Annotated in this window: 47 protein-coding genes, 3 tRNA genes, 3 rRNA genes and 12 pseudogenes (2 of these 65 running past the window's edge); 49 read left to right on the forward strand and 16 right to left on the reverse strand. The window is 39.6% G+C overall.

The features are described from left to right. The 4 pseudogenes from MHH90_RS01070 to MHH90_RS01085 form a co-directional block, all read right to left on the reverse strand. Positions 1 to 475, reverse strand: a pseudogene (locus tag MHH90_RS01070) (MptD family putative ECF transporter S component); it reaches 99 nt to the left of the window's first position. Between the two features lie 8 nt (positions 476 to 483). Then, positions 484 to 1274 (reverse strand): annotated as a pseudogene (locus MHH90_RS01075) (formate/nitrite transporter family protein). Between the two features lie 117 nt (positions 1275 to 1391). Next, a pseudogene (locus MHH90_RS01080) lies at positions 1392 to 2643 on the reverse strand (NAD(P)H-dependent oxidoreductase). A gap of 18 nt (positions 2644 to 2661) precedes the next feature. Then, positions 2662 to 3264: pseudogene (locus MHH90_RS01085) on the reverse strand (NADPH-dependent FMN reductase). A 213-nt stretch (positions 3265 to 3477) separates the two neighbouring features. On the opposite strand from MHH90_RS01085, the gene MHH90_RS01090 reads away from it, so the two are divergent. The 4 genes and pseudogenes from MHH90_RS01090 to MHH90_RS01105 all read left to right on the forward strand — a co-directional run bounded on the left by MHH90_RS01090 (position 3478) and on the right by MHH90_RS01105 (position 6888). Further along, positions 3478 to 3924: a dUTP diphosphatase gene (locus tag MHH90_RS01090; RefSeq protein ID WP_002947069.1), complete on the forward strand. Its 447-nt coding sequence runs from the start codon at positions 3478 to 3480 to the stop codon at positions 3922 to 3924. 177 nt (positions 3925 to 4101) lie between these two features. Continuing rightward, the gene (gene radA / locus MHH90_RS01095; RefSeq protein ID WP_080998440.1) at positions 4102 to 5463 is read left to right on the forward strand and encodes a DNA repair protein RadA; all 1362 of its coding nucleotides are present in this window, start codon (positions 4102 to 4104) and stop codon (positions 5461 to 5463) included. 88 nt (positions 5464 to 5551) lie between these two features. Beyond that, positions 5552 to 6248: pseudogene (locus MHH90_RS01100) on the forward strand (TIGR00266 family protein). A 142-nt stretch (positions 6249 to 6390) separates the two neighbouring features. After that, positions 6391 to 6888 carry a beta-class carbonic anhydrase gene (locus MHH90_RS01105; RefSeq protein ID WP_002947059.1) on the forward strand — a complete coding sequence of 166 codons (498 nt, stop codon included), beginning with the start codon at positions 6391 to 6393 and terminating at the stop codon, positions 6886 to 6888. Between the two features lie 91 nt (positions 6889 to 6979). Here the strand turns inward: MHH90_RS01105 and MHH90_RS01110 are convergent, their stop codons facing one another. Further along, positions 6980 to 7333: a DUF3397 domain-containing protein gene (locus tag MHH90_RS01110; RefSeq protein ID WP_002953536.1), complete on the reverse strand. Its 354-nt coding sequence runs from the start codon at positions 7331 to 7333 to the stop codon at positions 6980 to 6982. A gap of 171 nt (positions 7334 to 7504) precedes the next feature. On the opposite strand from MHH90_RS01110, the gene rplK reads away from it, so the two are divergent. The 10 genes and pseudogenes from rplK to rpmH all read left to right on the forward strand — a co-directional run bounded on the left by rplK (position 7505) and on the right by rpmH (position 18763). Next, on the forward strand, positions 7505 to 7930 hold the full coding sequence (gene rplK / locus MHH90_RS01115) for a 50S ribosomal protein L11 (RefSeq protein WP_002953535.1): 426 nt from the start codon (positions 7505 to 7507) through the stop codon (positions 7928 to 7930). A 99-nt stretch (positions 7931 to 8029) separates the two neighbouring features. Then, positions 8030 to 8719 (forward strand): 50S ribosomal protein L1, encoded by a 690-nt coding sequence (rplA, locus tag MHH90_RS01120; RefSeq protein ID WP_002946412.1) that lies wholly within the window; start codon positions 8030 to 8032, stop codon positions 8717 to 8719. 118 nt (positions 8720 to 8837) lie between these two features. Next, a pseudogene (locus MHH90_RS01125) lies at positions 8838 to 9889 on the forward strand (peptide ABC transporter ATP-binding protein); the annotation flags it as partial. A 181-nt stretch (positions 9890 to 10070) separates the two neighbouring features. After that, positions 10071 to 11525: a glutamate--tRNA ligase gene (gltX, locus tag MHH90_RS01130; RefSeq protein WP_002953532.1), complete on the forward strand. Its 1455-nt coding sequence runs from the start codon at positions 10071 to 10073 to the stop codon at positions 11523 to 11525. Positions 11526 to 12427: 902 nt separating this feature from the next. Further along, positions 12428 to 13627 (forward strand): argininosuccinate synthase, encoded by a 1200-nt coding sequence (locus MHH90_RS01135; protein WP_002953531.1) that lies wholly within the window; start codon positions 12428 to 12430, stop codon positions 13625 to 13627. Between the two features lie 328 nt (positions 13628 to 13955). Continuing rightward, on the forward strand, positions 13956 to 15341 hold the full coding sequence (argH, locus tag MHH90_RS01140) for an argininosuccinate lyase (protein ID WP_014608717.1): 1386 nt from the start codon (positions 13956 to 13958) through the stop codon (positions 15339 to 15341). 84 nt (positions 15342 to 15425) lie between these two features. Next, the gene (rnpA, locus tag MHH90_RS01145) at positions 15426 to 15761 is read left to right on the forward strand and encodes a ribonuclease P protein component (protein WP_011681662.1); all 336 of its coding nucleotides are present in this window, start codon (positions 15426 to 15428) and stop codon (positions 15759 to 15761) included. Between the two features lie 114 nt (positions 15762 to 15875). Beyond that, a complete protein-coding gene (locus MHH90_RS01150; protein WP_002953525.1) occupies positions 15876 to 16682 on the forward strand; it encodes a membrane protein insertase YidC in 807 nt (268 codons plus the stop codon). An 11-nt stretch (positions 16683 to 16693) separates the two neighbouring features. Further along, the gene (jag, locus tag MHH90_RS01155; RefSeq protein ID WP_011681661.1) at positions 16694 to 17743 is read left to right on the forward strand and encodes an RNA-binding cell elongation regulator Jag/EloR; all 1050 of its coding nucleotides are present in this window, start codon (positions 16694 to 16696) and stop codon (positions 17741 to 17743) included. A gap of 885 nt (positions 17744 to 18628) precedes the next feature. After that, positions 18629 to 18763, forward strand: coding sequence for a 50S ribosomal protein L34 (rpmH, locus tag MHH90_RS01160; RefSeq protein WP_002953513.1), 135 nt, complete (start codon positions 18629 to 18631; stop codon positions 18761 to 18763). Between the two features lie 77 nt (positions 18764 to 18840). Here the strand turns inward: rpmH and MHH90_RS01165 are convergent, their stop codons facing one another. Continuing rightward, complete coding sequence (locus tag MHH90_RS01165) at positions 18841 to 20097, reverse strand: ISL3-like element ISSth1 family transposase (RefSeq protein WP_011681055.1); 1257 nt, start codon at positions 20095 to 20097, stop codon at positions 18841 to 18843. A 270-nt stretch (positions 20098 to 20367) separates the two neighbouring features. On the opposite strand from MHH90_RS01165, the gene tnpA (MHH90_RS01170) reads away from it, so the two are divergent. Then, the gene (gene tnpA, locus MHH90_RS01170; RefSeq protein ID WP_109195039.1) at positions 20368 to 20838 is read left to right on the forward strand and encodes an IS200/IS605 family transposase; all 471 of its coding nucleotides are present in this window, start codon (positions 20368 to 20370) and stop codon (positions 20836 to 20838) included. Positions 20839 to 21091: 253 nt separating this feature from the next. Next, on the forward strand, positions 21092 to 22234 hold the full coding sequence (gene tgt, locus MHH90_RS01175) for a tRNA guanosine(34) transglycosylase Tgt (protein ID WP_084829118.1): 1143 nt from the start codon (positions 21092 to 21094) through the stop codon (positions 22232 to 22234). 111 nt (positions 22235 to 22345) lie between these two features. Here tgt and MHH90_RS01180 read toward each other — a convergent pair whose 3' ends face one another. Then, complete coding sequence (locus MHH90_RS01180) at positions 22346 to 22483, reverse strand: hypothetical protein (protein ID WP_014608716.1); 138 nt, start codon at positions 22481 to 22483, stop codon at positions 22346 to 22348. Positions 22484 to 22954: 471 nt separating this feature from the next. Between MHH90_RS01180 and MHH90_RS01185 the strand changes: the two genes are divergently transcribed. From MHH90_RS01185 to MHH90_RS01215, 7 genes and pseudogenes are all read left to right on the forward strand, one after another. Then, positions 22955 to 24502 (forward strand): 16S ribosomal RNA (locus tag MHH90_RS01185). A gap of 54 nt (positions 24503 to 24556) precedes the next feature. After that, positions 24557 to 24629: transfer RNA gene (locus tag MHH90_RS01190), tRNA-Ala, on the forward strand. 146 nt (positions 24630 to 24775) lie between these two features. Then, positions 24776 to 27675: ribosomal RNA gene (locus MHH90_RS01195) — 23S ribosomal RNA — on the forward strand. Between the two features lie 83 nt (positions 27676 to 27758). Next, a 5S ribosomal RNA gene (gene rrf, locus MHH90_RS01200) occupies positions 27759 to 27874 on the forward strand. Together the 16S, 23S and 5S rRNA genes with 2 tRNA genes alongside form the textbook arrangement of a ribosomal RNA operon. Positions 27875 to 27879: 5 nt before the next feature. Beyond that, positions 27880 to 27953 (forward strand) — tRNA-Asn (locus MHH90_RS01205). A gap of 105 nt (positions 27954 to 28058) precedes the next feature. Beyond that, on the forward strand, positions 28059 to 28394 hold the full coding sequence (traF, locus tag MHH90_RS01210; RefSeq protein WP_011681658.1) for a conjugal transfer protein TraF: 336 nt from the start codon (positions 28059 to 28061) through the stop codon (positions 28392 to 28394). 21 nt (positions 28395 to 28415) lie between these two features. Further along, positions 28416 to 28827, forward strand: a pseudogene (locus tag MHH90_RS01215) (thioesterase family protein). Between the two features lie 27 nt (positions 28828 to 28854). On the opposite strand, the gene MHH90_RS01220 reads toward MHH90_RS01215, so the two are convergent. Beyond that, positions 28855 to 29637 carry a protein-ADP-ribose hydrolase gene (locus tag MHH90_RS01220; protein WP_011226585.1) on the reverse strand — a complete coding sequence of 261 codons (783 nt, stop codon included), beginning with the start codon at positions 29635 to 29637 and terminating at the stop codon, positions 28855 to 28857. 195 nt (positions 29638 to 29832) lie between these two features. Between MHH90_RS01220 and trxA the strand changes: the two genes are divergently transcribed. From trxA to rsmA, 5 genes are all read left to right on the forward strand, one after another. Then, positions 29833 to 30147 (forward strand): thioredoxin, encoded by a 315-nt coding sequence (gene trxA, locus MHH90_RS01225; RefSeq protein ID WP_002951972.1) that lies wholly within the window; start codon positions 29833 to 29835, stop codon positions 30145 to 30147. A 59-nt stretch (positions 30148 to 30206) separates the two neighbouring features. After that, positions 30207 to 30638 (forward strand): CoA-binding protein, encoded by a 432-nt coding sequence (locus MHH90_RS01230; RefSeq protein WP_024704319.1) that lies wholly within the window; start codon positions 30207 to 30209, stop codon positions 30636 to 30638. A gap of 53 nt (positions 30639 to 30691) precedes the next feature. Next, positions 30692 to 31468: a TatD family hydrolase gene (locus MHH90_RS01235; protein WP_002951968.1), complete on the forward strand. Its 777-nt coding sequence runs from the start codon at positions 30692 to 30694 to the stop codon at positions 31466 to 31468. Next, a complete protein-coding gene (gene rnmV / locus MHH90_RS01240; RefSeq protein ID WP_024704318.1) occupies positions 31461 to 32021 on the forward strand; it encodes a ribonuclease M5 in 561 nt (186 codons plus the stop codon). The genes MHH90_RS01235 and rnmV overlap by 8 nt, the downstream gene beginning before the upstream one ends. Positions 32022 to 32165: 144 nt before the next feature. Further along, positions 32166 to 33038: a 16S rRNA (adenine(1518)-N(6)/adenine(1519)-N(6))-dimethyltransferase RsmA gene (gene rsmA / locus MHH90_RS01245; protein ID WP_011227569.1), complete on the forward strand. Its 873-nt coding sequence runs from the start codon at positions 32166 to 32168 to the stop codon at positions 33036 to 33038. A gap of 38 nt (positions 33039 to 33076) precedes the next feature. Here rsmA and MHH90_RS01250 read toward each other — a convergent pair. Beyond that, positions 33077 to 33159, reverse strand: a tRNA-Leu gene (locus MHH90_RS01250). A 135-nt stretch (positions 33160 to 33294) separates the two neighbouring features. Here MHH90_RS01250 and rsgA point away from each other — a divergent pair. From rsgA to gap, 10 genes are all read left to right on the forward strand, one after another. Next, positions 33295 to 34167, forward strand: coding sequence for a ribosome small subunit-dependent GTPase A (gene rsgA, locus MHH90_RS01255; protein ID WP_084829117.1), 873 nt, complete (start codon positions 33295 to 33297; stop codon positions 34165 to 34167). Positions 34168 to 34174: 7 nt separating this feature from the next. Further along, a complete protein-coding gene (gene rpe / locus MHH90_RS01260; protein WP_084826152.1) occupies positions 34175 to 34834 on the forward strand; it encodes a ribulose-phosphate 3-epimerase in 660 nt (219 codons plus the stop codon). Further along, a complete protein-coding gene (locus tag MHH90_RS01265; RefSeq protein WP_084826151.1) occupies positions 34827 to 35459 on the forward strand; it encodes a thiamine diphosphokinase in 633 nt (210 codons plus the stop codon). Before rpe ends, MHH90_RS01265 begins: the two co-directional genes overlap by 8 nt. Before the next feature lies 1 nt (position 35460). Beyond that, positions 35461 to 36735 carry a DNA recombination protein RmuC gene (rmuC, locus tag MHH90_RS01270; protein WP_084826150.1) on the forward strand — a complete coding sequence of 425 codons (1275 nt, stop codon included), beginning with the start codon at positions 35461 to 35463 and terminating at the stop codon, positions 36733 to 36735. Then, the gene (locus MHH90_RS01275; RefSeq protein WP_011681651.1) at positions 36725 to 37666 is read left to right on the forward strand and encodes a 3'-5' exoribonuclease YhaM family protein; all 942 of its coding nucleotides are present in this window, start codon (positions 36725 to 36727) and stop codon (positions 37664 to 37666) included. Before rmuC ends, MHH90_RS01275 begins: the two co-directional genes overlap by 11 nt. Positions 37667 to 37759: 93 nt before the next feature. Next, the gene (gene purR / locus MHH90_RS01280; protein WP_011681650.1) at positions 37760 to 38584 is read left to right on the forward strand and encodes a pur operon repressor; all 825 of its coding nucleotides are present in this window, start codon (positions 37760 to 37762) and stop codon (positions 38582 to 38584) included. Between the two features lie 216 nt (positions 38585 to 38800). Continuing rightward, positions 38801 to 39214: a 30S ribosomal protein S12 gene (gene rpsL, locus MHH90_RS01285; RefSeq protein WP_002884809.1), complete on the forward strand. Its 414-nt coding sequence runs from the start codon at positions 38801 to 38803 to the stop codon at positions 39212 to 39214. A gap of 18 nt (positions 39215 to 39232) precedes the next feature. After that, positions 39233 to 39703, forward strand: coding sequence for a 30S ribosomal protein S7 (gene rpsG / locus MHH90_RS01290; protein ID WP_011226575.1), 471 nt, complete (start codon positions 39233 to 39235; stop codon positions 39701 to 39703). A gap of 220 nt (positions 39704 to 39923) precedes the next feature. Then, entirely contained in the window at positions 39924 to 42005 is a 2082-nt protein-coding gene (gene fusA, locus MHH90_RS01295) for an elongation factor G (RefSeq protein ID WP_014727708.1), read from the forward strand. Between the two features lie 186 nt (positions 42006 to 42191). Beyond that, entirely contained in the window at positions 42192 to 43202 is a 1011-nt protein-coding gene (gap, locus tag MHH90_RS01300; RefSeq protein ID WP_071417427.1) for a type I glyceraldehyde-3-phosphate dehydrogenase, read from the forward strand. Between the two features lie 41 nt (positions 43203 to 43243). On the opposite strand, the pseudogene MHH90_RS01305 reads toward gap, so the two are convergent. Both MHH90_RS01305 and MHH90_RS01310 read right to left on the reverse strand, forming a co-directional pair. Further along, a pseudogene (locus MHH90_RS01305) lies at positions 43244 to 44504 on the reverse strand (ISL3 family transposase). Positions 44505 to 44615: 111 nt separating this feature from the next. Next, positions 44616 to 45937 (reverse strand): annotated as a pseudogene (locus tag MHH90_RS01310) (IS3 family transposase). Positions 45938 to 46051: 114 nt separating this feature from the next. On the opposite strand from MHH90_RS01310, the pseudogene tnpA (MHH90_RS01315) reads away from it, so the two are divergent. Beyond that, a pseudogene (gene tnpA, locus MHH90_RS01315) lies at positions 46052 to 46297 on the forward strand (IS200/IS605 family transposase); the annotation flags it as partial. Positions 46298 to 46556: 259 nt separating this feature from the next. Further along, entirely contained in the window at positions 46557 to 47756 is a 1200-nt protein-coding gene (locus MHH90_RS01320; protein ID WP_340725742.1) for a phosphoglycerate kinase, read from the forward strand. A gap of 79 nt (positions 47757 to 47835) precedes the next feature. Here the strand turns inward: MHH90_RS01320 and MHH90_RS01325 are convergent. Together MHH90_RS01325 and MHH90_RS10195 are read right to left on the reverse strand one after the other, a co-directional pair. Further along, positions 47836 to 48518: pseudogene (locus MHH90_RS01325) on the reverse strand (transposase); the annotation flags it as partial. Further along, a complete protein-coding gene (locus MHH90_RS10195; RefSeq protein WP_014608460.1) occupies positions 48500 to 48637 on the reverse strand; it encodes a hypothetical protein in 138 nt (45 codons plus the stop codon). The pseudogene MHH90_RS01325 and the gene MHH90_RS10195, both read right to left, overlap by 19 nt. A gap of 244 nt (positions 48638 to 48881) precedes the next feature. Here MHH90_RS10195 and MHH90_RS01330 point away from each other — a divergent pair, with 244 nt between their 5' ends. The 4 genes and pseudogenes from MHH90_RS01330 to MHH90_RS01345 all read left to right on the forward strand — a co-directional run bounded on the left by MHH90_RS01330 (position 48882) and on the right by MHH90_RS01345 (position 52009). Continuing rightward, on the forward strand, positions 48882 to 49385 hold the full coding sequence (locus MHH90_RS01330) for an FUSC family protein (protein WP_011681643.1): 504 nt from the start codon (positions 48882 to 48884) through the stop codon (positions 49383 to 49385). A gap of 172 nt (positions 49386 to 49557) precedes the next feature. Then, positions 49558 to 49932 carry a MerR family transcriptional regulator gene (locus MHH90_RS01335; RefSeq protein WP_011681642.1) on the forward strand — a complete coding sequence of 125 codons (375 nt, stop codon included), beginning with the start codon at positions 49558 to 49560 and terminating at the stop codon, positions 49930 to 49932. A gap of 48 nt (positions 49933 to 49980) precedes the next feature. After that, the gene (gene glnA, locus MHH90_RS01340) at positions 49981 to 51324 is read left to right on the forward strand and encodes a type I glutamate--ammonia ligase (RefSeq protein ID WP_011681641.1); all 1344 of its coding nucleotides are present in this window, start codon (positions 49981 to 49983) and stop codon (positions 51322 to 51324) included. Between the two features lie 98 nt (positions 51325 to 51422). Continuing rightward, positions 51423 to 52009, forward strand: a pseudogene (locus MHH90_RS01345) (CHAP domain-containing protein). A 144-nt stretch (positions 52010 to 52153) separates the two neighbouring features. On the opposite strand, the gene rnjA reads toward MHH90_RS01345, so the two are convergent. After that, complete coding sequence (gene rnjA, locus MHH90_RS01350; RefSeq protein ID WP_011681640.1) at positions 52154 to 53836, reverse strand: ribonuclease J1; 1683 nt, start codon at positions 53834 to 53836, stop codon at positions 52154 to 52156. 4 nt (positions 53837 to 53840) lie between these two features. Beyond that, entirely contained in the window at positions 53841 to 54071 is a 231-nt protein-coding gene (locus MHH90_RS01355; protein WP_002947111.1) for a DNA-dependent RNA polymerase subunit epsilon, read from the reverse strand. Positions 54072 to 54334: 263 nt separating this feature from the next. On the opposite strand from MHH90_RS01355, the gene tsaB reads away from it, so the two are divergent. The 5 genes from tsaB to MHH90_RS01380 are packed head-to-tail and all read left to right on the forward strand — an operon-like array spanning position 54335 to position 57509. Beyond that, positions 54335 to 55021 (forward strand): tRNA (adenosine(37)-N6)-threonylcarbamoyltransferase complex dimerization subunit type 1 TsaB, encoded by a 687-nt coding sequence (gene tsaB, locus MHH90_RS01360; protein WP_011681639.1) that lies wholly within the window; start codon positions 54335 to 54337, stop codon positions 55019 to 55021. Position 55022: 1 nt separating this feature from the next. Continuing rightward, entirely contained in the window at positions 55023 to 55436 is a 414-nt protein-coding gene (rimI, locus tag MHH90_RS01365) for a ribosomal protein S18-alanine N-acetyltransferase (RefSeq protein ID WP_290367019.1), read from the forward strand. Further along, positions 55436 to 56449, forward strand: a complete 1014-nt coding sequence (gene tsaD, locus MHH90_RS01370) for a tRNA (adenosine(37)-N6)-threonylcarbamoyltransferase complex transferase subunit TsaD (RefSeq protein WP_011681638.1) — start codon at positions 55436 to 55438, stop codon at positions 56447 to 56449. The genes rimI and tsaD overlap by 1 nt, the downstream gene beginning before the upstream one ends. Positions 56450 to 56500: 51 nt before the next feature. Beyond that, a complete protein-coding gene (locus MHH90_RS01375) occupies positions 56501 to 57196 on the forward strand; it encodes an AzlC family ABC transporter permease (RefSeq protein WP_011681637.1) in 696 nt (231 codons plus the stop codon). Continuing rightward, positions 57183 to 57509, forward strand: coding sequence for an AzlD domain-containing protein (locus MHH90_RS01380; protein ID WP_011681636.1), 327 nt, complete (start codon positions 57183 to 57185; stop codon positions 57507 to 57509). The genes MHH90_RS01375 and MHH90_RS01380 overlap by 14 nt, the downstream gene beginning before the upstream one ends. 54 nt (positions 57510 to 57563) lie before the next feature. On the opposite strand, the gene recD2 is transcribed toward MHH90_RS01380, so the two are convergent. Further along, positions 57564 to 57671, reverse strand: partial view of an SF1B family DNA helicase RecD2 gene (recD2, locus tag MHH90_RS01385; protein WP_011681635.1) — the end only. The gene runs 2397 nt beyond the window's last position; only the last 108 of its 2505 coding nucleotides appear in the window; the start codon falls outside the window, past its right edge; it ends in the stop codon at positions 57564 to 57566.

Genomic DNA, 57671 nt, shown 5'->3' on the forward strand with positions numbered 1-57671 from the left:
GGACCATAACTTGGTCTACCTAATCTTGTGTTTTGCCTTTAGCTAAGAGTTGTGCACTGTAGGCTTTAGGAGCTAGCCACATGGTCACTATAGGTGCCAAGTTTCCCAGAGAAAAGACCATATAGGAAAGTAGATTTACTTTATCATTCTCATAGTTCTCATAGTTGCCCTTCTTGGCGAGTAAGTCAGCGCCAAGGCCAGCCAGCAAACTTGGAAGGAAGGTTAGGACAAAGTGACCAGAGGTAAAGAAGAAGATGGATATGAAGAGACCAAGGCAGGTAACAGCTCCAAATTGTTTGGTCTTTTGGATTAGCCCTAAATAAACCCAGCCCGAAAAGATAGCCACCAAGGCAGGTGTGTGGTACATGTTTTTGACTTTAAAAAAGATTAAATCAATCGCAACTGCAATGGTTAGGCATATAAAATACAGTAGAAGAGCTCGGCAAGTTTGTTTGATAAATATCTTTTGACGCATCTAGCCTCCTAATCGATGTGAGTTGTTTTGGTTTTATTGAGCCAAGAGTATGCCAAACCAATGAAAATACCGCCACCAATCCAGTTGCCGAAGAAAACGATTACCCACTGATGTAGAATATTTGCTAATGTGAAATTGTCCACAGCATCACGGATACCGTTGAAACCGAGTAACATGAAAGATGCAAAGTTTGCAATCAAGTGTTCATTCACCAAAAAGACAAACATGAAGATAGCTGATAGGGCAATGAAAATCTTGGCAGACTCTTCTTTGAGGAGCATATAGCCCAAGATAGCAAGGTTGACGAACATACTAGCAGTAATACCTTCTGTAAAGTTCATCCAATCTGTTTTTCCAAGCTTAGTTGAGACAGCAGTTACCAAGAAACTCTTATCTGTCAGATGATTGAAAGAGAAGGATTGGTTGAAGAACCAGGCCAAGATAAGGACACCAACAAAATTAAAGAAGGTACAGTAGAGGAGGATGGTAAAACCTTACTCCATTTGATTTTACCATAATAGGCACCACTAGTAAGGAACATCATGTTTGAAGTGGCTAACTCTCCGTTGAAAATGAGAACGAAGACCAATCCGGATAGCAAAGATAAAGGCAAAGACGAAGCGAGAAAGAGCTGGGCTAGCTGCACCAATAATATCAGCGCCAATAATTCCTACAGCAGTTGATATGATAAGATAAACGCCGGCAAGCATAGAACGTAAGGCATAGCGACCAAGGCTTTCGTTAAAGAGAGCTTCTTTTTAGCGCAAGCAGCAAAAACTTTTTCTTGGAATTGAGACATAAGTTTACCTATAAGTAGTGTGACATGGAGCATGAATAGATACATATGCTCGGGTGAATGTTAATCTAAGATGACCATGAAAAAAGTTAGGATATTTTGTCCCAACTTTTCCAAGTCTTAGTATGAGGACGCTCCAGATGTGGCATCTGCGGCTGGCGATGCATCGCCAGCGTGACCACTAGCGTCTGATGCCCCAGATGTTGCGTCGCTACCGCCATGGCTAGTTGCAGCCGGTGCAAAAGGATCGCTTCCTCCGACAAGGCCGTTGACCAGTTGTTTCGAGATACCAGTCAAGCCATGGTTTAAAGTTAAAGACGATTTCATTGATTCCTGCATAAGAACCATCATCATAGTACACAGCTTGATAGTTATGCGTATTGATAACTCCTTCAGGCGAACCAGGTACAATTGTACGCACATATTCTTGGTTGCCGTTACGAAGGGTACCGATAACCCATTCCACATTCTTCATACGAGCTGGTGGAAGTGAACCGTGAACTGTTGACATACGGCTACCTGATTGAGACGGTACATGTTTAGCTAACATGGTATCAGGATCTTGATGGGCATTATTGTAGTAGAGGAACTGGTTGTTATCATCGGCATAGGTTAATTCAAACGGCATAGCCTTGAGGAACATGTCAATTTGGTTAACCGTCAAAATACCGTGATCTAGTTTAACATAAGTATCACCAGATACTGCACCAGTGATCTCAGCTACTTTTTCGACCCATTCTGGATCGTCATGATCAACCTCGGTAACAGTTGTAGCGATTGGTTTGTCACAATCCAAGTCTTCAGGTTCAATTGGTTTTGGTCTTTTCAATTTAGAAACCACTCCTACGTATTGGATGAAATTATCTAAGCATTGTTCAAGGAAGTTAATAGTACCTTCATTGGTAATGTTACCCTCAAGGTCAAAGGCTTCTTTGGCTTTTCCAAGCAAGAATTAATTACCCGGAAGAGTATAAGCATTGACGCCAGGTGCTTCAAGGATTTTACGCAAATGCACTTAGGCACGTGAAGTTCCTTGGTCGTAGTAAGAAGCACCAACAATCATAACTGGTTTGTTTTCAAATGGGTGCACTTCGAATGAGAGCCATTCTAATACTGACTTAAGTGCTGCAGAGATAGTGTGGTTGTGTTCAGGTGTAGCTATGATAACACCATCAGCGCGTGTAATTTTGTTATTAAGTAAGCGAAGTTGGAAACTTTCATCCCATTTTTCATCTTGATTAAACATAGGGACTTCATCAATTTCTAAAACTTCAAGTTCAAATTTAATTTTAAAATGTCTTCTGATAAATTCGAGAAGTTTACGGTTATATGATTGATCATAATTTGCTCCAACGATTCCAACAAATTTCATAGTTTATATTCTCCTGTCTTATAGGCTTTCCCAGTCGAAGTCTTCAGCTTCTTTATGTAGTAACTCTGTAGCATGTGAGAGTTTACCAGTAATTTTGACGTAGAGACGGAAGTCATCGAAAATAGCATCTAATTTTTTGATGACATCAAGGTCAACTAAATCGCCGTTGCTATCAAAAGCTTGAAGGGAATGTGAGATCAAGAATTCGTCTGGGAGCACATTAGCTTTGATTTCTGGAGCATTCAAAATTTGACAAAGTTGTAGCTGTGCACGAGAAGCTCCTAGAGTTCCATAAGATGCCCCTGTAATCATAACAGGCTTATTCAATAGAGGGAAAACTCCGTATGAGAGCCAAGCTAAAGCATTCATGAGAACAGCCGGAATTGAGTGATCATACTCAGGTGTTCCAATGATGACACCATCAGCTTCATCGATTTTTTTAGCGATTTCTAGTGCACTTTCTGGCAATCACTTATTAGCAGGTTTGTTAAAGACAGGAAGATCTTTGATTTCTACAAGTTCAATTTCTGCCTTATCTGCAAAATGCTTCTGAATATATTGCAATAATTGTCTATTAGTTGAACGTTTTGAATTCGTACCAACAAGTCCGATGAATTTCATGACAATTCTCCTTAAAAGTATTATATCTAGTATCATGTTAGCGTTTTCCTAGATAAAAGTCAATTTTCGTTTGATGAGAATACGATTAGACTATTACTTTTGTCATCTTATTCCGAATAGATTATAATAGGATAGATTTAGAAAATATTCTTCTTAATTCAGTGTAGATGATGTTACAAGAATTAGTTAACTGATGTATTGAAAGGAAAAATAATGACTAAAATTCGTGGATTTGAACTTGTATCAACCTATAACAATCAGGACTTACTTCCAAAGCGAGAGACTGCCCATGCAGCTGGCTATGATTTAAAGGTTGCGGAGAATACTATGATTTCTCCTGGGGAAATTGTTCTCGTACCAACAGGTGTTAAGGCTTACATGCAACCTGGTGAGGTTCTCTATCTCTATGACCGTTCCTCTAACCCTCGTAAAAAAGGTCTGGTCTTAATCAACTCAGTTGGAGTTATTGATGGCGATTACTATGGAAATCCCGGAAATGAAGGACATATCTTCGCCCAGATGAAAAATATTACTGACCAGCCTGTGACTCTTGAAGTTGGTGAGCGCATCGTTCAAGGTGTCTTTATGCCCTTCTTGATTGTTGATGGAGACGAAGCAGATGGGGTTCGAACTGGTGGGTTCGGGTCAACTGGAAAATAGAAGAAATTTGCGGCCGGATTGCTGGTTATATCTTCTCATATCTTTGAGCAGCGTAGGGCTTCTTGCTTAACCAATCTGGATTTAAAAGAGTTTTTCTAGAGAAATCGTGCTAAAACTAGAGCTTATAGGAGTAGATGGCAATGTCTGAGTTTATCATGAAAGGAAAGGATTAGAATCATAGCTAAGAAAAAATCAACTTTTGTTTGTAGAGAATGTGGCTACAATTCACCCAAATATCTAGGGCGCTGTCCCAATTGTTCTTCTTGGTCCTCTTTTGAGGAAGAGGTTGAGGTGCAGGAGGTTAAAAATGCCCGTGTCAGTTTGACGGGTGAAAAGTCCAAACCTACTAAGTTAAAAGAAGTCTCTTCAATTAGTTATGCCCGCATAAAAACCGATATGGACGAGTTTAACCGTGTTTTAGGTGGCGGTGTGGTTCCGGGGAGTTTGGTTCTTATTGGAGGAGATCCAGGAATAGGGAAATCGACCCTCCTCTTACAGGTGTCAACACAGCTGGCTAACAAGGGAACTGTCCTCTATGTTTCTGGGGAAGAATCGGCCGAGCAAATCAAATTGCGGAGTGAACGTTTAGGTGATATTGATAACGAATTTTATCTGTATGCTGAGACCAATATGCAAGCAGTCCGTAGTCAAGTGGAGGGTATCAAACCCGATTTCCTCATTATTGATTCTATTCAGACCATCATGAGCCCAGAGATCTCTGGCGTTCAAGGTTCTGTTTCCCAGGTTCGTGAAGTAACTGCCGAACTCATACAGATTGCCAAAACCAATAACATTGCCACTTTTATTGTTGGGCATGTGACCAAGGAGGGACAGCTGGCTGGACCACGTATGTTGGAGCACATGGTGGATACTGTGCTTTATTTTGAGGGGGAACGTCATCATACCTTCCGTATTCTGAGGGCAGTTAAAAACCGTTTTGGTTCAACCAATGAGATTGGTATTTTTGAAATGCAGTCAGGTGGTCTGGTCGAGGTACTAAACCCTAGCCAAGTTTTCTTAGAAGAACGCCTAGACGGTGCCACAGGTTCTGCCATTGTTGTCACAATGGAGGGGAGTCGACCTATCCTAGCTGAGGTTCAAGCTTTGGTGACACCGACCGTCTTTGGTAACGCAAAGCGGACAACGACGGGACTGGACTTTAACCGTGTCAGCCTTATCATGGCTGTCTTAGAGAAACGTTGCGGCCTTCTTCTCCAAAATCAAGATGCCTATCTCAAATCAGCTGGTGGTGTCAAGTTGGACGAGCCAGCTATTGACCTTGCAGTTGCCGTTGCTATCGCTTCTAGTTACAAGGAGCTTCCAACCAATCCACAAGAAGCCTTCGTAGGAGAGATTGGCTTGACCGGAGAGATTCGTCGTGTGACTCGTATTGAGCAGCGTATCAATGAAGCCGCTAAACTAGGTTTTACTAAGATTTATGTTCCTAAAAATTCGCTTCATGGCATGAAGATTCCAGAAGGTATCCAGGTCATTGGGGTCACAACGGTAGGAGAAGTACTCAAAAAAGTCTTTTCTTAAAAGATATGCTCAGAGTTGGAATCTGAAAGCGGCTGCAAGAATACCTGTTCGATACTATACTTTTCTTAAGAATAGTGAGGTATCTATTATGCAATTTTTCACAGACAGCAATATGCAATTCCAGCTGGTAGAGTTAACTCTTAATCAAGGTGAAACGGTTTTTATCCAACTTGGCAGTATGGTCTACCATACACCTAATGTGTGACTCTCAACACCAAATTAAATGCAAGTGGCTCTGGTGTAGGACGCTTTGTAAAAGCAGTTGGACGGTCAATGGTTTCGGGTGAAAGTACCTTTATTACCCAGGTATTTGCCCAGTCTAATAATGCTTACCTAGCATTGGCACACGACTCACCAGGTCAGGTGATTCCGCTATATCTTGGTGAAAAGCAGTACCGACTTAATGATGGTGCCTTTTTAGCACTTGATGGTACGGCTTACTATACAATGGAAACCCAATCGATCGGTAAGGCTCTCTTTGGTGGCCAGGGAGGATTCTTCGTTATGACGACCCAAGGTCAAGGGACTCTTTTGGCCAATGCTTACGGTTCTATTAAAAAATTGTGCTAAACAATCAAGAAGTGACTATTGATAATGCCCATGTTGTTGCTTGGAGCCAGACTATTGATTATAGTATTCATTTGGAAAATGGTTTCTGGCAGTCTATCGGAACAGGTGAAGGTGTGGTTAATACCTTCAGGGGAACAGGAGAAATCTACGTTCAAAGTCTCAACCTTCAAACCTTCGCAGGCTTACTTAATAGATGCTTACCAAAACGTTCATAAAATAAAGGAGAATAACCTCGATAGGTAGGACTCTCTTTTTCACTTAAAGAAGTTGATAGCTGACAAGTTAAGAAAAAGATGATAAGATAGACTGTAAATAATTTGAATGTCAAATTAGTTCTCCGTTAGAAAGTGAGTTATTATGTCCTATTTTGAAAATTTTCTCAATGCCAACAAAGCCTATGTTAATCTTCACGGGACAGCCCATCTTCCCTTGAAACCTAAGACTAAGGTGGCTATTGTGACTTGTATGGATTCGCGCCTTCACGTTGCCCAGGCCTTAGGGTTGGCACTAGGTGACGCTCATATTTTGCGTAATGCGGGTGGTCGTGTTACGGAAGATATGATTCGTTCTTTGGTCATTTCCCAACAACAGATGGGGACACGTGAAATCGTAGTTCTTCACCATACAGATTGTGGTGCTCAGACCTTTAAGAACGATGAGTTTACGGCCTATCTTAATAAAGAACTTGGCGTTGACGTATCTGATCAAGATTTTCTTCCATTTACAGATGTAGAAGAGAGTGTCCGTGAAGATATGGCTATTCTTCGTCAGTCGCCACTTATTCCTAAGGATGTTATCATCTCTGGTGCGGTTTACGATGTAGATACTGGACGAATGACTCAGGTCTTCCCTTAATATCTAAAAATTTAGCAGGCATGATTGCCTGCTTTTTTATAATTCAATGTAAAAAACTCAGCTTACTAAAATATGCTGAGTTTTCTTGTTTTTAAGAGACGATAAAAATGAGAATTACAGTCCCTAAATAGAAAATACTAGTAATAAAGAAACTGATGCGCCAGAAAAACTTAAGGAAGCGTTTAAATTTAAAGGATTGTGTTTTTCTCAGCATCTGAATCGTGATAATAATAGCTGCCAGTGATAATAAGATGGTGATGTATGGCAGAAAACTATGGGTAAAAAAACGAGCTGATATAGCAATGACTTCAATAAAATAAAGTGGAAAGGTTAAATCAGCGAAATTAAGACCGAGATATTTTAAACTGAAGAAGCGGTGGATAATAAAAGCAAAGATAGGTGTTAAAATCAAAAATGCTATAGCAAAGAATTTATATAGAACCATAGGTCTATTTTACCGCGAAAAAGTCTTAATGTAAATTTTTTCCTAAACTTAATAAGAATTTCTTGCATCTAAAAAGAATTTTTGTATAATAGATAAGGTATGTAAAAACATACTTGTGGGAGGTAATAAAACTTACTTACCGCCAAAACCACAATAGGAGGAAATTACAAAATGGCTAAAAAAGTCGAAAACATCGTAAAACTTCAGATTCCTGCTGGTAAAGCGACTCCAGCTCCACCAGTTGGACCAGCTCTTGGTCAAGCCGGAATCAACATCATGGGATTCACTAAAGAGTTTAACGCTCGTACAGCTGATCAAGCTGGTATGATTATCCCAGTTGTTATCTCTGTGTATGAAGATAAATCATTCGATTTCATCACTAAAACACCACCAGCTGCTGTTCTTTTGAAAAAAGCTGCAGGTGTTGAAAAAGGCTCAGGTACTCCAAACTCAGTTAAAGTTGCTTCAGTAACTCGTGCGCAAGTACGAGAAATTGCTGAAACTAAAATGCCTGACTTGAACGCTGCAAACATCGAATCAGCTATGCGTATGATCGAAGGTACTGCACGTTCAATGGGATTCACTGTTACTGACTAATTCAGTTAACAAGAAAACCACAGACGTCGCCTCACTTCGCTGAGTGACGTGGAAGATGAAAGTCGTTATGACCACAATACACAAGGAGAAATAATTAACATGGCTAAAAAAAGCAAACAAATGCGTGCTGCTCTTGAGAAAATCGACAGCACAAAAGCTTACAGCGTAGAAGAAGCTGTAGCTCTTGCACAAGAAACTAACTTCGCAAAATTCGATGCTACTGTTGAAGTATCATACAACCTTAACATCGATGTTAAGAAAGCTGACCAACAAATCCGTGGCGCAATGGTATTGCCAAACGGTACTGGTAAAACTCAACGCGTTCTTGTATTTGCCCGTGGTGCTAAAGCTGAAGAAGCTAAAGCAGCAGGTGCTGACTTCGTTGGTGAAGACGAACTCGTTGATAAAATCAACGGTGGATGGCTTGACTTTGACGTTGTTGTTGCAACGCCAGACATGATGGCAATCGTTGGTCGTCTTGGACGTGTCCTTGGACCACGTAACTTGATGCCAAACCCTAAAACTGGTACGGTAACTATGGACGTTGCTAAAGCAGTTGAAGAGTCTAAAGGTGGTAAAATCACTTACCGTGCTGATAAAGCAGGTAACGTACAAGCTATCATCGGTAAAGTTTCATTCGAAGCTGAAAAATTGGTTGAAAACTTCAAAGCATTTAACGATGCTATTCAAAAAGCTAAACCAGCTACAGCGAAAGGTGTTTACATCACAAACCTTTCAATCACTACTACACAAGGTCCTGGTATCAAAGTTGATCCTAACTCATTGTAAGAGTAGTAAAAACCTATCTTCGGATAGGTTTTTTTAATTGAGCTAGATAGGAATACTTGATTAGAAAATAAAAAATCTTCAGAAGGTAGTGTTGATTGTTGGAGGTTACGGTATATTTTATGCGTATAAAGAAAATGACCAACAGAAATCATCAACTAAAGCAGTACTTCTTAATAAGGATTTCCGTCAATCATTAGGATTTGCCATTGATCGTACAAATTATGCAGCTCAGTTGAATGGTAAAGAAAGTGCTAATACAGCTGTTCGTAATATCTTTGTTAAACCAGACTTTTTTCAAGCAGTTAAACCAGACTTTTTTCAAGCAGATGGTAAAGATTTCGGAACAATGGTAATGGATCAACTTCCTGCTTATGGTGATGAGTGGTCTGGTGTGAATCTTGCAGATAGTCAAGATGGTCTTTACAATCCAGAAAAAGCTAAGGCTGAGTTCGCGAAAGCTAAGGAAGCCCTTCAAGCAGAAGGAGTTCAATTCCCGATTTATTTGGACATTCCAGTAAACCAAACAAGTAAGTTTTTGTGAATCAAGTGCAATCTCTCAAACAGTCTATTGAAGCTACACTTGGAAAAGAGAATGTTGTCATTGATATCCATCAATTGTCAGCCAACGATTTCTACAATATTACTTACTATGCTTCGAATGCAGCAGCAGAGGATTGGGACTTGTCAGTTGGTGTTGCTTGGGAGCCTAATTACCTCGATCCATCCACATATCTTGATGTTTTGAAAACGACTAGTAGCGAGAACACCAAGTCCTTTATGGGTTACGACAATCCAAATAGTCAAGCTGTGGAAAAAGTAGGTCTTAAAGAATATGACCAATTAGTTGAGGATGCTTCTAAGGAAACCACAGATTTAAAAGTTCGTTATGAAAAATATGCTAAAGCTCAAGCATGGTTGAAAGATAGTGCCCTCTATCTTCCAGCTACCGCTTATAGTGGTGCAGCAACGGTAGTTTCTCGCATACAGCCATTCTCAGGAGCTTACGCTTAAGCTGGTGATAAAGGTTCGACCTACTACTTCAAGTATATTAAATCTCAAGATGATATTGTAACTAAGAAACAGTATGATTCAGCTTATAAAGATTGGCTTAAAGAAAAAGCAAAATCTAATGACAAAGCTCAAAAAGATCTTGCAAAACACGTTAAGTAAACTATCGAAAACGTCTACCTTTAGGTGGTCGTTTTTTTGATAAAATTCCTCGAACAACCTTTAGATTGTGTTATAATAAAAAGGATTGATACTTATAAGCTTATGCTTAAGCTTGGGGAGAGCCTTCAAGCTAATCAGGTATCCAAAGACTGAAGAATGAAACATAAAAAGGAGATTTATCTTGGCTAAAGATATCCGCGTTCGTTACGCACCAAGTCCAACAGGGCTGCTACACATTGGTAATGCCCGTACGGCATTGTTTAACTACCTCTATGCACGTCATCATGGCGGTACTTTCATTATCCGTATTGAAGATACTGACCGTAAGCGTCACGTTGAAGATGGTGAGCGTTCACAGCTTGATAATTTGCGTTGGTTGGGAATTGACTGGGATGAAAGTCCTGAAACACATGAAAATTACCGTCAATCAGAGCGTTTGCCACTTTACCAAAAATATATTGATCAACTTTTGGCAGAAGGTAAGGCTTACAAGTCATATGTAACTGAAGAAGAGTTGGCTGCAGAACGTGAACGTCAAGAAGCAGCAGGTGAAACACCTCGTTATATTAACGAGTTCCTTGGTATGACTGAAGAAGAAAAAGCCGCCTACATCGCAGAACGTGAAGCCGCTGGCATTATTCCTACAGTTCGTTTGGCTGTTAATGAGTCAGGAATCTATAAATGGCATGATATCGTTAAAGGAGATATCGAATTTGAAGGTGGCAATATCGGTGGTGATTGGGTTATCCAGAAGAGGGATGGTTATCCAACTTACAACTTTGCGGTTGTTGTTGATGACCACGATATGCAAATTTCACACGTGATCCGTGGAGATGACCACATTGCCAATACGCCAAAACAGCTTATGGTTTATGAGGCTCTTGGTTGGGAAGCGCCTGAGTTTGGGCACATGACCCTTATCACCAATTCTGAAACTGGTAAGAAGTTGTCTAAACGTGATACTAATACCCTTCAATTTATCGAAGATTACCGTAAAAAAGGTTACCTGCCAGAAGCAGTCTTCAACTTTATTGCTCTTCTAGGTTGGAACCCTGGTGGTGAGGACGAAATCTTCTCTCGCGAAGAACTTATCAAACTCTTTGATGAAAACCGTCTAAGTAAGTCTCCAGCGGCCTTTGACCAGAAGAAACTGGATTGGATGAGTAATGACTACATCAAGCATGCTGATTTCGATAAGGTCTTTGCTCTTTGCAAACCCTTCTTGGAAGAAGCTGGTCGTTTGACAGATAAAGCTGAAAAATTAGTTGAACTCTATAAACCACAGATGACAGCTGCGGAAGAAATTGTACCTCTTACAGACCTCTTTTTCGAAGATTTCCCAGAATTGACAGCGGCTGAAAAAGAAGTTATGGCTGGTGAAACAGTACCAACAGTACTTGAGGCCTTTAAAGCTAAACTTGAAGCTATGTCAGATGATGAGTTTGTTACAGAAAATATTTTCTCACAAATTAAGGCTGTTCAAAAAGAAACAGGAATTAAAGGGAAAAACCTCTTCATGCCAATTCGTATAGCTGTTTCAGGAGAGATGCACGGCCCAGAATTACCAGAGACTATCTTTTTACTTGGTCGTGAAAAATCTATTAAACATATTGATCAAGTTCTCGCAACACTATAAAAAAACGAACCCAACATTTGTTGGGTTTTCGAATGTACATAAGCAATATGTCAGCCATCATATGATTTTAGTTAAGAGTGTTTTTGTAATACAATGATGATATAACGTAGTCATATTATCATTTTAAAAACTTTAAATTAGTTTTATAATAGATTTGTAATAAAAAGTTGAGAGAAGTGAAGATTTGGTTGGTATTTCTACTACGTCATTGACATGTATCCATAATTGAGGTTATAAGTCAGTTAAAGAGCTTGGGGTATCTAGGCTCTTTTTTATGTTACGTAAACAAATTCATATGTGACATGGTCTGACTATCAGTTGAATAATTGATGGTTCTTAACTAGGAAAAAAATAGATTTATATTTTTAGTTTTTTCTAATAGGAACGACGCTAAATTATATATTTATCTTACAACAAAGTAGGTTGATTTTTGAAAGGAAAAGCGGGAGTCCCTTGCTTATTTTTAGGAGGCATTACGGGATGGCTTTTAGTGATCAAATTTAGCAATTTATAAAAATAGACTAAGAAATTACAGTTCAGGATAAAAAACGACATTCATTCTATCTAAAATTGTTGCTCTGTTCTCTACCGAGGATGCTGTTGTTCAAAAGGTCAGTACTTTGTACAGGCCTTTTGGCATTTTATAAGAAAAATAGTTAAAAACATTTTTAAATCTATTTAAACAGTTTCAAGGCTGTTATTTATTTTCAATCTGATATTGCATAAAATTGAATAAAAACCAAAAAAATAAAACACTTTTTGACTAAAAATATAAAAATAAAAATAAATATAAAAAAATATCAAAAAAATAGTTGACATATGAATAAATATTCAATATAATTTATCTCGTAAGGTTGATAGAGATAGCAACCCTAAGAAAATATAAGAAAAGAGAAAATAATATGTCAAAAGAGAAAGTTATTCTTGCCTATTCAGGAGGTCTTGATACCTCAGTCGCTATTACATGGCTTAAAAAAGATTACGATGTTATTGCTGTTTGTATGGATGTGGGTGAAGGTAAAGATTTAGAGTTTATACATGACAAAGCTTTGACTGTTGGAGCTGTTGAGTCTTATGTTCTTGATGTCAAAGATGAGTTTGCTGAAGATTATGTGCTTCCAGCACTTCAAGCTCACGCCTATTACGAGCAAAAATATCCTTTAGTTTCAGCCCTTAGCCGTCCAATTATTGCTAAAAAATTAGTTGAAATTGCTCATAAAACAGGTGCAACAACCATCGCTCACGGTTGTACTGGTAAAGGTAATGACCAAGTTCGTTTTGAAGTTGCCATCGCTGCCCTAGATCCAAGTCTTAAAGTAGTGGCGCCAGTACGTGAATGGAAATGGTCTCGTGAGGAAGAAATTGAGTATGCTAAGGCTAATGGTGTTCCAGTTCCGGCAGACCTTGATAATCCTTACTCAGTCGACCAAAACCTTTGGGGACGTGCCAATGAGTGTGGTGTTCTTGAAAATCCTTGGAACCAAGCTCCGGAAGAAGCTTTTGGAATTACTAACTCACCAGAGTCTGCACCCGATGAAGCTGAGTATGTAGATGTAACTTTTAAGGAAGGGAAACCAGTTGCTCTTAATGGTAAAGAAATGAAATTGGCTGACCTTATCCAAGAAATGAATGTTATCGCTGGTAAGCATGGCGTTGGACGTATTGACCACGTTGAGAATCGTCTTGTGGGTATCAAGTCACGTGAAATTTATGAATGCCCAGGAGCTATTGCACTTTTGACAGCTCATAAAGAAATTGAAGATTTAACTTTGGTTCGTGAAGTATCTCACTTTAAACCAATTCTTGAAAATGAATTGTCAAATCTCATCTATAACGCTTTGTGGTTTAGTCCGGCAACAGAAGCTATCATTGCTTATATCAAGGAAACACAAAAAGTAGTTAATGGTATCGCTAAAGTAAAACTTTACAAAGGGCATGCACAAGTAGTCGCACGTCAATCAGCTAATTCATTGTATGATGAAAACTTGGCTACTTACACATCAGCCGACAGCTTTGATCAAGATGCTGCGATTGGATTTATCAAGCTTTGGGGACTTCCAACACAGGTAAATTCTCAAGTTAACCATCCATTTGACAAATAATAACAGATTTCATAAGAAAAGCAGGATATGAGAAGAAACTTCTTAATATCAGATAAAAGTGGACAGGGAGCCGCATCTGATACTCTTTTCTTATAACTTATATTATTCTCGTGAAGACGTTCTGCGAGGCGTCACGATCCTAAATAAACTACGACTGAGATCGGGTTTTAGGAAAACAAGTGTCCAGAGAGACAAACTAAGCTAGACAAAAAATATCTAGCTTTTTTCATTTAAAATATTGTGGCCTAAGAGGTCATTACTTGTTATAAGTATTAAGAAAGGACGGAAGGTTATCTTATCGTTTAGGAAAATCTTCAACATAAAAACTATGGCAGAAAATCATAAACTATGGGGCGGTCGGTTCGAAGCTAGTCTTGAAAAATGGGTAGAAGAATTTGGTGCTTCAATCTCCTTTGACCAAAAGATGGCTGAGTTTGATCTGAAAGGCTCTATTGCCCATGTAACCATGTTGGGTGAGACAGGAATTATTGCTCAAGAGGAGGCTTTGCAAATTAAACAGGGCTTGGAAGAGCTTCTGGAGGAATATAAGGCTGGTAAGCTGGAATTCGATGTTTCCAACGAAGATATTCATATGAATATAGAAAGTCTTCTAACGGCTAAAATTGGACCTGTGGCAGGAAAGCTTCATACAGCGCGTTCACGTAACGACCAAGTAGCGACAGATATGCACTTGTATCTGAAAGCCAAACTCGTGGAAGTTATTGAGAAAATTGATAACTTACGTAATACCTTGGTCAGTCTAGCAGATAAACATACTTACACAATTATGCCAGGGTACACCCACTTACAGCATGCTCAGCCGATTTCTTTTGGTCACCACTTGATGGCTTACTACAATATGTTCACACGTGATGCTGAACGTTTTGAATTTAATATCAAGCATACCGATATTTCCCCACTTGGTGCTGCCGCTTTAGCAGGGACAACTTTCCCAATTGATCGTAATATGACATCTGATTTAATGGGCTTTGCAAAACCATATAGTAATTCTCTAGATGCTGTTTCCGATCGTGACTTTATTCTCGAATTCTTGTCAAATTCAAGTATCCTTATGATGCATATGACACGTATTTGTGAAGAAATCATTAACTGGTGCTCTAACGAGTTTAAGTTTGTAACTCTTTCGGATACTTTTTCAACAGGATCTTCCATTATGCCTCAAAAGAAAAATCCAGATATGGCGGAACTTATTCGTGGGAAATCAGGTCGTGTTTATGGTAATCTAATTGGACTATTGACCGTGATGAAATCACTACCTTTGGCTTATAATAAGGATCTACAAGAAGATAAAGAAGGTATGTTTGATACGGTAGAAACGATTACTGTCGCTATTGACATCCTTGCAGGTATGCTCAATACTATGACTGTTAACGACAAGCATATGGCAGAGTCGACAGAAAAAGATTTCTCAAATGCTACGGAATTGGCGGATTACCTTGCAACTAAAGGACTTCCATTCCGTGAAGCTCATGAAATTGTAGGGAAGCTTGTCCTCGAGTGTACTAAAGCAGGTTATTACCTTCAAGATGTTCCTCTTGAACGTTATCAAGAAGTTTCAGATTTGATTGAAGAGGATATCTATGAAACATTAAAGTCTCACACTGCTGTTGAGCGTCGTCATTCTCTTGGTGGGACAGGTTTTGATCAAGTTAAATGGCAAATCAAAGAAGCTCAGCAAAGTCTCAACAAGTAAGTCTCTAAGCCCCTAACCATAAGGTTTTGGGCTTTTTTGCTATTTATGATATAATAGTACTAATTTTGAGTTTGGAGTCACATTTTGAAAAAATCTTATCGCGTTAAGAAAGAGAAAGACTTTAAAGCATTATTTGATGCAGGACACAGTGTTGCTAATCGAAAATTTGTAGTCTACTGTCTGGATCGTAATCTACCTCATTTTAGAGTAGGTTTATCAGTTAGTAAGCGTCTTGGTAATGCGGTTACTCGGAATCGGGTAAAACGTCGTCTACGACATGCACTGATGGACATGTCATCTCAGTTAGAAAATCAAGATTTTGTCGTTATTGCTCGTAAAGGTGTTGAGGACTTAAGTTACCAAGACATTTATAGCAATCTCGTTCATGTCTTAAAAATAGCAAAGTTGTATAAAGACTAGACAATTGCCTTGCTTCGTTACATTATAGGAATGACTAAGATTGTTCATGGTCTCAGGAATCATCTTAATGGACGAAGAAAACTAGTTCTCTGGTCTATTTTAAAGGAGTTTTTAGTGAAGAAAAAACTTAGTTTATCTATTTTAGGGACAGGAGCTCTCTTGCTTTTGTCGGCTTGTGGACATGGTGACGTTACAAGTCAATCTAGTGGCGTTTGGGAACGTCTCATTTTAACCTTTGGTAAGGCTATTCAAGGACTCTCATTTGGAGGATCCATTGGATTAGGTATTATCATTTTTACGATTTTGATTCGTGCGGTCATGATTCCTTTGTATAACCGCCAAATTAAGTCAAGTCGTGAATTGCAAGAGCTTCAGCCAGAGTTGCGTCGCTTACAGAGTGAGTATCCTGGCCGAGAGAATCGTGAGGCCCTGGCTTATGCACAACAAGAACTTTATAAAGAGCATGGTGTAAATCCTTACGCAAGTTTCCTTCCTCTCATAATTCAGTTTCCTATTTTGATGGCTCTTTATGGAGCTCTTACACGTGTGCCAGAGTTGCGAGAAGGATCTTTCTTGTGGGTTGATCTTGGTCAAAAAGATCCGTACTTCATTCTTCCGATTCTGGCGGCGGCTTTTACTTTCCTTTCAACTTGGTTGACGAATAAGGTTGCTAAAGATCGTAGTGCTATGCTTATTGTCATGAATATCATGCTTCCAATCTTTATTTTTTGGTTTGGGACACAGATTTCTTCAGGGGTAGCACTTTATTGGACAGTTTCAAATGCTTTCCAAGTCGTTCAAATTTTAGTTTTTAATAACCCATTTAAAATCATTGCTGAGCGTAACCGTTTGGAAGCAGAAGAAAAAGAACGTAAAGCTAAGATTCGTCGTGCCAAGAAAAAGGCGAATAAACGTAAATAAGGAGGCTTTTTATGGTAGTCTATTCTGGACGAACAGTTGAACAAGCTATCGAGAAAGGTTTGAGAGACCTTAATCTACCGCGTATGAAGGCTCATATTAAGGTGATTTCTCGTGAGAAGAAAGGTTTTTTAGGGTTCGGAAAGAAACCTGCCCAAGTTAGCGTTGAACCAATCATTGAAGAAATAGCTCACAAAGCTGATCGCGATGTTATTAAAGTGGCTCCTGATGCTGTAAAGCAGCCGGATGATTTTGTTACAAGTTCCAAAGAAGAAACTACTGCTTTCAAGAAAGTGACAAAGCTTATTACGGTTTCAGATAATAAGGGAGAGGCACAGGAAATCTTAAAGCAACCAGTGGCTACTGAGACCTTTGGGGAAGAGGTGCCTGGTAAAATACAGGAGCAGCCAAAGGCGACAATCATTCCTTTATCTGTTAAGCACGAGTCATCAGAAGAGGATGCTACAGAACCTAAGGTTACTTCTCTTGCGCCCAAACTAGAACCTGTTGCTCAACTTCAGAATGTAGAAACTTCAGAATCAGAAGATGATTTCAGCTCTTTTGTGGCATCTGAGTTTAGTTCAGTTAAATCCTCTGAAAGCAATTTTGAAGAAGTTCAATCAGCTGCAGATGACGTTTTATCTTACCTTGAAAAAATCATCTATGAAATGGATGTTGATGCTAGTCTGGAGGTTAGTCACAATCGTCGTAATATCATTATACAGATTGAGACAGACCAGCCAGGACGTGTTATTGGCTATCACGGTAGGGTTCTTAAGTCTTTACAACTTTTAGCACAAAATTATGTGTACGACCGTCATTCTAAACGCTCTAGTGTTGTTCTTAATGTTCGTGATTATTTGGAGCAACGTACAGAGACTCTGATTAATTTAGCAGAAAAAATAGCAGCCAAAGTAAAAGAAACAGGGAGAGAGTATGTGATGGATCCAATGACCAACAGCGAACGTAAAATCATTCATAAGTATCTCTCTCAAATTGAAGGTGTAGAAAGTCACTCAGAAGGTGATGATCCTAATCGTTATGTTGTGGTGACAAAAGTATAATTAGAATAGAGTTTATTGCTTGCAAAAACTAGTCTTATTTTAAGGCTAGTTTTTTTGACAATGAAAAGTAGTCGCTGTCTAACAAAGTGAAAACAGGGTCAAAATGAAACGTAATACTACCAAACTAAAGGAAAAGTTAATTACAACTGGAAGCGGGAGAGATAAGAGCAAAAGGAATCGAACAACTATCTATATGGAAGGAGCTAAATAATGGAGGTCTCGATTATCTACGCATATCCAAACAACAATAGCTACAATCTCTCTATACTAGAGACTGAAAAAAAGAATTTATCACCCTCTACAAGGCATTAGAATCTTTGATTTGTACAAAGAGAAGTTTGATCCTGTTTTACAATTCGATGCCACATATAGGAGAAGAGACATAGCTCATGATATAAATATGAAAGTCTATAGAGACTTGTAGACTTGGTGATACGGTATGGATTATTACTAGACATAATACACCCAAGATTTTTTCCTTTTGCGCAAGACTACACCAAAGTTTTAAAATATTAAATCCTAAAAACTTGTGGCATTAAACTATTCAAAGTCACTTAGCTTGCACGTGTTGAATATATGAGTGAGCAAAAGCAAAAAATAAAGCTCAAAAATATTGCAAAAATAGTTAAATCCTTATAACTAAATATTGATAGTGTGAGGAGTTAAGGGGGTGATATATACTAGATTTTTAAAACCATTCTATTACGGTTATCGGTCTGTTCTTTTTACTAATGAATTTTCTAGTACTTCAAGCTATGGTGAAAATAATCTCTAAGTATTTCTTGACAAGAGCATGCTATTACTATAAAATAATATGGTATGTTTAGTAACTGATCAAAAATAGCCGGCTAAACGAATACGAAAATTTATTAGGAGGTATTCAACGTGAAACGTACTTATCAACCAAGTAAAATCCGTCGTCAACGTAAACACGGATTCCGTCACCGTATGTCAACTAAAAACGGACGTCGCGTTCTTGCAGCTCGTCGTCGTAAAGGACGTAAAGTTCTTGCAGCTTAAGACATTCATGAAAGCAACAGTGCTCGAGACTGTTGCTTTTTTGGGCTCTTTGTCAACTGTAGTGGGTAGATGAAAAGCTAAATTCTTGAGAGGACCAGTTTGGTCTTCTCTTTTTTAATATTTACTGCCATCAAAATCCGTTTCTTAAAGTTTTCAAAGTTCCTGAAGCCAAAGGCATTTCGCTTAATGACCTTGATGAGATTGTTCGTTGCTTCCAGTTTTGCGTTTGAATACGGCAGTTCGAGGGCGTTGATAATCTTGTCTTTATCTTTCAAAAAAGTTCTAAAAACTGTCTGAAAGATAGGGTGTACGCTGGAACTCGTCTCTTCAATGAGGTCAAAGAAATGGTCCGAGTTCTTCTCTTGGAAATGGAAAAGTAAAAGTTGGTAGAGTTCATAATGTTCTCTCAGTTCTTGAGAGTATGACAGTAGCTTTTCTAGGATTTCCTTGTTGGTTAAATGCGCACGAAAAGTCGGACGATAAAAGCGTTTATCGTTGAGTTTGCGACTATCTTGTTGGATCAGTTTCCAGTAGCGTTTCAGGGCACGATATTCCTGTGACTGACGGTCCAAATGGTTCATGATTTGAATGCGGACGCGGTTCATAGCACGACTAAGGTGTTGCACAATGTGAAAGCGATCAAGGACAATCTTAGCGTTAGGGAATAATTTTCTGGCGATGTCGTAATAAGGGCTAAACATGTCCATAGTGATGACTTTAACGCGATTTCTATCCTGTCTGGAATAGCGTAGGAAGTGGTTTCTAATCGTTGCTTGCGTGCGTCCGTCGAGGATTGTGATGACTTTTAATGAGTCGAAATCCTGAGCGATGAAACTCATTTTTCCCTTCTTGAAGCCGTACTCATCCCAGCTCATATTCTCAGGCAGCCAATTCCAGTCGGTTTTAAATTGGAACTCATTTAGCTTGCGACTGACGGTTGAGGTAGAGACGGCAAGGCGCTTGGCAATGTCGGTCATAGACTGTTTTTCAATGAGCAATTGAGCGATTTTCTGATAGACGACGGTTGCGATTTGGTGATTCTTCTTGACCAGAGAAGTTTCCGCGACAGCCATTTTTCCGCACTCCTTACACTTGAAACGGCGCTTTTTCAGGCGAATGAGAGTTCGGTAGCCAGCACACTCCAGATACGGGATTTTAGAGGCTTTCTGGAAGTCGTATTTGCCCATCTGTCCCTTGCAGGCAGGACATTTAGGAGACTCGTAATCCAAGTAACCGTGAAGTTCTTTGTGCATTCCCATATCGTATTCATTAGTGATGATAATATTTTTGTCTTTTATTCCAAGAAAATTTGTGATAAGATTTAGTTGTTCCATATGAGTCTTTCTAAAATGATGGTTTAGTCGCTTTTCATTATAGGTCATATGGGACTTTTTTTCTACAATCAAAAAGGCTCCATAATCTCCATAGAGGATTTACCCACTACAGAAATTATAGAGCCCTTTTTTGTTGTCTTTCGAAAACCATTAGCTGTGCTAGTGGTTTTCGAAAAGCTTTTAGCGATGTATCAAATAATCCTCCAACTAAAGTGTTTCATTAGATAAGGTTTTCCGACCATTAATTAGTATATTAAAGGAGGATTCTTGATAAGACAGAATAATAGTTTAGCACATACTACATGGAATTGTAAGTATCATATTGTATTCGCCTCGAAATATAGACGTCAAATAATCTATGGGAAATACAAAGCAAGTATTGGTCAAATCTTCCGATTATTATGTGAAAGAAAAGGCATTGAAATTCATGAAGCAGAAGCTTGCCCAGATCATATTTACATGTTGGTGAGTATACCACTGAAGCTAAGTATCTCCTCATTTATGGGATATTTAAAGGGTAAAAGTAGCTTAATGATATTCGACCGACACGCTAATTTAAAGTATAAATATGGGAATCGCAAATTTTGGTGTCGAGGGCTTTATGTTGATACAGTTGGGCGAAATCAGAAGCGAATTGAAGCATATATTCGTAATCAATTACAAGAAGACGTGATAGCAGATCGGCTCAGTCTTTTCGAGGAATATGATCCGTTTACAGGTGAGAAGAATAAAAGAAAGTAGTCTAAAATAGACCCGCTAGTCGGGCCAGCTAGCAAAGGTGGTGCTGAAGGGAAACCATTCGGTAGGCCTTTAGGACTCGGCTGGTAGCTTCGGATGAAATTGTTAGGTGATGAGCTTTAAAGAGTTTGAATCGACAGTTTGAAAATAGAGAGCTGACAATTCTTATAAAATTTGATACACTAATGCAGTTGTGGATAATGTCCGATCGCTAAAAAAATACTTAGGACTGTTTTTCCTAATGTAAGGAGTTTAAATGATTGATTTTCCTATTAAATATCGTCTTATAAAGAAAGAAAAATACACAGGAGCACGCCTAGGAGAAATTATAACGCCTCATGGCACTTTTCCAACACCGATGTTTATGCCTGTCGGTACCCAAGCTACTGTAAAAACGCAATCCCCTGAAGAACTAAAGCAGATGGGTTCAGGAATTATTTTGGCAAATACTTATCATCTATGGCTGAGACCTGGTGATGAGCTTATTGCTAAAGCTGGTGGACTCCATAAGTTTATGAATTGGGATCAAGCCATTCTTACAGATAGTGGAGGATTCCAGGTTTACTCATTGGCGGAAAAGCGAAACATTTCAGAGGAAGGTGTAACCTTTAAAAATCACCTTAATGGAAGTAAGATGTTTCTTTCTCCTGAAAAAGCTATTTCAGTTCAGAATAATCTCGGCTCAGATATTATGATGAGCTTTGACGAATGTCCGCAATTTTACCAGCCATATGATTATGTCAAAAAATCTATCGAACGTACGAGTCGTTGGGCAGAGCGTGGACTAAAAGCCCATCGTCGGCCACACGATCAAGGGCTTTTTGGTATTGTACAAGGAGCTGGTTTCGAAGACCTTCGCAGACAATCTTCGCATGATTTGGTTTCTATGGATTTTCCAGGGTATTCTATTGGTGGTCTTGCGGTTGGAGAAACTCATGAAGAGATGAATGCCGTACTAGATTTTACTGTACCTCTACTTCCTGAAAACAAACCGCGTTACCTTATGGGAGTAGGGGCGCCAGATAGTTTGATTGATGGTGTTATCCGTGGAGTCGATATGTACGACTGTGTTTTGCCGACAAGGATTGCTCGAAATGGGACGTGTATGACTAGCAATGGACGCCTAGTAGTTAAAAACGCTGCCTATGCAGAAGACTTTAGCCCAATTGATCCAGAGTGTGATTGTTACACATGTAAGAATTACACACGTGCATATGTGAGACACTTGTTGAAAGCAGATGAGACGTTTGGAATTCGTTTGACAAGTTATCATAATCTTTATTTCCTAGTAAATTTGATGGCCAAGGTGCGCCAAGCTATTGTTGATGACAACTTACTCGAGTTTCGTCAAGACTTTATTGAAAAATATGGGTATAATGCGAGTAACAGGAATTTTTAAATAATTTATTTAGCAGTACCGAATTTACTGCTTTTTTTCTTTCTTGAATTGTCAAATTAAGTGCATACTTTCCCCTTAGAATACTTCATAAGGTGTTTTTCAGTTAAGACATTATCGTGGCCTATTATTAAGTTTGCTTTCCTGCAGTTGAATAGTCTGATGACTTGTCTTTCCACGATGGCGGTGCTTACGAATACTGGCACGAGCACGATGACGATGAAGTGACATAGAAAAATGATGGTAGCTCATAAGACTTCCTTTCGTAACTAGTTCGTTCAATTCTATTTTACAAGAAAATCTTATGAGTTTTTATTGTGTACTTATCTCTTGTATTGTATATTTAAGTTTTTAAAACCTCTTGACAGCTATCCAAAAGGGTGCTAAGATATAAAAGTTGTCTTAAGCGATTTGTCTCTAACTCGTAAAGGTTCCAAAACTTTAAAAAAGTTATTGACAAGTTTAAGAAGGGATGATATTATAAATAAGCTGTTTCGTGAGAGACGGCCAGCACGAAGAAGAGAAAAAAACTTCAAAAAAAGTGTTGACAAGATATTCTGTCTTTGCTAGAATATAGAAGTTGTCTCAAGAGAGGCAAAGACCTTTGAGAACTGAATAAGAAACCAAGTGCAGGGTTATGATAGAAGAATTATAACCTGTCAATTTACAAGAATAAATCGTCAGACGACGGTAATGAGTTAACGCTCGAACAATTATTAAAGTATTAATGAGAGTTTGATCCTGGCTCAGGACGAACGCTGGCGGCGTGCCTAATACATGCAAGTAGAACGCTGAAGAGAGGAGCTTGCTCTTCTTGGATGAGTTGCGAACGGGTGAGTAACGCGTAGGTAACCTGCCTTGTAGCGGGGGATAACTATTGGAAACGATAGCTAATACCGCATAACAATGGATGACACATGTCATTTATTTGAAAGGGGCAATTGCTCCACTACAAGATGGACCTGCGTTGTATTAGCTAGTAGGTGAGGTAATGGCTCACCTAGGCGACGATACATAGCCGACCTGAGAGGGTGATCGGCCACACTGGGACTGAGACACGGCCCAGACTCCTACGGGAGGCAGCAGTAGGGAATCTTCGGCAATGGGGGCAACCCTGACCGAGCAACGCCGCGTGAGTGAAGAAGGTTTTCGGATCGTAAAGCTCTGTTGTAAGTCAAGAACGGGTGTGAGAGTGGAAAGTTCACACTGTGACGGTAGCTTACCAGAAAGGGACGGCTAACTACGTGCCAGCAGCCGCGGTAATACGTAGGTCCCGAGCGTTGTCCGGATTTATTGGGCGTAAAGCGAGCGCAGGCGGTTTGATAAGTCTGAAGTTAAAGGCTGTGGCTCAACCATAGTTCGCTTTGGAAACTGTCAAACTTGAGTGCAGAAGGGGAGAGTGGAATTCCATGTGTAGCGGTGAAATGCGTAGATATATGGAGGAACACCGGTGGCGAAAGCGGCTCTCTGGTCTGTAACTGACGCTGAGGCTCGAAAGCGTGGGGAGCGAACAGGATTAGATACCCTGGTAGTCCACGCCGTAAACGATGAGTGCTAGGTGTTGGATCCTTTCCGGGATTCAGTGCCGCAGCTAACGCATTAAGCACTCCGCCTGGGGAGTACGACCGCAAGGTTGAAACTCAAAGGAATTGACGGGGGCCCGCACAAGCGGTGGAGCATGTGGTTTAATTCGAAGCAACGCGAAGAACCTTACCAGGTCTTGACATCCCGATGCTATTTCTAGAGATAGAAAGTTACTTCGGTACATCGGTGACAGGTGGTGCATGGTTGTCGTCAGCTCGTGTCGTGAGATGTTGGGTTAAGTCCCGCAACGAGCGCAACCCCTATTGTTAGTTGCCATCATTCAGTTGGGCACTCTAGCGAGACTGCCGGTAATAAACCGGAGGAAGGTGGGGATGACGTCAAATCATCATGCCCCTTATGACCTGGGCTACACACGTGCTACAATGGTTGGTACAACGAGTTGCGAGTCGGTGACGGCGAGCTAATCTCTTAAAGCCAATCTCAGTTCGGATTGTAGGCTGCAACTCGCCTACATGAAGTCGGAATCGCTAGTAATCGCGGATCAGCACGCCGCGGTGAATACGTTCCCGGGCCTTGTACACACCGCCCGTCACACCACGAGAGTTTGTAACACCCGAAGTCGGTGAGGTAACCTTTTGGAGCCAGCCGCCTAAGGTGGGACAGATGATTGGGGTGAAGTCGTAACAAGGTAGCCGTATCGGAAGGTGCGGCTGGATCACCTCCTTTCTAAGGAAAAACGGAATGTACTTGAGTTTCTTATTTAGTTTTGAGAGGTCTTGTGGGGCCTTAGCTCAGCTGGGAGAGCGCCTGCTTTGCACGCAGGAGGTCAGCGGTTCGATCCCGCTAGGCTCCATTGAATCGAAAGATTCAAGTATTGTCCATTGAAAATTGAATATCTATATCAAATTCCATATGTAAGTAATTACATATAGATAGTAACAAGAAAATAAACCGAAACGCTGTGAATATTTAATGAGTTAGGTCGAAAGGCCAAAATAAGGTTAAGTTAATAAGGGCGCACGGTGGATGCCTTGGCACTAGAAGCCGATGAAGGACGTGACTAACGACGAAATGCTTTGGGGAGCTGTAAGTGAGCAATGATCCAGAGATGTCCGAATGGGGGAACCCGGCAGGTAATGCCTGTCACTCATTACTGTTAAGGTAATGTAGAGGAAGACGCAGTGAACTGAAACATCTAAGTAGCTGTAGGAAGAGAAAGCAAAAGCGATTGCCTTAGTAGCGGCGAGCGAAACGGCAAGAGGGCAAACCGAAGAGTTTACTCTTCGGGGTTGTAGGACTGCAACGTGGACTTAAAGATTATAGAAGAACTACCTGGGAAGGTAGGCCAAAGAGAGTAATAGCCTCGTATTCGAAATAGTCTTTATACCTAGCAGTATCCTGAGTACGGCGAGACACGAGAAATCTCGTCGGAATCTGGGAGGACCATCTCCCAACCCTAAATACTCTCTAGTGACCGATAGTGAACCAGTACCGTGAGGGAAAGGTGAAAAGCACCCCGGGAGGGGAGTGAAATAGAACCTGAAACCGTGTGCCTACAACAAGTTCGAGCCCGTTAATGGGTGAGAGCGTGCCTTTTGTAGAATGAACCGGCGAGTTACGATATGATGCGAGGTTAAGTTGAAGAGACGGAGCCGTAGGGAAACCGAGTCTTAATAGGGCGCATTAGTATCATGTCGTAGACCCGAAACCATGTGACCTACCCATGAGCAGGTTGAAGGTGAGGTAAAACTCACTGGAGGACCGAACCAGGGCACGTTGAAAAGTGCTTGGATGACTTGTGGGTAGCGGAGAAATTCCAAACGAACTTGGAGATAGCTGGTTCTCTCCGAAATAGCTTTAGGGCTAGCGTCGATGTTAAGTCTCTTGGAGGTAGAGCACTGTTTGGGTGAGGGGTCCATCCCGGATTACCAATCTCAGATAAACTCCGAATGCCAATGAGATATAATCGGCAGTCAGACTGCGAGTGCTAAGATCCGTAGTCGAAAGGGAAACAGCCCAGACCACCAGCTAAGGTCCCAAAATATATGTTAAGTGGAAAAGGATGTGGGGTTGCACAGACAACTAGGATGTTAGCTTAGAAGCAGCTATTCATTCAAAGAGTGCGTAATAGCTCACTAGTCGAGTGACCCTGCGCCGAAAATGTACCGGGGCTAAAACATATTACCGAAGCTGTGGATACCTTTATAGGTATGGTAGGAGAGCGTTCTATGTGCGAAGAAGGTGTACCGTGAGGAGTGCTGGAGCGCATAGAAGTGAGAATGCCGGTATGAGTAGCGAAAGACAGGTGAGAATCCTGTCCACCGTAAGACTAAGGTTTCCAGGGGAAGGCTCGTCCGCCCTGGGTTAGTCGGGACCTAAGGAGAGACCGAAAGGTGTATCCGATGGACAACAGGTTGATATTCCTGTACTAGAGTATATAGTGATGGAGGGACGCAGTAGGCTAACTAAACCAGACGATTGGAAGTGTCTGGCCAAGCAGTGAGGTGTGATATGAGTCAAATGCTTATATCTTTAACATTGAGCTGTGATGGGGAGCGAAGTTTAGTAGCGAAGTTAGTGATGTCACACTGCCGAGAAAAGCTTCTAGCGTTAATTATACTCTACCCGTACCGCAAACCGACACAGGTAGTCGAGGCGAGTAGCCTCAGGTGAGCGAGAGAACTCTCGTTAAGGAACTCGGCAAAATGGCCCCGTAACTTCGGGAGAAGGGGCGCTGACTGATGGTCAGCCGCAGTGAATAGGCCCAAGCAACTGTTTATCAAAAACACAGCTCTCTGCTAAATCGTAAGATGATGTATAGGGGGTGACGCCTGCCCGGTGCTGGAAGGTTAAGAGGAGTGCTTAGCGTAAGCGAAGGCATGAATTGAAGCCCCAGTAAACGGCGGCCGTAACTATAACGGTCCTAAGGTAGCGAAATTCCTTGTCGGGTAAGTTCCGACCCGCACGAAAGGCGTAATGATTTGGGCACTGTCTCAACGAGAGACTCGGTGAAATTTTAGTACCTGTGAAGATGCAGGTTACCCGCGACAGGACGGAAAGACCCCATGGAGCTTTACTGCAGTTTGATATTGAGTATCTGTACCACATGTACAGGATAGGTAGGAGCCTATGACCTCGGGACGCCAGTTTCGAGTGAGGCGTTGTTGGGATACTACCCTTGTGTTATGGCTACTCTAACCCAGATAGGTTATCCCTATCGGAGACAGTGTCTGACGGGCAGTTTGACTGGGGCGGTCGCCTCCTAAAAGGTAACGGAGGCGCCCAAAGGTTCCCTCAGAATGGTTGGAAATCATTCGCAGAGTGTAAAGGTATAAGGGAGCTTGACTGCGAGAGCTACAACTCGAGCAGGGACGAAAGTCGGGCTTAGTGATCCGGTGGTTCCGTATGGAAGGGCCATCGCTCAACGGATAAAAGCTACCCTGGGGATAACAGGCTTATCTCCCCCAAGAGTTCACATCGACGGGGAGGTTTGGCACCTCGATGTCGGCTCGTCGCATCCTGGGGCTGTAGTCGGTCCCAAGGGTTGGGCTGTTCGCCCATTAAAGCGGCACGCGAGCTGGGTTCAGAACGTCGTGAGACAGTTCGGTCCCTATCCGTCGCGGGCGTAGGAAATTTGAGAGGATCTGCTCCTAGTACGAGAGGACCAGAGTGGACTTACCGCTGGTGTACCAGTTGTTCTGCCAAGAGCATCGCTGGGTAGCTATGTAGGGAAGGGATAAACGCTGAAAGCATCTAAGTGTGAAGCCCACCTCAAGATGAGATTTCCCATGATTTTATATCAGTAAGAGCCCTGAGAGATGATCAGGTTGATAGGTTAGAAGTGGAAGTGTGGTGACACATGTAGCGGACTAATACTAATAGCTCGAGGACTTATCCAACGAATGTAACTGAGATATATTGACAACGATTTGGTTTCTTGATACAGTATAGATATTCAATTTTGAGTTGAGAATACTCAGAGTTAAGTGACGATAGCCTAGGAGATACACCTGTTCCCATGCCGAACACAGAAGTTAAGCCCTAGTACGCCTGATGTAGTTGGGGGTTGCCCCCTGTTAGATACGGTAGTCGCTTAGCCTTTATCCGCCATAGCTCAGTTGGTAGTAGCGCATGACTGTTAATCATGATGTCGTAGGTTCGAGTCCTACTGGCGGAGTATATTTTTTAAGCTAGACATTGTCTAGCTTTTTTGGTTTGTTTTCTTGTTAATTACTAATTTTTTAGGTATTATATGAATATATTTTTTATTTGAGGTATTATTATGTCAATTTTTGCATCGGCTTTTACGCCCATTTCTGTCTCTTCGGCTAAGGAGAACATTGCTTCAGCTGAAAAATTTATTTTGTTTATTGGACGTCCTTCGTGCCCGTATTGTCAGCTTTTTGAGCCTAAATTATCAAATGTTGCACGTAAGTTTGAATTTAATATTTTTTATATTAATAGTGAAAATACTGATGAACTGGGAGAGATTCAGGCTTTACGTAAACGCTATGGTATTGCGACTGTACCTGCATTGTTTGTCTCAGAAAAAGGAGCTGCGAAGGTTGTTTGTGACTCTTCGCTCTCTGAGGAAGACATTTTAGATTTTATCTCTTAAGTTATTTATTTAGAGGTTCTTATGTTTGTTTGTAAACACGAGGGTCAGTATTATGAAACAGATCGAATGGGAATTACTCATCATTCAAATCATGTTCAATGGATGGAAAAGGCCAGAACTTTTTTCTAAGGAATTTAGGATGGCCTTATGAAAAATTGAAGAGGAGGGTATTATTTCTCCTGTTATTTTTATTTCGTGTGAATACAAAGCTACAACAACTTTCGCAGATCAGGTTTCTATAGAGATTTCTGTTAAAAGTGTTAAACTTTCTAAACTTTCTTTTCTGTATAGAATGGTAAATCAAGATTGTATTCTAGTTTGTACAACTGTTTCAGAGCATAGTTTTTTGTCTAAAGAAGCTAGTTTTGTTAATCTAAAAAATGATTTCCCTGTATTCTTTGCTTTGTCAAAAGAACAATTAACTTTAGAATAAAAAAGAAAATCATTTTGATTTTCTTTTTTATTCTGCAAGAAGTTTTTGATAAATATTTAAATTTTCATCATCAAAGACGTTAAAAATAACTTTTTTAACAATTTCAGAGTGATCAATAAAGGATTTTACAGTTTTGATTGCGATCTCTGCTGCTTTTTGTTTTGGAAAATTGAAATCGCCAGTTGATATACATGGTATAGCAATTGATTCTATCTTGTTTTTTTCAGCTAGTGCTAATACTGAAAGATATGATTTAATCAAAAGATCTTCGTCAATTGGTGTTACTTGGTTTCCAATTTTTGGACCAACTGTATGGATAACAAAGGCAGAAGGGAGATTGTAGGCTGGGGTTATTTTAGCCATTCCTACTGGTTCTTCATATCCTTGTTCTAAGATGAGTTCAAAACAAGCCTGACGTAACTGGACACCTGCATATGTATGAATAGCATTATCAACACAATTATGGAGTGGTTTCATACATCCAAGTAAGGTCTTATTTGCTGCATTTACTATTGCATCGATCTCTAGTCTTGTAATATCACCTTTCCATAGATAGATTCTCTTATCTTGAGGAATAGACTGGAGAGAGTTGAGTTGTACAATTCCTCGTTCACCTTTTCTAACTTGTAGGTAAAGGTCTTGTATGGTCAAGAATTGTGTTGATGCTGCCATTGGTTTACGAGTATTAAAGAGTGCTCTTAGGAGTTTCTGCTTTTCTTCGAGCTCTTCTGGAACAATCAAATCATGTAATTCTAGATTTTCTTTTTTGAGTTCACCTATGAGATAGGTAATCATTGCATCTTTATCCATATTTACTCTCTTCTATTTTTTTAGTTTATTTATTATTATACTCTCAAGGTATTCTATGGGCAAGTGATGTTCATGATAGGCAATGACTAATATTTGATAAGAAATTCTTATGTATGTATCAAATTCTTGCAATGGCCTTTAGAATCATATAGAATAGGTCTACAAATGTTTTATAATATCTAGGAGGATAATTAAATGACAAAAGTAGTAACAGACTCTACATTTGAACAAGAAACAGCTGAAGGACTCGTCTTGATTGATTTTTGGGCTACTTGGTGTGGGCCTTGCTTGATGCAAGCACCAATTCTTGAGCAACTTTCTGAAGAGATTTCAGAAGATGAACTAAAGATTGTGAAGATTGATGTTGATGAGAATCCAGAAACAGCACAAAAATTTGGAATTATGTCTATCCCAACTTTGTTATTCAAAAAAGATGGTGAGGTTGTTAAGCAAGTTGCAGGTGTCCATACAAAAGAACAAATTAAAGCCATCGTTTCTGAGCTTAGCTAAGTAATCATGGCCATTCCATTTAGGGAGAGTTTATTTTTTTGAACGATGAGGAGAGTCAAATGTCTTATTCATTTCAAAACCCTAGTGCTGAGGTTATAGAATCTTATTTAAAATCAGCAAAGACTATCGCAATCGTTGGTCTATCTCATCGTAAGGAGGCAGCATCTTATCAAGTTGCGCATTTCCTACAAGCTGCTGGTTATCGTATCATACCAGTAAATCCTAAACTAGAAGGTCAGGAGCTTCTAGGAGAGCATGTTTATGCTTATCTTAAGGACATCCCGTTTTCAGTAGATATTGTTGATGTTTTTAGACGCAGTGAGTATTTACCAGATGTTGCTTATGATTTTCTTGAAACGAAGGACAGAATTTTTTGGAGTCAAATCGGTCTTGAAAATGAAGAGGCAGAGACTATTCTTCGTCAATCTAATAGACAGGATATTGTAATGAATCGCTGTACAAAGATAGAATATATGCGACTCTTTGTTTAATAAAATGAAAAGATGAGTGAGCTAAGCTCGCTCCTTTTTGTTATAATAGACCTATGATTAAAATTTTTGATACACATACCCATCTTAATGTGGATAATTTTGCAGGAAAAGAACAAGAAGAAGTAGATTTTGCAGCTGAACTTGGTGTTGTTAAAATGAATATTGTTGGTTTTGATAAAGCGACAATTAAGAAGTCTTTAGCACTGTCAGAGCAATACGACCAGCTATATAGTACAATCGGATGGCATCCTACAGAAGCAGGATCATATACTCAGGAAATTGAGGATATGATTGTGTCACAATTGGGAAATCCAAACGTAGTGGCACTTGGGGAGATTGGTTTGGACTATTATTGGATGGAAGATTCTAAGGAGGTTCAGATTGAGGTCTTTAAGCGTCAAATAGCCTTGTCAAAGGAATATAATTTGCCTTTCGTTGTACACACACGTGACGCAATAGAGGATACTTACGAGATTATTAAAGAAGTTGGGGTTGGTCCTTGTGGTGGGATTATGCACTCATACTCAGGGTCCCTGGAGATGGCTCAAAAATTTGTTGAGCTCGGTATGATGATTTCATTTTCAGGTGTTGTAACTTTTAAGAAGGCTTTGGATGTTCAAGAAGCTGCCCAGTACTTACCTTTAGATAAGATTTTAGTTGAAACAGATGCACCGTATCTAGCACCTGTGCCAAAACGTGGTCGTGAAAATCGTACAGGGTATACACGTTATGTGGTGGATAAGATTGCCGAGCTTCGTGGTTTAACAAGTGAAGAGATTGCAAGAGTTACTTATGACAATGCGATGAGGATTTTTGGTCTGAATGAGTAAAATAAAAATTCAAGAAGTTATCGTCGTAGAAGGCAAGGATGATACGGCAAATTTGAGACGTTTTTATGAGGTGGATACCTATGAAACTAGAGGCTCTGCTATTAATGAGGATGACTTAGAGCGTATCGATAAGCTTAATGAATTACGAGGAGTGATTGTTTTCACAGATCCAGATTATAATGGAGAACGTATTCGGAAAATCATCATGGAAGCTGTTCCGACAGCAAAGCATGCTTTTTTGAACCGTGGTGAAGCAAGTCCAAAATCTAAGACAAGAGGCCGTTCCTTGGGAGTCGAGCATGCAAATTTTGAAGATATTCAGAAGGCACTGGCTGGAGTTCTAGGTAGTTACGATGATGATAATCAGTTTGATATTCGTAAATCAGATCTCATGAAGTTAGGACTTTTGATGGGATCGGATAGCCGTAAACGTCGAGAATATTTGGGGGAAGCGCTTCGTATTGGTTATTGCAATGGAAAGCAACTATTAAAACGTTTGGAATTGTTTGGAATTACTTTAGAAGAGCTTGAAGAGGTCATGGCGAAATACTAGGATTATTAGTGCTCTTAGAAATTAAGAAGTCGCTAAAGTTGCTGCTAAATAGTTTATTTTAGCAGTCGAGATAATTAAGAATCTGATTTAATTTTGAATCAAGGCAACAAGAATCCTGATATTAAAAATAAGAAAAGAGAATAAATGAGAATTGCAGATTATAGTGTGACCAAGGCTGTTCTTGAACGTCACGGTTTTACCTTTAAGAAGTCTTTTGGACAGAACTTCTTAACAGATACAAATATTTTACAAAAGATTGTTGATACGGCAGAGATTAATAAAAATGTCAATGTTATCGAAATTGGGCCAGGTATTGGAGCATTAACTGAATTCTTGGCTGAAAATGCTTCGGAAGTTATGGCATTTGAAATTGATGAGCGATTGGTTCCGATTTTGGAAGACACTTTGCGTGATCATGATAATGTTAAAGTGATTAACGAAGACGTTCTCAAGGCAGATTTACAGACACGTGTCAAAGAATTTGAAAATCCAGATCTACCAATCAAGGTTGTAGCCAACCTGCCATACTATATTACGACACCAATTTTAATGCATTTGATTGAGAGTAAGATTCCTTTTTCAGAATTTGTTGTTATGATGCAAAAAGAAGTTGCAGATCGTATTTCTGCTGAGCCCAATACAAAGGCCTATGGTTCGTTATCCATCGCTGTGCAATATTATATGACTGCCAAGGTGGCATTCGCTGTCCCTCGTACAGTTTTTGTGCCAGCACCTAATGTTGACTCGGCTATTTTGAAGATGACACGCCGTAAGCAACCTTTAGTCGAAGTTAAAGACGAAGATTTCTTTTTCCGTGTATCAAAGGCTAGTTTTTTGCATCGTCGCAAGACGCTTTGGAATAATCTGACAAGTCATTTTGGTAAGTCTGAAGAAGTTAAAAACAAGCTTGATCAGGCTTTGGAAAATGCAGCTATAAAACCTTCTATTCGGGGAGAGGCACTGTCTATTTCGGATTTTGCACGTCTCTCAGATGCTTTGAGAGAAGCTGGTCTATAATTCAAAAATCCCACTGAATGTCAGTGGGATTTTTGCTATGCGGAGAAAGGGAGTTGAACCCTCACGCTTGAAAAAGCACATGCGCCTGAAGCATGCGTGTCTGCCATTCCACCACCTCCGCAGTGATAGTATTATTATACTGCAAGTTAGTAAAAATTCAAGGAGTCCAAAGGAATTGTGCTCCGTGCTTGTTTTGGGTCAGAAATGCTTCTAGTTTTGTGGTATAATAAGGCTATTAAACGAATGAGGAGTTCACTTGCAAGGAAGAATTATCAAAGCACTAGCAGGTTTCTATTATGTAGAGCATGATGGTGTTGTTTACCAGACGCGTGCACGAGGAAATTTTAGAAAAAAAGGGCAAACACCTTATGTTGGAGATTTTGTTGAATTTTCGGCAGAGGAAAATTCAGAGGGCTATATCCTTAAAATCGGTCAACGAATCAATAGTCTAGTGCGTCCGCCCATTGTCAATATCGATCAGGCTGTGGTTATTATGTCTGCTAAGGAACCAGATTTTAACAGTAATCTTTTGGATCGTTTTTTGGTTTTATTAGAGCATAAACATATAAAACCTGTAATCTATATTTCTAAGATGGACTTGGTTGAAGATGATTCGGAGATGAAGAGTATTCAAACACAGTATCAACGAATTGGTTTTAATTTTGTCTTTACTTTGGAAGAACTATTGCCTCTCTTGGCTGATAAAGTCACAGTCTTCATGGGGCAGACTGGTGTAGGAAAATCGACTCTGCTAAATCGTATTGCCCCGCAGTTAAATTTAGAAACAGGTGAAATTTCGGACAGTCTAGGTCGTGGTCGTCACACAACAAGGGCTGTAAGCCTTTATGATGTTCATGGTGGGAAGATTGCTGACACACCTGGGTTCTCTTCACTAGACTATGAAGTGGCTAATGCAGAAGATTTGAGTGAAGCTTTTCCAGAAATTCGTCAGGCCAGTCATGGCTGTAAGTTCCGTTCCTGTACCCACACCCATGAACCTTCTTGTGCTGTTAAAGATGAAGTGGAAAATGGTCAAATCTGGGAAGTTCGTTATGATAATTACCTTCAATTTTTAAGTGAAATTGAAAACCGTCGCGAAATATATAAAAAAACTATCAAAAGAAAGTAGGTCTCTCATGTCATATAAAATTGCTCCATCTATCCTAGCTGCTGATTACGCTAATTTTGCTTCTGAACTAGCTCGTATTGATGCATCAGGCGCAGAATATGTTCATATCGATATCATGGATGGCCAATTTGTTCCGAATATCAGTTGGGGAGCAGATGTGGTTGCTAGCATGCGTAAACATAGTAAGTTAGTTTTTGATTGTCATCTTATGGTTGTTGATCCTGAGCGTTATGTGACTGCTTACGCACAGGCTGGTGCAGATATTGTGACTATTCATGTCGAAGCTACTAAACACATTCATGGTGCCATTCAGAAGATTAAAGCTGCTGGTATGAAAGCAGGTGTTGTAATCAATCCTGGCACACCAGTTGAGGCACTTATTCCAGTACTTGCTCTAGTGGATCAAGTACTTATTATGACTGTAAACCCAGGTTTTGGTGGTCAGACCTTTATTCCAGAAATGATGTCTAAGGTAGAACAGGTCGTTGAACTTCGCCAAAAAGGTGGCTATTCATTCGATATTGAAGTTGATGGTGGTGTAGATAACAAAACCATCGCAGCATGTGCTAAGGCGGGAGCTAATGTTTTTGTAGCGGGCTCTTACCTTTTCAAAAATCATGATTTGACTGCGCAAGTTCAAACGCTCCGTGATGCTATCGATGCCTAAAATAGCTTTGTTTGTCGGTGGTGAGCTAGATTGGTTCACTACCGATTTTGATTATTTTGTTGGAGTGGATCGTGCTTGTTTGTACTTACTGGAGTTAGGGTTACCTCTTGACCTGGCTGTAGGGGATTTTGATTCGGTCTCTGAGTTAGAATTAGACGTCATTCAATCGACAGCTAAATTTTGTAAGAAAGCTTCAGCTGAGAAGAATGACACAGACACTGAGTTAGCTTTAAAATTGATTTTTCAGGCTTACCCCGAAGCTGAAGTAACCATTTTTGGTGCTTTTGGTGGTAGGATAGATCATATGTTGTCAAATGTATTTCTAGTCAGCGATCCGCAACTAGCTCCTTTTATGGATCGTATCTGCTTACGGGATAAGCAAAATAAAATTACTTATTGTTCAGAAGGCAAACATGAATTTCTTCCAGAACCTGATATGACTTATATATCCTTTTTACAGGAAGGTGATGGAGAACTGACGATTTTGGGAGCAAAATATGAATTAACCAGTAGTAATTATTTTCAAAAAAAAATCTATTCCAGCAATGAATTCGTTGATGGTCCAATTCATGTGACGGTACCAAATGGATACGTGATTATCATCCAGACTAGAGATAGGAGTTAGTATGATCTACCTGCTTACACTTTTGACTTTTTTAAGCCTAGGGTTTTTGGCTGTTCTCTACTTGAAGAATGTGGAGTTAAAAGAACAGCTTAACAAGACTCTGGAAGAAAATGCAGATAATCTTTCAGATCAAATTTCTTTTCAGTTAGAAAATTTTGCTAAAACAAATCAACTCGAAACGACAAAGCAATTGAATCAATTGCAGGTGGCACTTTATCAACAATTGACAGATATTCGCGAGGTTTTGCACCAAAACTTATCCGATAATCGAGATCGTTCTGATCAACGCCTAGAGCAAATAAACCAAAGCCTGGCGAAAGCTGTTAGGGATATGCAGGATTCCAATGAGAAACGTTTGGAACAAATGCGTCAGACAGTTGAAGAGAAACTGGAACAAACTTTACAAACACGTTTACAAGCGTCTTTTGAGACGGTTTCAAGACAGCTAGAATCTGTTAACCAAGGTTTGGGGGAAATGAAAAATGTTGCTAAGGATGTTGGGAGCCTCAACAAGGTCCTTTCAAATACAAAAACACGTGGTATTCTGGGAGAACTTCAATTAGGACAAATTATTGAAGATATACTGGCTGCTAATCAGTACGAGCGAGAATTTCCTACGGTATCAGGTTCAAGTGAACGGGTTGAATATGCAATTAAGATGCCTGGAAATCATAAAGACGAATATGTCTACCTCCCGATAGATTCTAAGTTTCCCCTAGAAGATTATTATCGTCTGGAAGATGCTTATGAATCTGGCGATAAAGAGCAGATTGAGAGTCATCGTAGGTCACTTATGACTAGTATTCGACGATTTGCCAAGGATATTAATAAGAAGTATCTTAATCCACCTGAGACTACCAATTTTGGTATATTATTTTTGCCGACGGAAGGACTTTATGCTGAGGTGGTACGACAGCCGGCCTTCTTTGACGCCCTTCGTCGCGAGGAGAATATTGTAATTGCAGGTCCATCAACATTATCTGCACTCTTGAATTCATTATCTGTAGGATTTAGAACTTTGAATATTCAAAAGAATGCGGATGATATTAGTAAAATTTTAGGCAACGTTAAACTGGAGTTCGGTAAGTTTGGAGATATGCTTGCTAAGGCTCAAAAACAATTAAATACAGCAAGTAAAACTGTCGATAGTCTGCTTAACACACGGAGCAGGGCAATTGTTAGAGCTCTTGATACCATTGAAACCTACCAAGATAGTGCGACACAAAGTTTGTTAGATTTACCACGATTAGAAAATGAGGATGAGCATGAAAATTAATCAAATGAAAAAAGATGAGTATTTTGAAGGCTTTTATCTGATTAAGCGTGCAGAAGTACGTAAGACACGAGCGGGAAAGGACTACATTGCCTTTACCTTCCAGGATGATTCTGGTGAGATTTCAGGAAATTTATGGGATGCTCAGCCTTATAATGTTGAAGAATTTACAGCTGGTAAGGTAGTCCATATGAAAGGACGCCGAGAGGTTTATAATAACACGCCTCAAGTCAATCAAATTACCTTGCGACTCCCTTTATTTGGTGAACCGAATGATCCGGCTGATTTTAAGGGAAAGCCACCGGTAAATTTATCCGAAGTGCGTGAATATCTTGAGCAGATGATTTTCAAAATAGAGGAAGCTACATGGCAACGTGTGGTCCGTGCCCTTTATCGTAAGCATAATAAGGAGTTTTTTAGTTTTCCTGCTGCTAAAACAAACCATCATGCCTTTGAAAGTGGATTAGCTTATCATACAGCGACTATGATTCGCTTGGCTGATAGTATTGGAGATATTTATCCAGAGCTAAATAAGAGTTTGCTCTTTGCAGGAATTATGCTACATGACCTAGCTAAGGTCATTGAATTAACTGGTCCTGAAAATACAGAATATACCGTTCGTGGAAACTTGATTGGTCACATAGCTTTGATTGATGAAGAAATCACCAAAGTTCTTGTCGAGCTTAATATTGATGATACACGTGAGGATGTTGTTGTTTTACGTCATGTCATTTTAAGTCACCACGGGCAATTGGAGTATGGAAGTCCAGTTCGTCCTCGTATCATGGAAGCGGAGGTTATCCATATGATTGATAATCTCGATGCTAGTATGATGATGATGACGACAGCTCTTAACTTAGTTGGACCAGGAGAGATGACTAATCGTCTATTTGCCATGGATAACCGTTCTTTCTATAAGCCAAAATGTGATTAGAAGCGAAAGTAAGTGAACATTTAATGAAAAAATGTTCGCTTTTTATTGTATTATGGTATAATAGTTAAAAAATACAGAAAATATAGGTAACCTATGAAATTAAAACGAAGTGAGCGTATGGTAGTGATTTCAAACTACCTGATTAATAATCCATATAAACTAACAAGTCTTAACACCTTTGCAGAGCGTTATGAAGCTGCTAAGTCGTCAATCTCAGAAGATGTTGCTATTATTAAAAAAGCTTTTGAAGAAAGTCAAATAGGGGAAATCGAAACAGTAACGGGTGCCTCTGGGGGTGTTATATTTACACCAACTATTTCTGATGAAGATGCAAGAAGTCTAGTTGAAAATCTTTGTGAACGCCTTGCTGAGAGTGATCGTATCTTGCCAGGTGGTTATCTCTATCTATCTGATTTATTAAGTACCCCATCGATTTTGAAAAATGTTGGTCGTATTATTGCTAGTGCTTTTAAAGGGCAAAAAATTGATGCTGTAATGACTGTTGCTACAAAAGGTGTGCCTTTGGCAAATGCAGTGGCAGATGTCTTGAATATTCCATTTGTTATTGTTCGTCGTGATCTGAAAATCACAGAAGGATCAACAGTCTCAGTAAACTACGTCAGTGGCTCAAGCAATCGTATTGAAAAAATGTTCCTTTCAAAACGCAGTTTGAAACCAAATAGTCGTGTTCTTATTGTTGATGATTTTCTTAAAGGTGGCGGCACTATTACCGGTATGATTAGTTTGCTTTCGGAATTTGATAGTGAGTTGGTGGGTGTAGCTGTATTTGCAGAGAATGCCAAAGTCGATCGAGACATTCATGAATACAAATCATTGCTCACTGTATCTGACATCGATGTAAAATCACAAAAAGTAGAAGTTGAAGTAGGTAATATTTTCGATAAATCAAAAGCTTAGAACGTAATTCCTAATTTAATATTTAGGAATTTTCTTTTTGGTAAGAATTTGTTGACAATGTTCCTTAGAATATGGTATTATATCAGATGGTACTTTTTACTTTTGGTCTCTCAAAAGTGTACAGAGACGTGCTGACATAAGTTGCAAAAGTACACACAGATATGGATTGTCACCAGTGCCATATCAACCAAAAATAAAAAACACAGGAGAATGTAGATGCCTACAATTAACCAATTGGTTCGTAAACCACGTCAATCAAAAGTTGTTAAATCTAAATCACCAGCTTTGAACGTTGGTTACAACAGCCACAAAAAAGTTCAAACTAACGTATCTTCACCACAAAAACGTGGTGTTGCAACACGTGTTGGAACAATGACACCTAAAAAACCTAACTCAGCCCTTCGTAAATTTGCTCGTGTACGTTTGAGCAACCTTATCGAAGTTACTGCTTACATCCCAGGTATCGGACACAACCTCCAAGAACACAGCGTTGTTCTTATCCGTGGTGGACGTGTAAAAGACCTTCCAGGGGTACGTTACCACATCGTCCGTGGTGCACTTGATACTGCAGGTGTAGCTGATCGTAAACAAAGCCGTTCTAAATACGGTGCTAAACGTCCTAAAGGGTAAGAAGGGAGATAAGATAAAATGAGTCGTAAAAATAGAGCGCCTAAACGCGAAGTATTGGCAGATCCATTGTACAATTCAAAAATCGTTACACGTCTTATCAACCGTGTAATGCTTGATGGTAAACGTGGTACTGCTGCAACAATCGTATACGATGCTTTCGAGCAAATCAAAGAAGCAACTGGAAACGATGCTCTTGAAGTATTCGAAACAGCTATGGACAACATCATGCCTGTACTTGAAGTACGTGCACGTCGTGTTGGTGGTTCAAACTACCAAGTCCCAGTTGAAGTTCGTCCAGAACGTCGTATAACTCTTGGTCTTCGTTGGTTGGTTAACGCATCACGTGCGCGTGGTGAACACACTATGAAAGAACGTCTTGCAAAAGAAATCATGGATGCTGCAAACAACACTGGAGCAGCAGTTAAGAAACGTGAAGATACTCACAAAATGGCTGAAGCAAACCGTGCCTTTGCACACTTCCGCTGGTAATTATAAGTTTCAAGCTGTATTACAGTTATATATTATTCATAAGCTGAGGCTTTGGAACTGTAACAGATTGAGTTTTGGTTCTGGTTCAAATTGTATAATTTATATCGTTTGAAAAACAGTTGAATATCATTGAAGAACGGGTAGGTCCTGCCTATCCGTTTTTTGACAATAATGTTATAATAAATAAGTAAACTAAAATATTTATAGGAGAATAAACCTAATGGCACGCGAATTTTCACTTGCAAAAACTCGTAATATCGGTATCATGGCCCATGTCGATGCTGGTAAAACAACTACAACAGAGCGTATCCTTTACTACACTGGTAAAATTCATAAAATCGGTGAAACTCACGAAGGTGCATCACAAATGGACTGGATGGAGCAAGAACAAGAACGTGGTATCACAATCACTTCTGCCGCTACAACAGCGCAATGGAATGGTCACCGTGTTAACATCATCGATACACCAGGACACGTGGACTTCACTATCGAAGTACAACGTTCACTCCGTGTATTGGATGGTGCCGTAACCGTTCTTGACTCACAATCAGGTGTAGAGCCTCAAACTGAAACAGTTTGGCGTCAAGCAACTGAGTATGGTGTTCCACGTATCGTATTTGCCAACAAAATGGATAAAATCGGTGCTGACTTCCTTTACTCAGTAAGCACACTTCATGATCGTCTTCAAGCAAACGCACACCCAATTCAATTACCAATCGGTGCTGAAGATGACTTCCGTGGTATCATTGACTTGATTAAAATGAAAGCTGAAATCTATACTAATGACCTAGGTACAGATATTCTTGAAGAAGATATTCCAGCTGAATACGTAGATCAAGCAAACGAATACCGTGAAAAATTGATCGAAGCAGTTGCTGAAACTGACGAAGATTTGATGATGAAATACCTTGAAGGTGAAGAAATCACTAACGATGAATTGAAAGCAGCTATTCGTCGTGCTACAATTAACGTTGAATTCTTCCCAGTTCTTTGTGGTTCAGCCTTCAAAAACAAAGGTGTTCAATTGATGCTTGATGCGGTTATTGACTACCTTCCAAGTCCACTTGATATTCCAGCCATCAAAGGTATTAACCCAGATACAGGCGAAGAAGAAACTCGTCCTGCTTCTGATGAAGCGCCATTTGCAGCTCTTGCCTTCAAGATCATGACTGACCCATTTGTAGGTCGTTTAACATTTATCCGTGTTTACTCAGGAATCCTTCAATCAGGTTCTTACGTAATGAATACTTCTAAAGGTAAACGCGAACGTATCGGACGAATCCTTCAAATGCACGCTAACAGCCGTCAAGAAATCGAACAAGTTTATGCCGGTGATATCGCTGCTGCTATCGGTTTGAAAGATACTACAACTGGTGACTCATTGACTGATGAAAAAGCTAAAGTTATTCTTGAGTCAATCGAAGTTCCAGAACCAGTTATCCAATTGATGGTTGAGCCTAAGACTAAAGCTGACCAAGATAAAATGGCTATCGGTCTTCAAAAACTTGCTGAAGAAGATCCAACATTCCGTGTTGAAACTAACCCTGAAACTGGTGAAACTGTTATCTCTGGTATGGGTGAACTTCACCTTGATGTCCTTGTTGACCGTTTGAAACGTGAACACAAGGTTGAAGCCAATGTTGGTGCCCCACAAGTATCATATCGTGAAACATTCCGTGCTGCAACACAAGCACGTGGATTCTTCAAACGCCAATCAGGTGGTAAAGGTCAATTTGGTGACGTTTGGATTGAATTTACTCCAAACGAAGAAGGTAAAGGATTCGAATTCGAAAATGCTATCGTTGGTGGTGTGGTTCCACGTGAATTCATCCCTGCAGTAGAAAAAGGATTGGAAGAATCAATGGCTAATGGTGTCCTTGCTGGATACCCAATGGTTGACATTAAAGCTAAGCTTTATGATGGTTCATACCACGATGTCGATTCATCTGAAACTGCCTTTAAGATTGCTGCATCTCTTGCACTTAAAGAAGCTGCTAAGACTGCACAACCAACTATTCTTGAGCCAATGATGCTTGTAACTATCACTGCTCCAGAAGAGAACCTTGGTGATGTTATGGGTCACGTTACTGCTCGTCGTGGACGTGTTGATGGTATGGAAGCACACGGTAATACCCAAATCGTTCGTGCCTATGTACCACTTGCTGAAATGTTCGGTTATGCAACAACACTTCGTTCTGCAACTCAAGGACGTGGTACATTCATGATGGTATTTGATCACTATGAAGATGTTCCAAAATCAGTTCAAGAAGAAATCATCAAGAAAAATTCTGGTGAAGCTTAATTAGAAGTTTTTAAGTTAAGGTGCTTATGAAAGTAAGTGCCTTTTCTATTTGCATTTTCCTGAAAAAAATTATATAATAGGTGTGTTAAAAGGTTAAATGAAAGCCCTCAAGTTAATCTTTTCACAATAGGGAGAGCTCGCTCTCAAAATTATATTTATTTGATTTTCATAAGGAGGAAATCACTAATGGTAGTTAAAGTTGGTATTAACGGTTTCGGCCGTATCGGTCGTCTTGCTTTCCGTCGTATCCAAAACGTAGAAGGTGTTGAAGTTACACGCATCAACGACCTTACTGATCCAGTTATGCTTGCACACTTGTTGAAATACGACACAACTCAAGGTCGTTTCGACGGTACTGTTGAAGTAAAAGATGGTGGATTCGAAGTTAACGGTAAATTCGTTAAAGTTTCTGCAGAACGTGATCCAGAACAAATTGACTGGGCTAACGATGGTGTAGAAATCGTTCTTGAAGCAACTGGTTTCTTTGCTAAGAAAGATGCTGCTGAAAAACACTTGCACCCTGGTGGAGCTAAGAAAGTTGTTATTACTGCTCCTGGTGGAAATGATGTTAAAACAATTGTATTTAACACTAACCACGATATCCTTGATGGTACTGAAACAGTTATCTCAGGCGCTTCATGTACTACAAACTGTTTGGCTCCAATGGCTAAAGCACTTCATGACAACTTTGGTGTTGTTGAAGGGTTGATGACTACTATCCATGCTTACACTGGTGACCAAATGATCCTTGACGGACCACACCGTGGTGGGGACCTTCGTCGTGCACGTGCTGGTGCTGCAAATATCGTTCCTAACTCAACTGGTGCTGCTAAAGCTATCGGTCTTGTAATCCCAGAATTGAACGGTAAACTTGACGGATCTGCACAACGTGTTCCAGTTCCAACTGGATCAGTTACTGAATTGGTAGCAGTTTGTGAAAAGAACGTTACTGTTGATGAAGTGAACGCAGCTATGAAAGCAGCTTCAAACGAATCATATGGATACACAGAAGATCCGATTGTATCTTCAGATATCGTAGGTATGTCTTACGGTTCATTGTTTGACGCAACTCAAACTAAAGTTCTCGACGTTGACGGTAAACAATTGGTTAAAGTTGTTTCATGGTACGACAACGAAATGTCTTACACTTCACAACTTGTACGTACTCTTGAATACTTCGCGAAAATCGCTAAATAATGGCTCTTTGTCAACTGTAGTGGGTGACGAAAAGCTAACATCTAGAGAGGACCGGGTAGGTCCTTTTTTTATGTATGTTCAGTGTGATGAAGACACGCTTCTTAAAGTTGATAAAGTTTCTAAAACCGAAGCCCAAACGTTTGATGTCTTTGATCAACTTATTAGTCGCTTCAAGTTTCGCGTTTGAATAGTCCGTTTCTAGTGCGTTTTTGATGTATTGCTTGTGTCTAAGAAAAGTCCTAAAGACAGTTTGAAAATAATGATTGACCTTGCTCCTATTTTCCTCTATCAGTTCAAAGAACTCATCTACTCTCTTCTCCTGAAAGTGAAAAAGCAAAAGCTGATAAAGTGTATAGTAGTCAGTAAGCTCTTTTGAAAAGACTAGTGTCTTCGCAACAACTTCATGTGGTGCTAAAGTTTGGCGGAAAGTCTTTGAATAAAAAGAGTTGAGAGATAGTTTAGGGCTGTCCTTTTGGAAGAGTCGCCAGTGATTTTTCAGGGCTCGATAGGGTAGTGACTTCTTATCGAACTGGTTCATAATTGCAATTCTTGTCTTTAAAAAGGCACGTCCAAGGTGATGGATGATGTGGAAACGATCAAGAACGATTTTTGCGTTTGGAAAGAGTCTGCGGGCTAGTGGTATATAAGCTCCAGACTTATCCATCGTGATAAACTGTACCTGTTATCGGACTTTCAATGGATACTTCAAAAGTAGTTTCGTATAGTAGTTTGGCGGCGATTATCAAGGATGGTTATGAGTTGGTTTGTCTCATAGTTTTGAGCCACAAAAGCCAACTCCCCTTTCTTGAACCCAAACTCATCCCAGGACATAACAGCAGGGAGTTTGTCATAATGTTCCTTGAAAGTAAACTGATCAAGCTTACGATAGACAGTGGACGTCGACACGCGAAGTCTTCTGGCAATATCAGTTAGTAACACCTTCTCAGTTAGGAGTTGTGTAACCTTTTGTCGGACCAGATTAGAGATTTGGCAGTTTTTCTCGCAGTTTTTCTCAATGATAGATGTCTCAGCCACCCTTACTCTCCTACAATTTTTACACTGGAAACGACATTTTTTCAGACGTAGTAGAGTTGGCGTTCCCGCTTGCTCGAGAAGAGGGATTTTAGAAGGCTTTTGAAAGTCGTACTTGATCATCTTTCCATGGCAATGAGGACATGATGGTGCAGGGTAATCAAGTTTTGCTTGAATCTCGATATGAGTGTCAGTTTCAAAAACAAGTGAAATCTTGATATTTTGGTCTTTGATTCCGATTAATTCTGTGTTATTCTTAATAAGTCTCATAAGTTCTTCCTAATGATGGTTTGGTTGCTTTTCATTATAGTTCTTATGGGACTTTTTGTGTACACTCAAAAAGCTCTATAATCCCTACAGTAGTTTTACCCACTACAGAAATTATAGAGCCTTTAATTTTACCTTAATGTGTTTGTTGTTGTTGTAATAATCAATATAGTCTACAATAGCTTGTTCCAATTGCTCAAGTAAGTGAAACATCTTCTCGTAACCATAAAACATCTCAGACTTAAGAATGCCAAAGAAAGACTCCATCATACCATTGTCTGGACTATTTACCTTACGTGACATGGACGGTTGAATCCCTTTATCCTCTAAAAATTGATGATAATACTGATGTTGGTATTGCCATCCCTGGTCACTATGGAGAATTGTATTTTCATAATGCTCCTCTGTGAAGGACTGGTCTAACATAGATTTCACTTGTTCTAAGTTTGGTGAAGTTGAGAGATTATAAGCGATAATTTCGCTGTTGAAACCATCTAAAACAGGCGATAAATATAATTTATGTGTGCTATTTGGAATGGCAAACTCTGTCACATCTGTGTAGCACTTTTCCATTGGGTTGGCTGCTTCAAACTGCCGTTGAATAAGGGTTATCTGCTTTCTTACCAACTTCTCCTTGGTATGAAGAATACTTGCGTTTACGACGAATTTGGGAACTTAAACCAAGGAGATTTATCAGACGTTGGACCTTCTTTTGGTTCACTACAAAACCACAATTCCTCAATTCAAGAGTTATTCGGAGATAGCCATAATTTCCTTTATACTCATAATAAATTTCTTGAATTTCGCCTTTAGTCTCTTTATCTTTGTCGTGCCCATCTAGTTGTTTCAACTGATAATAGTAAGTCGAGCGAGCTAAACGTGCTGTTTCAAGAAGTAAATCTAGTCGAAATCCTCCTGAAACCATTTCTCTAACTGTTTCTGCCTTTCTCGATGTAAGGCTTCGTCCCTTTCCTCTAACTCTTTTAACTTTTTTAGGTAGGCCACCTCGGTACGTAAGCGTTCATTCTCCTCTTGGAGTCGCTCTAGTTCTGTCATTTCTTCCCAAGTTTTCTTACGTTTACGCCCCATTTTAGGTACTCTGCCTCTTCTTTTCTCAAGAATTGTATACCCATTTTTTTATATTGTGCTATCTAGTTAGGCAACATTCCACCACTTGGAAGACAATAATCAAGACTTACACTTTTTTGTGAACGACCTTCAAGTAGCACTTTATCAATCATTTCTTGTTTTAATTCTGGTGAATCGTAACGATGCTTACCTTTCTTGATAATTTCTATTCCGTAACGTTCAATCAATCTCGTCATATATCTTAATCCAGAAGCATCCACACCAAATCGTTTTGAAAGTTGGTTGAAGGTTTGACCTTGCTTTCTCAATTCATATATTTGAACTTTATCTTCATAAGTTAGTTTCATAATAAAAACACCCCAAAAGTTAGATTTTTCTATCTAACTTTTGGGGTGCAGTTCAAGTGTTATATTAGATAAGGTTTCCCGACCACTAACTAATATACAAAAGGGGGACCCCTGATGAGACAGGATAATAATAGTTTAGGACATACTACTTGGAATTGTAAGTATCATATTGTTTTCGCCCAAAAATATAGATGTCAAATAATCTATGGGAAATACAAAGCAAGTATTGGTCAAATCTTACGGTTATTATGTGAAAGAAAAGGCGTTGAAATTCATGAAGCTGAAGCTTGCCCAGATCATATTCACATGTTGGTGAGCATACCATCAAAACTAAGTATTTCCTCATTTATGGGATATTTATAGGAAAAGAGTGTTTGTTTAAAAGTAAGAAAGAAGAGGAATAAGTGTAAGTATGAGGATTATATTTAAATCGAAATTAGCTTTTTTCTGAATTTTATTTAGGTGTTTTTTTTTTTATTGCTATTCTGACTTTCTATTTTGATTATATGATAAAAGTAGCCTACTAGCAATTAGCTAGAAATCCTTCTGATTTTGCTATCTCTTTTATGCATTTTGTGATATAATGAGAACGTATTAAAAAATTAAGGAGTCTGATCAAATGGCTAAATTGACTGTTAAAGATGTTGAGTTGAAAGGGAAAAAAGTTCTTGTTCGTGTTGACTTCAACGTACCTGTAAAAGATGGCGTGATCACTAACGACAACCGTATCACTGCTGCCCTTCCAACTATCAAGTATATCCTTGAACAAGGTGGACGTGCAATCCTCTTCTCTCACCTTGGACGTGTAAAAGAAGAAGCTGATAAAGAAGGTAAATCACTTGCTCCTGTAGCTGCTGACTTGGCTGCTAAATTGGGTCAAGATGTTAAGTTTATTCCAGGTGTTACACGTGGTGTTGAATTGGAAGCAGCTGTTAACGCTCTTGAAGATGGGCAAGTTCTCTTGGTTGAAAACACTCGTTTTGAAGATGTTGATGGCAAGAAAGAATCTAAAAATGATCCTGAACTTGGTAAATACTGGGCATCACTTGGAGATGGTATCTTCGTAAACGATGCATTCGGTACAGCTCACCGTGCACACGCATCTAACGTTGGTATCTCAGCAAACGTTGAAAAAGCTGTTGCTGGATTCCTTCTTGAAAACGAAATTGCATACATCCAAGAAGCAGTTGAAAATCCAGAACGTCCATTCGTGGCTATCCTTGGTGGTTCAAAAGTTTCAGATAAGATCGGTGTTATCGAAAACTTGCTTGAAAAAGCTGATAAAGTTCTTATCGGTGGTGGGATGACTTACACATTTTTCAAAGCGCAAGGTATCGAAATCGGTAACTCACTTGTGGAAGAAGATAAATTGGATGTAGCGAAAGCTCTTCTTGAAAAATCAAATGGTAAATTGATCTTGCCAGTTGACTCAAAAGAAGCAAACGCATTTGCTGACTACACTGAAGTGAAATATACTGAAGGTGAAGCAATAGACCCAGGTTTCCTTGGTCTTGATATCGGTCCAAAATCTATCGCTAAATTCGACGAAGCTTTGACTGGTGCTAAAACAGTTGTATGGAATGGACCTATGGGTGTATTTGAAAACCCTGACTTCCAGGCTGGTACAATCGGTGTGATGGACGCTATCGTGAAACAACCAGGTGTTAAATCAATCATCGGTGGTGGTGACTCAGCTGCTGCAGCAATCAACCTTGGATATGCAGACAAATTCTCATGGATCTCTACTGGTGGTGGTGCATCTATGGAACTCCTTGAAGGTAAAGAACTTCCAGGACTTGCAGCTTTGACTGAAAAATAATTTTTAGTAAATCAAGAACGTTCTATAGGGCGTTCTTTTGGCTCCTTGTCAACTGTAGTGGGTGACGAAAAGCTAATATCTAGAGAGGACCGGATAGGTTTTCTCTTTTTGTATGTTCAGAGTGATGAAGACACGCTTCCTAAAGTTGATGAAGTTTCTAAAACCAAAGCCCAACCGTTTGATGTCTTTAATCAACTTGTTAGTCGCTTCGAGTTTTGCGTTTGAATAGTCTGTTTCTAACACATTCTTGATGGATTTCTTGTGTCTAAGAAAAGTCCTAAAGACCGTTTGAAAGTAGTGGTTGACCTTGCTTGTGTTCTCCTCTATTAACTCAAAGAACTAATCTACTCTCTTCTCCTGAAAGTGAAAAAGTAAAAGCTGATAAAGTTTGTAGGCATTAGCGATCTCTTCTGAAAAGACCAATGTCTTCTCAATGATTCCATGTGGTACTAAAGTTTGTCTGAAGGTCTTTGAATAGAAGGAGTTGAGAGATAGCTTACGACTGTCCTTTTGAAAAAGTCGCCAGTGATTTTTTAAATCTCAATAAGGTAGTGAATTCTTATTAAACTGGTTCATAATGGCAATTCTTGTCTTTAAAAAGGCACGTCCAAGGTTCTGGATAATGTGAAATCGATCAGGAACGATTTTGGTGTTAGGAAAGAGTTTGCGAGCCAGTGGAATATAAGCTCCAGACATATCCATCGTGATAAATTGTACCTGTTGTCGGATTTCCAATGGATACTTCAAAAAGTAGTTTCGTATACAGGATAATCCAGTTTTGCTTGAACCTCGATATGAGTATTCGTTTCAAAAACAAGAGAAATAATGATGTTAGGGTCTTTAATTCCGATCAATTCTGTGGTATTCTTAATAAGTCTCATAAGTTCTTCCTAATGATGGTTTTGTCGCTCTTCATTATAGTTCTTATGGGACTTTTTGTGTATACTTAAAAAGCTCTATAATCTCTACAGTGGTTTTATCCACTACAGAAATTATAGAGCCGTTCTTTTTTTGTTGAATTGAATACTATTCAATTGTAAAATGTAAAATATTAACATTCTTTTTTATTTTTTAATTATACAGTGAAATATCCCAAAAACTAGTAAATCATGGTAAAATAAATGAATGGGATTGAAATTTGAACCAAAAAAATTTAAGTTTGGTATGCGTACACTAAAGACCGGAATAGCCGTTTTTCTTGTTTTAGGATTGTTCTCTGCTTTCGGCTGGGATGGGCTTCAGATTGGTTGTTTAACTGCTGTTTTTAGTTTGCGTGAGAACTTTGACCGTAGTGTTCAATTTGGAAAATCACGTATTTTTGCAAATACAGTTGGGGGGCTTTTATCGCTTTTATTCTATTTTGTGAATATGTGGTTTGACAATTCAGTTTGGGTGACCTTGCTATTGGTCCCTATTTTAACAATGTTAACTATTGTCATTAATGTATCCTTTAATAATGCTTCCGGAGTTATTGGAGGAGTGGCTGCGCTTCTGATTATCACTTTGTCTATCCCACCTGATAATACTTTCACCTATGTGATAGCAAGAGTATTTGAAACGTTTTGCGGAGTCTTTATTGCAATCCTTGTTAATTATGATTATGATTGGTTACTTAAACATCTAAAATAAGAATAAAAGAGTTCTCTTGAGCTCTTTTTTATGTTTTTTAAAATAAAATCCTTGAATATAAGGTAATAAGCAATACAATGTTCGGGTTTTTCTTATTGTGTAAGAAAAAGTGACATTATCTGTTGACATGTAGTAACATTCAGAATATAATTGTTAGGAAAGGAGAATTATCATGGCAAGAGAAAAAGAACTAAGACGTTCTTTGGCTGTTTTTCCGATTGGCACAGTTATGAAGTTAACGGATTTAACTGCTCGTCAAATTCGTTACTATGAAGATCAGGGGTTGATTCAACCTGAACGTACAGCTGGGAATCGTCGTATGTACTCATTAAATGATATGGATCGTTTATTGGAAATCAAAGATTTTTTGAATGACGGTTACAATATTGCAGCAATTAAGCATGAGTATGAGAAACGTAAAATTCGTGTACAACAAAAACAAGTAGCTTTAACTGATGCGGATGTTCGACGTATCTTGCATGATGAACTCCTTCAGCAAGGTCGTTTTACGACTCCATCGCAACAATTTGGTAACTTGCGTATTTAATTACGCTTTGAACTTTTATTTTTGGTTTTTATAAAGGAGACCCCTATTATGGCAATCACAGCAGCTGATATTCGTCGCGAAGTCAAAGAGAAGAATGTTACTTTTTTGCGTTTAATGTTCTCTGATATCCTTGGTATTATGAAGAATGTTGAAATTCCTGCGACAGATGAACAGTTGGATAAGGTACTTTCAAATAAAGTTATGTTTGATGGTTCATCAATTGAAGGTTTTGTTCGTATCAATGAATCTGATATGTATCTTTACCCAGATCTTGATACTTGGACAGTCTTCCCTTGGGGCGATGAAAATGGGTCAGTCGCTGGTCTTATTTGTGATATCTATACTTCGGCAGGTGAACCATTTGCAGGAGACCCACGTGGTAACTTGAAAAAAGCATTGCGTCATATGGAAGAAGTTGGTTATAAATCATTTAATCTTGGACCAGAGCCAGAATTTTTCCTTTTAAAATTAGATGAACAAGGTAATCCTACGCTTGAAGTTAACGATAAAGGTGGTTATTTTGACCTTGCACCAACTGACCTTGCCGACAATACACGTCGTGAAATTGTTAATGTGTTGACAGAAATGGGATTTGAAGTTGAAGCATCTCACCATGAGGTTGGGGTTGGACAACACGAAATCGATTTTAAATATACTGAAGTTTTAAAAGCTTGTGATAATATCCAAATTTTCAAATTGGTTGTTAAGACAATCGCTCGTAAACACGGTCTATACGCTACATTTATGGCGAAACCTAAATATGGTATTGCCGGTAGTGGTATGCACTGTAACATGTCTCTTTTCACTGAAGAAGGAAATGCTTTCTTTGATCCAGAGGATCCACATGGTATGCAATTGTCTCAAGACGCATACTACTTCCTTGGTGGTTTGATGAAACATGCATATAACTATACTGCAATTATTAACCCAACAGTGAACTCTTACAAACGTTTGGTTCCTGGTTATGAAGCTCCTGTATATATTGCATGGGCGGGTAGCAACCGTTCACCATTAATCCGCGTTCCTGCTTCTCGTGGTATGGGTACACGCTTGGAATTGCGTTCAGTTGACCCAATGGCAAACCCATATTTGGCAATGGCCGTTCTTTTGGAAGCCGGACTTGATGGTATCATTAATAAGATTGAAGCTCCAGCTCCAATTGAAACAAACATCTACTCAATGTCTCCAGAAGAACGTAAAGAGGCTGGTATCATTGATTTGCCCTCAACACTACGTAATGCTCTTAAAGCATTGGAAACGGATGAAGTGGTTCGTCAAGCATTGGGTAATCATATCTATACAAACTTCCTTGATGCGAAACGTTTGGAGTGGGCAAGCTATGCTACTTTCGTTTCACAATGGGAAATTGATAACTACTTAGATCTGTATTAATAAAATAATTTGAAGATCAGGGTTACCTGGTTTTCTTTTTTTTCTCTCTTAATTACATTAAAATATTAAGATGTTAAACTAATTTCATATCAATCTTAATCAGGAGGGAATATAAAAACAACAAAAATACTGCCTTAGCAATAGTCCCAAGTACATTATTGCTTGGTCTTACAGTCGCTCAAATAACTGATGCTGATTATTATACTGTTCAAAATGGGAGACTTATTCTTCTCAATTGCTAGCCAATATAGCGTAGCTACATATCAATTAGCTGCTGAAAATGGCATGACTATCTGGTCAAGACTCGTTCTTGGTGGAACTTCGGATGTTTCAGGAACTGCCACAGCAGATGAAGATATATCTGAAATTTTTTATTCAGAGGTAACAGTTACTGATACAGATATAGATTCCATGTGGAATTGTTATCTAGTTGGTCAATGTACATGGGGTGTTAAAGAAATTACTCTATGGGGAAGTAACTGGTGGTGTAATGGTGGCGATTGGGCAGGAAGCGCTGCTAGCCAAGGCTATGCTGTTGGTTCGATATCTGCTGCTCGTTCGATTGTATGTTGGACTGATGATGGTGGATATTAGATACGTTGGTTTTGTTACACAAGTTGGTTAGATTCAAATCTTGGAGTCGAACTATAACAATTTGCAACACATTGATAACTATCGTGGTTAGTTTAATCCATAAAATTCAACAACACCAGAGGTGGTATCTTACATTTATTCAGGTGCATAAAAGGAGAAGCAGCGTTTATAGAACTTTTTACTTACTGAAGATTTGTAGCATACTAAAAAATGGTAGCTGTCAGGCTACCATTTTTTAGTTATCAGGTGTGAGAATCATGGGAATGATAATTGGCTCACGTTCTGTTTTTTCGTATAGGAATGGTCGTAATGCATTGACGATAGCTCCGTTAACGGATTGAATGCTGGCGTCTTTATTTTTAAGAGCAATACGAATAGCGTTGAATAGAATGCGTTGGCTATCACGAATAAGATCACCAGATTCACGCATATAGATAAATCCACGACTGAGAATATCTGGACCAGCTAGAATCATCTTAGAATTGAAGTCAACAGTTGCGACAGCAAGGACGACACCATCTCCAGAGAGATCACGACGGTCACGAAGAACGGCCGCCCCAATATCACCGATACCATTACCATCGACATAGATGTCTTGAGCATTGAAATGACCTGCACGACGAGCAGAATCTTTTGTTAGGGCTAAGACATCACCATTTTCCATGATAAAGATATTCTCTTTCGGAACACCACAATCAACAGCGAGATCTGCGTGGACCTTTTGCATGCGGTATTCACCATGAACAGGCATGAAGAATTTTGGTTTTATCAAGCGAAGCATTAGTTTTTGCTCTTGTTGACCACCGTGACCAGAGGTATGGATATTGTTGATTTTACCGTGAATAACATCTACACCCGCTTCTTGAATGGTATTAATCAAACGGTTAACGCTGGTTGTATTTCCTGGGATAGGGCTAGATGAGAAGATAACGGTGTCACCAGGTTGTAGTGTTACTTGTCGGTGCATACCATTGGCAATACGTGCAAGGGCCGCCATAGGCTCCCCTTGAGAACCGGTACACAAGATAAGAATCTCACTGGCATGATAGTTTTTCATTTCACTAGGATCAATAATAGTTCCTTTTGGAACTTTGATATAGCCTAGTTCAACACCATTAACAATGGCTTTCTCCATAGAACGTCCAAAGACAACAATCTTACGACCGGTTTTTACAGCAGCCTCAGCAGCTTGTTGAAGACGGAAAATATTAGAGGCAAATGAGGCGAAGATAATACGTCCGTGAATGCCTTCAATTATTTTCATGATGGATTGTCCAACGACCTTCTCGGAATTAGTGAAAGTTGGGACTTCAGCATTGGTTGAGTCTGAGAGGAGGCAAAGAACGCCTTCTTCACCGAGTGCAGCCATACGATGAAGGTCTGCTGGCTCACCTACTGGAGTGAGGTCGAACTTAAAGTCACCGGTACAAACAATTTTACCTTGTGGTGTATGGATGACAATTCCGAGAGGTTCTGGAATTGAGTGAGTTGTGCGGAAGAAGGTTACGCTCATATTTTTGAAAGTAAGCTCTGTATCAGCGTTAATTTCATAGAGTTGTGCATCACGTAGTAGTCCGTGTTCTTCCAATTTTCCTTTGATAAGAGCAAGAGCAAGTGGTCCTGCATAGATTGGGATATTTGCCTGTTTAAGAAGGAAGGGGATACCACCAATATGGTCTTCGTGACCGTGAGTAACGACAAGAGCCTTAACACGGTCAACGTTTTCAACGATGTAAGAATAGTCCGGGATGACATAATCGATACCGAGAAGATCATCTTCAGGGAATTTAATACCCGCATCGACGATGATGATTTCATCCTGGTATTCAATACCATAGGTATTTTTACCGATTTCTCCCAAACCACCAATCGCATAAACCCCAACTTCTTCAGGTTTTAGATTGATTTTTGATGCCATGGTCTTAGAACTCCGTTACTTCAAAAACGCCTGTTTCTTTTTCGTATTCAAGGGCTTTTTCTGAGAGGAGCTCAATGAATTCGATGTTGTAGGCAGTGTTTTTTTCGATGATTTGACGAGCTTGGATACGTCCCTCAAGTTCAGTTTCTGCATCGATATCTAGATAGAGTGATTTTGTCTGTTCACGGCGTGGGCTACGCTCTTTAGTTTCTTGGTAAAAAACTTTATAAATCATGATTTTCCTTTCTTTCCAAAAGGCTCTACCATTCTATAAAAAAACCGGTCAAGTCAATCTTTTCTCTGATTTACTTGACGTTTTGATATTCACTTTTATGAGTAATAGGTAGTAAGCCTTGATTCGTATAACAATTACTATTATTGTACCATAAGATAAGGGGTAGATAAAGAAAATGGCGGAAAAAGTTGGGAAATGTTCATTTTTGGGAAACAACTACTTGTGTTATAATAGAGAAGCATAAAAAGAAACAAGGAAAAAAGATGAAAATATTAGCATTTGATACTTCCAGCACTGCTTTATCAGTAGCCTTGTTGGAAGATGAGAATTTAGTGGCAGAGGCAACAGTGACAGTGAAAAAGAATCATAGTATTAGTCTAATGCCCACTATTGATTTTTTGGTTGCTCAGGTGAGCTGGCAACCAGCTGATTTAGACCGTGTTGTTGTTGCTCAAGGACCCGGCTCCTACACAGGGCTTCGTGTGGCTGTCGCAACAGCTAAGACTTTAGCATATGCCCTTAACATTGATTTAGTGGGAGTTTCAAGTTTGCAGGCCTTGATGGATCACTCAGCTGATGGTGTTGTAATTCCTATCATGGATGCCCGTCGTAATAATGTTTACGTCGGATTTTATGAAAATGGCCAAGCTATCATCCCGGATCGTCATGCTGCCTTTACAGATGTTCTTGAGCAAGCTAAAACTTTTGAAAAGGTAACTTTTGTAGGTGAAGTGGCTAATTTTGTGGATCAGATTAAGGAAAGTCTTCCAGAGGCAACTATCTTGCCAAGTCTTCCGTCAGCCCTGTTAATTGGTCGTTTAGGCTTATCCTTGCCTCCTGTTAATGTGGATGCCTTTGTCCCTCATTACTTGAAGCGAGTTGAGGCGGAGGAAAACTGGCTTAAGACACATGAGGAGACTAATCGTGACAACTACATCAAGCGCGTCTAGATTGAGTAGTCAGGAACAGGCTCAGCTCATTTACCAGATTTTGTCGGATGTTTATGACAAATCTCCATGGACACTTGAGCAGGTGGTAGCAGACTTGGCTTTGGACACTACTGAATATTTCTATGTTTATAATCAAGAAGAAGTTGTTGGTTTTTTAGCTCTTCAAAATTTAGTTGGTGAGATTGAAGTTACCAATATTGCGGTTCTAAAAGCTTATCAGGGATGTGGGTATGCCAGTCAGTTGATGAAGTATTTAGAGGAGCGTAGTGAACCCATCTTTCTTGAAGTTAGAGCGTCAAATCAAGTCGCTCAGGCGCTATACAGAAAATTTGGATTTGAAAGTCTAGGAATTCGGAAAAATTATTATCATGAGCCTCAGGAGGATGCAGTTATCATGAGGCGAGAGGAAATCTAATGGCAGATAGATATATTTTGGCGGTGGAGAGCTCGTGTGACGAGACTTCAGTTGCTGTTTTAAAAAATGAGAAAGATCTTTTAAGTAATATTATTGCTAGTCAGGTAGAAAGCCATAAACGATTTGGTGGCGTTGTTCCTGAGGTGGCTAGCCGTCACCATGTGGAAGTAGTGACTCTTTGTATTAAGGATGCTCTATCTGAGGCGGGAATTGTTGCTGAACAATTGGATGCTGTAGCTGTAACCTATGGTCCAGGATTGGTTGGAGCCCTCTTGGTTGGGATGGCAGCAGCTAAGGCCTTTGCATGGGCGCACGGTTTGCCTTTGATTCCGGTCAATCATATGGCAGGGCATCTGATGGCGGCGCGTGAGGTTCAAGAGTTGGAGTACCCCCTCCTAGCGCTTTTGGTATCTGGAGGCCACACAGAGTTGGTTTATGTGTCAGAACCAGGGAATTACAAGATTGTTGGTGAGACACGTGACGATGCGGTTGGTGAAGCCTATGATAAGGTGGGACGTGTGATGGGCTTGACCTACCCAGCAGGACGAGAGATTGATGAATTGGCTCATAAGGGGAAAGATGTTTATGATTTCCCACGTGCCATGATTAAGGAAGACCACTTGGAGTTTTCATTTTCAGGCTTGAAGTCAGCCTTCATCAATTTGCACCATAATGCTGAGCAGAAAGGGGAAGTTTTAGTCACAGAAGACCTTTGTGCTTCCTTCCAAGCTGCTGTTTTGGATATTCTCCTAGCTAAGACCAAGAAAGCCTTAGAGCGTTACCCTGTCAAGACACTTGTTGTTGCTGGGGGCGTCGCAGCTAATCAGGGCTTACGTGAACGCCTAGCTGAAGAAATCACAGATGTAGATGTGGTTATTCCGCCTTTGCGTCTTTGTGGTGATAATGCTGGTATGATTGCTTTAGCAGCAGCTATTGAATGTGATAAAAAACATTTTGCTGACTTGGATTTAAATGCTAAACCAAGTCTAGCCTTTGCAGGATTTGAAGAATAAGAAGAACCTCTTACTCGTCTGGTAAGAGGTTCATTTAGAAAGGAATTGAGTGTGTCTGACTTTCGTTCGGGTATGAAAGCCGCAGTACCGACAGCTCTAGGATATGTGGCTATTGGTCTAGCATTTGGTGTCGTAGCGGCAGCTTCTGGTCTATCGGCTCTTGAGGTTGCTCTCATGTGTGCATTTGTCTATGGTGGCTCGGCTCAGTTTGCTATGTGTGCTTTAGTCGTTTCAGGAGCTGGCCTTGGTGAGTTAACCTTGACTGTTTTCTTAGTTAATTTGCGTAACATGTTGATGAGTTTACATGCAACAACGATTTTTACCAAAACAAGTCTCTGGAATCAGCTGGGAATTGGTAGTTTGATTACGGATGAAAGTTATGGTGTCTTATTAGGAGAATATGTACATCATAAAGATATTCCCTCTAACTGGATGCATGGTAATAATATTTTCAGTTATTTGGTTTGGATTGTGTCGTCAGTTGTTGGTTGTTTAATTGGCTCAATGATTCCAAATCCTGAGCTTTTTGGTTTGGATTTTGCCTTGATTGCCATGTTTATTGGTTTGTTAAGTAGTCAGTTTGATGCCTTGCTATGTGAAGGAGTGCGTAAACTGTTTCTGATTCTGTTATCTATTGCTGTGGCATATCTGAGCTTTAGCATCATTTTATCAGAATCTTTGGCTGTTCTAGTGGCTACTTTGATTGGATGTAGTGTGGGGGTAGTAATGTGTGATGGCCGTCAATAGCTTCATTCTTATCGCTATTTTACTAGGGTTTGTGGTCAGCTGGGTTCCTCGTGTCCTCCCTTTTATCTTAGTGAAATATAAGGGATTACCAGATATTGTTGTTCAATTTTTGCACTACCTACCAGTTTCTATTCTCTTTGCACTGATTCTCTCAAGCCTTATGATTGAGAAAATCGGTCACTTGCCACAGCTTAAGTGGATGGAAATCCTGGCTTCGGTGCCAACGGTAATTGTAGCATTTAAGAGTAAAAATCTGCTCTATGCAGTAACAGTCGGTATAGTGTCTATGGCCCTGATTCGTTTAGTATTTTAGTAAATGAAAAGACTTGAAAAGTGGCTCATTCAGAGCGACTCCAAGTCTTTTTTCCTAGTTGTTGTTAAAAAAGGCTGCAATATCGTCTTCGCTGAGACCTATCATTGGGTCGATAGTTGCCCAATTTTCTTCAGTTAAACGATAGTTTTCTTCTGTTTGCAC

The organism is Streptococcus sp. FSL E2-3488 (assembly GCF_038003585.1).
Classification (GTDB): domain Bacteria; phylum Bacillota; class Bacilli; order Lactobacillales; family Streptococcaceae; genus Streptococcus; species Streptococcus thermophilus.

Bases quoted from the DNA above. Each gene is read 5' to 3' on its own strand.
- MHH90_RS01090 (WP_002947069.1), top strand. From the start codon at position 3,478: ATGACTAAAATTCGTGGATTTGAACTTGTATCAACCTATAACAATCAG.
- MHH90_RS01105 (WP_002947059.1), top strand. From the start codon at position 6,391: ATGTCCTATTTTGAAAATTTTCTCAATGCCAACAAAGCCTATGTTAAT.
- MHH90_RS01110 (WP_002953536.1), bottom strand. From the start codon at position 7,333: ATGGTTCTATATAAATTCTTTGCTATAGCATTTTTGATTTTAACACCT.
- rplK (WP_002953535.1), top strand. From the start codon at position 7,505: ATGGCTAAAAAAGTCGAAAACATCGTAAAACTTCAGATTCCTGCTGGT.
- rplA (WP_002946412.1), top strand. From the start codon at position 8,030: ATGGCTAAAAAAAGCAAACAAATGCGTGCTGCTCTTGAGAAAATCGAC.
- MHH90_RS01135 (WP_002953531.1), top strand. From the start codon at position 12,428: ATGTCAAAAGAGAAAGTTATTCTTGCCTATTCAGGAGGTCTTGATACC.
- argH (WP_014608717.1), top strand. From the start codon at position 13,956: ATGGCAGAAAATCATAAACTATGGGGCGGTCGGTTCGAAGCTAGTCTT.
- jag (WP_011681661.1), top strand. From the start codon at position 16,694: ATGGTAGTCTATTCTGGACGAACAGTTGAACAAGCTATCGAGAAAGGT.
- MHH90_RS01165 (WP_011681055.1), bottom strand. From the start codon at position 20,097: ATGGAACAACTAAATCTTATCACAAATTTTCTTGGAATAAAAGACAAA.
- tgt (WP_084829118.1), top strand. From the start codon at position 21,092: ATGATTGATTTTCCTATTAAATATCGTCTTATAAAGAAAGAAAAATAC.
- MHH90_RS01180 (WP_014608716.1), bottom strand. From the start codon at position 22,483: ATGAGCTACCATCATTTTTCTATGTCACTTCATCGTCATCGTGCTCGT.
- traF (WP_011681658.1), top strand. From the start codon at position 28,059: ATGTCAATTTTTGCATCGGCTTTTACGCCCATTTCTGTCTCTTCGGCT.
- MHH90_RS01220 (WP_011226585.1), bottom strand. From the start codon at position 29,637: ATGGATAAAGATGCAATGATTACCTATCTCATAGGTGAACTCAAAAAA.
- trxA (WP_002951972.1), top strand. From the start codon at position 29,833: ATGACAAAAGTAGTAACAGACTCTACATTTGAACAAGAAACAGCTGAA.
- MHH90_RS01230 (WP_024704319.1), top strand. From the start codon at position 30,207: ATGTCTTATTCATTTCAAAACCCTAGTGCTGAGGTTATAGAATCTTAT.
- MHH90_RS01235 (WP_002951968.1), top strand. From the start codon at position 30,692: ATGATTAAAATTTTTGATACACATACCCATCTTAATGTGGATAATTTT.
- rnmV (WP_024704318.1), top strand. From the start codon at position 31,461: ATGAGTAAAATAAAAATTCAAGAAGTTATCGTCGTAGAAGGCAAGGAT.
- rsmA (WP_011227569.1), top strand. From the start codon at position 32,166: ATGAGAATTGCAGATTATAGTGTGACCAAGGCTGTTCTTGAACGTCAC.
- rpe (WP_084826152.1), top strand. From the start codon at position 34,175: ATGTCATATAAAATTGCTCCATCTATCCTAGCTGCTGATTACGCTAAT.
- MHH90_RS01265 (WP_084826151.1), top strand. From the start codon at position 34,827: ATGCCTAAAATAGCTTTGTTTGTCGGTGGTGAGCTAGATTGGTTCACT.
- rmuC (WP_084826150.1), top strand. From the start codon at position 35,461: ATGATCTACCTGCTTACACTTTTGACTTTTTTAAGCCTAGGGTTTTTG.
- MHH90_RS01275 (WP_011681651.1), top strand. From the start codon at position 36,725: ATGAAAATTAATCAAATGAAAAAAGATGAGTATTTTGAAGGCTTTTAT.
- purR (WP_011681650.1), top strand. From the start codon at position 37,760: ATGAAATTAAAACGAAGTGAGCGTATGGTAGTGATTTCAAACTACCTG.
- rpsL (WP_002884809.1), top strand. From the start codon at position 38,801: ATGCCTACAATTAACCAATTGGTTCGTAAACCACGTCAATCAAAAGTT.
- rpsG (WP_011226575.1), top strand. From the start codon at position 39,233: ATGAGTCGTAAAAATAGAGCGCCTAAACGCGAAGTATTGGCAGATCCA.
- fusA (WP_014727708.1), top strand. From the start codon at position 39,924: ATGGCACGCGAATTTTCACTTGCAAAAACTCGTAATATCGGTATCATG.
- gap (WP_071417427.1), top strand. From the start codon at position 42,192: ATGGTAGTTAAAGTTGGTATTAACGGTTTCGGCCGTATCGGTCGTCTT.
- MHH90_RS01320 (WP_340725742.1), top strand. From the start codon at position 46,557: ATGGCTAAATTGACTGTTAAAGATGTTGAGTTGAAAGGGAAAAAAGTT.
- MHH90_RS10195 (WP_014608460.1), bottom strand. From the start codon at position 48,637: ATGAGACTTATTAAGAATACCACAGAATTGATCGGAATTAAAGACCCT.
- MHH90_RS01330 (WP_011681643.1), top strand. From the start codon at position 48,882: ATGGGATTGAAATTTGAACCAAAAAAATTTAAGTTTGGTATGCGTACA.
- MHH90_RS01335 (WP_011681642.1), top strand. From the start codon at position 49,558: ATGGCAAGAGAAAAAGAACTAAGACGTTCTTTGGCTGTTTTTCCGATT.
- glnA (WP_011681641.1), top strand. From the start codon at position 49,981: ATGGCAATCACAGCAGCTGATATTCGTCGCGAAGTCAAAGAGAAGAAT.
- rnjA (WP_011681640.1), bottom strand. From the start codon at position 53,836: ATGGCATCAAAAATCAATCTAAAACCTGAAGAAGTTGGGGTTTATGCG.
- MHH90_RS01355 (WP_002947111.1), bottom strand. From the start codon at position 54,071: ATGATTTATAAAGTTTTTTACCAAGAAACTAAAGAGCGTAGCCCACGC.
- tsaB (WP_011681639.1), top strand. From the start codon at position 54,335: ATGAAAATATTAGCATTTGATACTTCCAGCACTGCTTTATCAGTAGCC.
- tsaD (WP_011681638.1), top strand. From the start codon at position 55,436: ATGGCAGATAGATATATTTTGGCGGTGGAGAGCTCGTGTGACGAGACT.
- MHH90_RS01380 (WP_011681636.1), top strand. From the start codon at position 57,183: ATGGCCGTCAATAGCTTCATTCTTATCGCTATTTTACTAGGGTTTGTG.